This window comes from Winogradskyella sp. A3E31, assembly GCF_046720935.1.
Classification (GTDB): Bacteria; Bacteroidota; Bacteroidia; order Flavobacteriales; family Flavobacteriaceae; genus Winogradskyella.
In genome coordinates this window covers 57,672-111,432 of sequence record NZ_JBHNWH010000012.1, presented here as the reverse complement: position 1 = coordinate 111,432, position 53,761 = coordinate 57,672, and the positions used below count along the sequence as shown (strand labels likewise).

Sequence of the window (53,761 nt, the reverse complement as noted above, 5' to 3'; positions counted from 1 at the left end):
GATTGTGTTACCGTTGGCGTTGCATTACAATTGTCCGAAGCTGTTGTAAGATTAGTATAATCAGGAATGGTGAACTCACAATTAGCATCCGGGTTGACATCAAAGTCAGCTACAGTAGTAAGACTTGGTTTTGTATTATCTGCAACCGTGACTGTAGCTGTACAGCTATCACTATTTCCAAACAAATCCGTTACAATTAGATCCACTGAATTGTTTCCAATATTGGAACAATCAAAATTCGTTTTGCTTAAGGTTATGGTGTCGATTTCACAATTATCCGAGGAATTGTCATCAACTTGGTTTGCTGTTATAGATACTTCACCAAACTCATCCAGAAAAACTGTAATATCTTTGCATGAAGCCACAGGATTAACAGTATCTCCAATCACTCCAGAAAGTGCCGTTAAATTATAGGCAGGGTCATTTGTTAGACCACTGTATTCAAAAATGTTTACAACATAATTGGTAAATGGTGTTAGGTTTACAATATTAATATCGCCTGAAGCACCATTGTAAACTACAAACCCATTACCCAAAGAATCACCTGAACCATAATTTAGTTGTCCAACATATTGTGTACCTTGAACAGGTAATGTATTTAATGGATCTTCACTCACCACTACAATTCTTGCTATCCCATCCCCATTGGTCCAACTTATAGTGTTACTTGCATTACACGGATCGGCATTGTTATAATTAGTTGCTTGGTTGGGTGGAGATGCTGTTGCCTGAGATGCTGGTAAAGCGGGTTTTAAATAAAACTTGCCTGAACTTGTAATGGCATATTCATAGAAAGCAAAATGATAATCTGTGCCAACATTTAAGCTACTCATTGTAAAATTTTCACCAATGCCATCATATACAACTATATTGCCATCACCAATCACGTCACCAACATTATAGCTTGTTAAATCAGTTGGATCTGAATTTACAACACCTCCGGCTTTTGCCAATACAATTCGGTGTAGTCTATCTCCTTTAGTGAAGCTTACATTAAATGATGTTCCTCCTATATTACTGAATGACGCATTTGTTACTTGTTGCGTAGGTGGTGTTTCACTATACGTTTCTGTGCTAAATGTATAGGCTGGTTTTAAAAATAATTTGGTGTTAAATGCCCCATTGAATTCATAAACGGCAAAATGGTAAATTGTATGAGGTTGTAAGTTAGTTACTGAAACGAAATCATTTAGACCTTTTTGGACCACTATATTACCTCCACCTAAATCTTCTCCTAATGTAATATCAGAGTTGGCATTATATTCATTAAAATCTATAGGGTCAATGTTTACCTCTTCATTAGCCCTTACCACGACCAATCTTCCTTGTCCGTTACCATTAGTCCAGCTACAATCAATGGAATATGGTGTTCGAGTATTGATAAAATGCTGACTGGCTTGTATAGTGGGGTATGTTAATGTGGACTGATTACCATCTAAATAAGGACTTGTTAAATACAATGTATTTGTATCTGTGCCATTGTATTCAAACACTCTAAAATAATAAGTACTTGAATGGTTCAATCCGGTTACTCTAAAACTTCCTCCTGTTCCATCATAGACTACCATATGTCCGTTTCCTAAATCAAAACCATCACTAAAATCGTTAGTACCATCATCGTATTGTAATCCGTCTTGAGGAACAATACTGGGATCTATTGGGCTTCCTTCTCGTGCAATTACTACACGTCTTTGACCATCACCTGGGGTAAAACTAATATCTTGAAGAAATGTTGTTCCTGCCTCTCCAGGTGTGAAACCGCTAGAAGCTACTGTAGGAGTTGATCCTCCTAATGTGGTTACACTTTCGATCGTGCTTCCAGGACGTAAATAGACTTTACCATCATCGCCATTATATTCAAAAAGCTGAAAGTAATAGGTTGTACCAGGTAGTAATCCTGTTATAGGATTAATGGAGAAGGCATCATCTCCATCATATATAACGAAATTGCCTGATCCGTTAATTTCACTAGAAAAATGACCAAAGGTTGGAGTTGAAGAATAATCTTCTAAATCTTCAGGAATGTTTGAAGGCAAATCTACAGGACTTCCTTCTTTTGCAACTAAAATTCGACCGTTACCATCACCCACGTCCCAGCTTACCTCGACACTATTAGCCGTAATATTAGAAAATATAATATTACTTCCTTGTGTTGTTGGAGCATCTAAAGTTGCTTGGCTTATTGCGGCTACTGGATCACCATCATCATCATTTGTGGTGAGATAGGACGTGTTGCTTCCAGTTCCATTGTATTCGTATACCTTAAGATGATAGGTTGTGTTTTTTTCTAAACCAAGTAGGGTAAATCCACTTGTCGATGGAGATGCGACTTCGTTTTTATGGACTACATAGTTAAAATCATCAAGCTTGTTTTCATTATTATTTGACGATGGGCCAATTTCTCCAAATACAGGATAAGCCTCATATTCATCCCCGTCGGAAGGAATAATTGGGGTATGTCCATCTAAAGTTGCTACCACAATTCTACGGCTGCCATTTCCTTTGGTAAAGCTTACGCTAAATCGATCACCGTCTATATTATTTGTACTTATGTTAGAAGCATTATTGGTTGGAGGACCTAAAGTAGTTTGGCTAGTAAAAACTGCTGGACGCAGATATATTTTGTCACTTGATGGTGAGCTGGGATTGCCATTAAACTCGAATAATGCAAAATAATAGGTTGTGCCAGGGTTTAAATCCCTAATCAATGCAGAGGAAGCTGTACCTTGATAGACACCATAGGTATTGGGATCTAGTCTATACAATGAGCTTGCTGCATATCTCGAATTGGTATAATAAAATTCTAAATCTTCTGGTTCCCATGTAATTGGGTCTACAGTACTCGCTGCTATAAAGGTTCCATTACCATCTCCACCAGTCCAATTAATAGTCATTTGATTACCTTGGATATTAGAAAAAGTTATTGTATTTGGTTGTGTGGATGGGTAACTTAAAGCCAAAGCAGTTCCTTTTGAGCTATCATCAGCGGAGGTATAATAGTAGCTGTCGGTAGCATTTTCATTAAAGTCGAAAATCCTAAAATAATAGGTAGCTCCTGGTTCTACATTTCTTAAATTTCCGGTACTGAAATTACCATTATATATTACATAATGTCCACTTCCAAGATCTGTCCCATCACCAAAGTTTTCATCTGCGATATAATTGGAACTATGTAGTGTTGGTATAATGGCATCATCTATGGGAGTGTCTTTTCTCACAATAACAAGACGTTTGGCACCATTACCTTGAGAAGAAAAGTTATAAAAAATTCTACTAGCATAGGAGGTGCTTGTAAAGTTTGTTGAAGCAATTGTAGGAAAAGAAGTCGTTGTAACACTTGTTTCTACACCAGGCACTCCTCCTTGAGATGGTTGTGAAGTTAGAAACAGTTTTGAGTTAAAAGCAAGTCCGTTATATTCAAACATTTTAAAATAGTAGGTACTATTGGCTTCCAGATTTGTTATAGTTTTAGGGGATAAATTTGTAGTGTTTGAAACCACATAATTTCCATCGCCTAAATCGGTACCATTTCCAAAAGTAGTACTAGTGGAATAACTTGTAAAATCAACAGGTTCAACATTTACAGGAGCATCTTTTCTCCCTATTATAATCCTACCTTGACCATCTCCAGCCGTGATATTTAGGGTTAGTCTGTCACCTTCAATATTGGTAGTGGTTAGAAAACTACCTTGAGCGGTTGGTGTTGTTAATGTTGTTGCATTACCAGCTAAAGGTGTTGTATTATATAAGGTTTCAGTTCCACTACCATTATATTCAAAAATCTTAATATAATAGGTTGTATTAGAGTTAAGTCCTCTTATTACTGAATTATCAAAATTAGTATCATTGATTACATAGTTGCTATTACCTGAGCTATCACCACCATCACCTAAATCATCACCATCACCAAATGTTAAATTATGGGAATAGTCTAAACCGTTTTGAGGCAATACATTAACAGGACTGCCTTGTCTGGCTATAACAACACGTCGTTGTCCTGAACCTCTTTCAAATTCATACCTAAATTCGTCAGTATCAATATCCGAAACTATCAATGAAGTTGCTGGGCTGGAAGGTGCTACGTATGTACTTTGTGAGCCTGTATCGCCGGCAATGCCTCCTTGTGACGGTTGGGATGTGAGATATATTTTATTGCTACCTGAACCATTATATTCAAATATTGCAAAATGGTAGGTATGGTTAAACGCTAAGTTAGTAATATCAACACTATTACCGGAAGAGCCGTTGTAAATGACGTAATTACCGGTAGATCCTATTTGACTTGAAAAATGTCGAAAATGGGTATGAGCGGTGTAATCTATTCCATCTGTTGGTTCAATATCTACTGGAGCATCTTCCTTGGCAATAATAATACGACCCGAACCATCTCCGTTTGTAAAATTAATTGTCATGGTTGTTGCATCTGCTACAAACGAAGAAAAGCTGGCTTGACCTGTTGGTGTAGTAAGTGCATCTGTTGTTGCCTCACCATGGAGTACAGGGTCGTTTAAGTATTCTCCAAGTCCAAAAGAATTGTTTCCTTCAAATATTGTAAAATAGTATGTTGTATCTGATGAAAAGCCTGTAAGTGTTATACTAGATGTTAAAGGTCCAGAATAAACGATAAAACCCGCACCTTGACTAAATCCACTAGTACCATAATCAACAACTCCGTCAGATGTAAATGTGGAGAATGGAAAATCTACAGGGTCTGTATAACCACCTTCATTTGCTACAATAAGTCTTGAATTTCCATCACCAGGCGTAAAACTTATTGTAATGGTTGATTCTGTCGTATCCTCAACAACAAATTCTGTTGAAGGGTTACTTGGCGTTTGAGCTATTAGCCAAACAGGAATAAGTAATAATATAATTAGAATTTGGTTCTTAGGGAAAAATAAAATCTTTGTCATGGGTTGGTTTTTTATGTTTTCAACAGCAAATAAATTGATCGTTGGTGCTATGTGTATTTTATCTATTTTCTAGGGATATTCAGCATTTCTTAGTCGCATCAGCAAATCATTTTAAGGATTTTTTATTCTCTTATTAGGATTATAAAAAATTATGTCACCTAGCAGGTTATTATGTTTTGAAAAATTAGGACGCAAATAGCAATATCATCTCTACATCTAGCAATATCTGCAGCTACTTTTACTGTTGTTTAATGTGAGCTAGGCGTAGAGAAATTGAGGCTAGTGATTAAAAGTGAGAGTAATAAAAGTTGAATATTTTTCATAATGATAATTGTTTAGATTAGTAGAGTTATATTCAATTATTAAAATCCCATACTCATAAATTGATAATCTGCTTTTTTTAATTCGGTCTTTTTTTCTTCGAGACTTAAAGCTGTCATCGTAAAATTTTGCTTGCTTTTCTTTTTGTATATAGCCGTTATTTCCATAAGTAGAGCATCTTCCTCAAGTACTTTTAATAAAGCTGGATCAAAACCTTTAGGACTGTTTTTATTATTAGCGAATGCAAAAAAGGCACTAAAATTTACGGGAGCATCTAGTGTGAAATATACGTCGGTCTTATAATCTGCGTTTTCTATTTGCATGCCATAACATGTATACCCTAATATGGTTTTGGTACCAATTTCTTTAAAACTGAATTTAGGTTCATTTTTACTCGCTTCTCCTCCTTTCAGTTTTGTTATTTGTGCCATGTTTTGCCCATTCATTACCATGAACATAATCATAATTTGTTCCTTTGCATCCATAACAATACGCATGGTTCCTTGACCTTTTAATTCCTTTGAAGATACGTGCATCCCAAAGTAATCTTTGCTATTTGAATTGATAAGATAATTCATTTGCATAGGGTCATTTTTCTCTGTTATTATTTCAGTTTTATACTCCCAATCAAATTCATAAGCCTTAGGTAATTTTGAATCGTCGATTTTACCTTTTCCCATTAAGCCTTGCATTATTTTTTTAGTAGGGTCTTGTGCGTTTAGAGGTATAAATAAACAGAGGCATAATGTGATAAGAATTATAGTTTTTGTTTTCATGCTGATTTAGTTTTAATTTTTTTGCTTTTTCTTTTTATTATGTTTCCATGGTTCTAGCCCTTTTTCTAAAGGAATTAGTTTCCCCAAAGGCCCAGGCATCAATGATTTTTCCACTGCATCTGGTAGTTTTACATTCACGTCTTCGTAAGTGTAAACAAATTTTCCAGTCGGATGATCTTCTTCTTTAATCTTTGGGTTTGTGGTGTTTATATACAATTCTGCTAATTTTCCTTTCGCATTAAAAAGTATATAGCTTCCAGGATATTCAGGATCGTTATACGTGTATTTAATACAGCTTGCAGAATTGTTACATTTGGTTTTGGAGAGGGTGTAATAAGGGTCATTTTCAAAATGGCTTGGTTTGTAAATAAATGCCAATTCTAATATTAAAAAACTTATTGTAATTCCCTTTTCTTCTAAGACTGTAAATGCTTCCAAATAGGGTTTGGGTGGGAGTTTGTAATATTGAGGAATCATACCTGCCATCATAAAGCCCATCATACCTGAAGAAGCTAATGTTCTTTTTTCGTATTGTTCTATTTCATCATTATAACCATAGATATAGTTCTGGCGGTCTTGATACAATGGTTTTTCCCGATTTCCAGGGATCTCGGTGCGCATGGCAATGCTTTCGGCATCAAAATATTGGGTATGTACAACGGCATCGGTTTCATGGTATAGTTGCATAATCACATCAGTTGTAAAAAAGTCTTTAGCAGAATTGATTACTAACTCTTCTTTACCACTTGAGGCATTTCTGTTTTTTTCATTGTCTGTACTATCAAAGGATACTTCTCTGGTTTTTAGACCTTTTTCTTTGGCGCGCTCTTTAAGCTTATCAAGAAGTTGGGCTTGGACATTAAATCCTAAAAAAAAGAGCGAAAATGAAAGAAGGACTATTTTAAGTTTCATAATTATTGGCTTTAAAAAAAAGGGAATAACTACTTATAATTTCGTTACTCCCAATTTTACAATTAATAGCATCTTTTATTTTTTTAGTTTGAATGACTTTACAACTTTGTCATGCAACATGATGTTGAATATATAATTACCATTTCTTAAGTGATCAATGCTTAAATAAATGTCTTTATGCTTATCCTTTTCTTTAGGTTCATTTAACATAATGCCAATTTTACTAAGCCTGTTTTGGTAAATATGAATTGGGGAAGTTTCTTGATGTTATAAAAGTATATTACAATAAAGAATACGGATATTACGTATGTAACAAAGTGTTGCACTTATGTAACATTAGTAAAAAAAAGCTTAAAATTTATTTTAGAATAAACTCTGTAGGAGTACAGTTATAGGCTTTTTTAAAGCTTTTTATAAAATAAGATGGAGTATTGAAGCCGACCTGATAAGCTACCTCGGATACTGTACTTTTATCTTCTTTAAGCAGTTTCTTGGCTATCTTTAGTCGTTCCGTTCTAATAAATTCTGAGGTAGTTAAGCCTGTTAGGGTTTTTAATTTTCGATGTAATTGCATTCTGCTCATGGACATGCTTTTACTAAAGTACTTTGCATTAAATTTTGGGTCTACAATATGCTCATTAAGAGTTTTTTTAAGGCGTTCTAAAAACCTTTGTTCGGTTGTATTGTTAAGATCGGGATCTATTTCAAAAGTTTTGCTGTATTTGTCTTGTAGCTTACGCCGGGATTCAATAAGTTTTTTAACCTTTAGCTTGAGTTTTTTGTTACTAAATGGTTTTACAATGTAGTCATCTGCACCAGTCTCTAAGCCAACAAGTTCATTTTCTTCACCGCTTTTTGCAGTTAGTAAGATTATGGGAATATGGCTAGTTCGTTCATCTTGTTTAAGATGAGTACATAACTGGAGGCCATTCAATTTTGGCATCATGATGTCACTTATAACTATATCTGGTATAGTACTTAAGGCTTTTTCAATGCCTTGTTCGCCATTATTAGCGGTTTTTATAATATACTGGTCTGAGAAAATTGATTTTACATATTTTAAAATGTCTTTGTCATCCTCAACGATAAGTAATATAGGCTTATTGGCTGTTTTGTTATTGTCGTTAACAGTCTTAGGAATCTTGTTGTTTGATGCTATTGTGCTAATTTTATTTTTTGTGTTTTCATTAATTACCTCATCACTGCTGTAGAAAGAACGCTCAATTGGGAGTGTGACTGTAAATTGAATTTTTTTATCATTAAGGGCATGCACAACAACATTGCCATGTGATAGAATGCACAATTCTTTTACTAAGTTTAAACCTATACCAACACCATCTATATTATTGTTTTTTTGATAGTAACGCTGAAATAGTTTTCCTACTTCTAGCTCATTTATGTTCTCACAAGTATTAGCGATAACAATAATTATTTGACCGTTGTGTTCTTTGGTGTTAAAATTAATTTCACCTTCTTGTGGCGTGTATTTAACAGCATTAGACAATAAATTACCTACTACTTTTTCTATAATATCTTTATCAAAAAAAGCATTATCAATAGGTGTTAGTCTATAATGATACTTAATTCTTTTTTCTGAAGCTTGATATTGAAAAGCAGTAGCTAATTGTTTTAGTAAAGCATTTAAGTTGCCCGAGCTTGCCTTTAAATTGTAATTTCCGGATTCAAGTTTAGATAGGTCAAGTAGTTGATCTACCAAGTTTAATAGTCTTAGGGAATTATGATGAACTAAATCGAGTTCCTTTTTATCACTTTTAGATAGTTTTGGATTATTCAATTGGTTTTCAATTGGACCTTTTATTAAGGTAAGGGGAGTTCTAAACTCATGAGAAAGGTTAGTGTACAGCTTTGTCTTTAATCTATTGAGCTTTTTTAGGCGCTCTGTTTCTGAATGCTCTAACTGTAACTGCATTTTAATATGCCACCTCCATTTTAAATAGTAATAAATAGAATATATTAACGCTGCAAATAAAAAAGTATAAACTATATAGGCAGTAGTACTGGCATACCATGGTTTGCTGATAGTAAACTTAAAGGTTGCAGGCTGCTCATTCCAAACTCCATCATAATTACTAGAAATGACTTTAAAGGTATAATCATCTGCAGGTAAGTTGGTGTAATGGGCTACATTATTAAACCCTGAATTTATCCAACCTTCATCATGATTGGTAAGCTGATATTTATAGGCGCTACGCTCTGGTTGGGAAAAATGAAGGCTAGAAAATGAAAAAGTTACCGTATTTTCATCATACTTTAATTTTACATTATCAGTCATTGCTTTCTCTTTAGAAAACACTTCAAAGCTCGAGATGATTGTTTTTGGTTTAGTAGTGTTAAATGTAAGAGCTCGTGGATTAAACCAATTGATACCTTCTAAACCGCCAAAATAAAGTGTTCCGTTTTTATCCTTATGATATGCACCCGTATTAAATTCAATGCCTTGTAAACCATCATACACATTAAAACTTTCAAATGAAGCTGGAGTCTCTTTAGGATTAAATGAGGATAATCCATTGTTGGTACTTAGCCATAAGTCACCATCACTTGCTTCTAAAATCCCATATATTACATTATTTGGTAAACCGCTATTTGTGGTGAATATATTCTCAACAGATGTTTTTAATGTATTGTACTTTATTAATCCGTTGCCATTTGTACCTACCCACAAATTATTATCAATGAGAGATAAGGATTTTACTTTATAGTCAAGGTTATGGATTTTATTAATTGTATTAGTTTTTAAATTTAATTGATACACGCCGGTATCATCAGTTCCAATCCATAGGTTGTCACCTTCCTTAATTGCTACTCTAATGTTATTTGATTGTAATTGGGAATTGTCTTTAGTATAGCGTTGTTCAATTCCTTTTTCTTTATCAAATAGCACTAGACCGTTCTGTTCCGTACTTAGCCATTTTTTATTTTTTGTTTCATCTAGAATATTCCAAATAGTATAATTTGAAATTTCGGGATAAGTTCGGTAACTACCATTTGTATTAACGGTATTTAGGCCAAACCCTTGATGTCCTATCCATAGGTTGTTATCGTTGTAATTAAGACTAATAATTCTATTACTGTTTAGGTTTGAATTGCTAATAGTTAATGTTTCACTTTGACCCGAGATGGTGTTAAAAACAGTTAGCCCCTTACCCGATGTACCTATATATATATTGTTGTTATCGTCAGTTGTAATACTTCTAGCCACATCGACATTTACGTCATTAGGGACCTGATTATTTGTTAGAATATTGAACTTAACAAGGTGTTCATCGTAATAACTTGCACCAGTACCATCCGACCCTAACCATATAACACCGGTATTATCCTCATATAAACACAACATGTCATTGTAATGTATGGCAAAAGGGTCATTTTTATTGGCTTTAAAATTACGAACATCATTAGCCTTGAAATCAATTAAATAAACACCATTACCATAGGTGGCAATCCAAAGTCTTTCTTTATTATCGATAAGAAGATCTTGAATATTTAATGTCTCTGGGATAAGAGCGTTTGTAAATCTTTCAAAATAATCCTTTTCTGGTGATTTAAAAAAAAGGCCATCTCCATAGCTACCTAGCCAAATGGTTCCGTCTTTAGATTTTTCGAAAGAACTATAGTTTGATTTTTTTTCAGTAATAATGGTATATTCTTCGTAGCTGTTTAAACTATTTATTTTATAGACTTTTTCTGAAGACGCTATAAATATTGAATTTTCTATTTCTAAAAAATCATTTACCGTTTTATTTGCCAAAATAGAGTCGTAAACTTTAGTCGTATCTTTTGATTTATTGTCAATTTTTAATAAACCCTTTTCATAAATTCCTATAAATGTATTATGCTGTGAATCTTGAAAAATAGAATGTACTCCCTCTATAGATTCTATAAGATCAAATGCTTTTGTTTCGGCATTGAAGAGTTCTAATTTCCCCGAATGTGTTATAATCCATATTCGATTCTGTTTGTCGATATAGATTTTCCCAAGCTTGCTGTAGTTGGATCTTGTTATGTCTTCAAATTGCTTATCGTAGTATTTAAAATTACGACCGTCGAATTTATTAAGCCCGTTTTGAGTCGCCAACCATAAATAACCAACACTATCTTGAGCAATACTTATAACACTGTTTTGAGAAAGACCATCATTGTTAGTTAATGTTCTAAATGAAAACTGCTTTTGAGTATTAGTAGTCAATGTGTCTTGAGCATTTAAAAAAGACAAGCCTAGAAAAAAAAGAGAAAAGGTTGAAAAGAAAAATTTTATTGGCTCAAAAAGCATAAAAACATAGAATTAATAGCTAATTCCTAATTTAATACTTTTTTTAAGAAGTTAAACTGTTGTGTATAAATAATTTAAACAATAATCCTGACCTTTTGAATAATTTTACAACTAATTATTTTTTCCTAAACATACTATCCAAAATAGTATTGATGCCTTTAAAGAGAAAGTAAACTGCTAGTACGCATAAAATAATAGCCACAATAAGAATAGGTATGTAAAGTGGTTTCTCTTGATTAGAAAAGGCCACATGTAACAAAAAAGGCCCTGCAAACATTAGCAACAAACATATTGCCATACGTCTAATGCCCTTGGTCAGTACTTCTTTATCGGTTCTTTTAGTTTCCATTTTGCTTATAATTTTCTATAGCTAGCCTTACGCTTCCATGTTTATGTAACAATTCGGAGGCTTGTTTCGGTGAAATGTTTAATGTATCAACAATCATTTTTGTCCCTCGACCGACGAGTTTATCATTACTCAGTTGCATGTCCACCATTTTGTTGCCTTCAACTTTTCCTAATTGAATCATGCAAGCCGTGGAAATCATATTCAACACTAATTTTTGTGCAGTACCAGCTTTCATTCTTGAACTTCCTGTTACAAATTCTGGACCAACAACCACTTCAATAGGAAATTGAGCTTCTCTGGATAATGGACTGTTTGTGTTACAGGTGATACACCCCGTTATAATATTATTGTCATTGCAATTTTTTAGAGCATGAATAACATAGGGAGTAGTCCCAGAAGCTGCAATACCTACGACAACATCTTTTTCGGAAATATGATAGTCTTTAAGGTCTTCCCAGCCTTGTGTTGTAGAATCTTCGGCGAATTCAACGGCTTTTCTAATGGCAGAGTCTCCGCCTGCAATTAAACCAATGACCAGATCATGTGAAACCCCAAACGTTGGAGGACATTCTGAAGCATCCAAAATTCCCAACCTTCCACTTGTTCCAGCACCGATATAAAATAAACGTCCACCATTTTTTAGTTTTTCGACTGTTACTGTGGTTAAAGCTTCAATTTGTGGGAGACTTTTTTCAACAGCGAGCGGTACCGATTTATCCTCAGTATTTATGTTTTTTAGAATATCCTTAACTGACATTTGCTCCAATCCATCATAATTAGAGTCTGATTCCGTCGTCTTAATAAAGTCCATTTTCAAATTTAATTAAATTGAAATAGATTCTTTGTGTTTTGAATAAATACTATTCTACAGTGTAGATGACTTCATCAACTTCGGATACTCTAAAATATCCAAAAGGGAAATTGTCTGGGTTAGTGGTGTTGATGCAATTACCTCTAACAGTTGCAGGTTGTGTTTCAAAAGGGCCGCCGCTTTCCTCGCTACCTTGCTGTAATAAAATGAACATGAATTCGTAAAATCGCTCGGAAACGCCATAGTTTCTAATAGTAACTTCATCTCCGCTTTCCAGATCTTCTTCGGTATAGAACCCAAAAATTTGATTGCCGTTTGTAAAGCGGTCTTCGTACACTTCTAAAGTCGGTATAACAGGAATGTCACTAATAAATTCAAAGAAATAATAATTCTCCTCACCTACCGGATCCGTATAAAACGCTTTAAGTTCTATATCCTCACCCGAAAACCCACCATCATCTTTTTGTTCAATAAAATCTATTGGTACAACCGATTTAAGGGTTTCTGAGGCAACGTAAATTTCGTTATTATAATTAATTGTTAGGGTATAGGTCATATCAATTTCAGGAATAAATGTAGTGTTCCTGTAAATCCCAGAAACTCCTTCTTCAAAAAAATTATATTCATTGCCATTAGTGTCTGAGACTACAACTGTAGCACCATTAGCTGGCGGAATGTCATTATCAAAGAACGGAGCAGTCAATGACAATTTAATACTCTGTTCATTGCCTGTTGTGCCTTTAAACCAATTTATTGAGGCATCAATAACAAGTCTTGGTTCAGAGGTATTTAAATCCACATCAATAGGATCTTCACAATTGGTGACCAGCAAAGAAATAATGATTAGAACTATAGCTTTCTTCATGATTAAAACTTAAAATTATAGGCAACAGATGGAATTATCCCGAAAAGAGCCAAACGTGTTGCTTCATTAATACCAGACATTCTATTCTCTCTAAAAGTGATATTCACAGCATTCTTTCTGTTGTATATATTATACACACTAAACACCCATTCGCCTTTAAGTCGTTTGTTACTTTCTGGTTTTGGGGTATAGTTTAAGGAAAGGTCTAATCGATGATAGGTGGGTAATCTGCTCGAGTTTCGAGCCTCGTAAACGGGAACGGTGATACCATTATATTGGTACTGTGCATTAGGGAATGTTGATGGTTGCCCGGTCTGTAATAAAAAGTTGGAATTTATCGTCCATTTTTTATTGAGGTTGTAACTGCCTGTTAGACTAATATCGTGTGTTTTATCATAAGGTGTATTGTACCATTGTCCGTTGTTTATTCCTGTTTCGTTAGGTGTCCGGCCTGGTGTTCGTTGTTCGGATTTTGATAACGTGTAAGCTAACCACCCTTTGAATCTTCCTTCGTTTTTACGAAGTAATACTTCCAATCCGTAAGCTCTGGCTTCACCATTTAAGATCACTTGCTCAATAGCATTGTTGGCGATAAGGTTTGCGCCATCTACATAATCTATTCGGTTATCAATATCCTTGTAGAATGTTTCTACTTCTAGAGCATAGGCTTCATCTTTAAAGGTTTTAAAATAACCTAGGGCGACCTGATCCAATTTTTGAGGTTTAATAAACTTCCCGCTTGGTGCCCAGACGTCCAATGGAGTAGGAGCGTTTGTGTTAGACAATAGGTGTAGATACTGATTAATTCTGTTATAACTTGCCTTAATGGAAGAGGTGTTGTTCAATTGATATGCGAGAGACAATCGCGGTTCTAGATTTACAAACGAAGCAATAACATCACTTCGGCTAAACGACTCGGTGGCTATTGGTTCTGCTTTCTTATAAACTTGTAAGTCCTCGTTGAAAATAATAGGATTGTTATTTTCATATAAATTCAACTCATCTTGTCCAAGACGATGAAACGTACTTAAGCGTGCTCCATAGGACACAGAAAGCTTATCATTTATTTTGTGTTCTGCGTCTAAGTACAAACCATTTTCAAAAGCGTACTTATCGATAAGTTTAAATGGATTGATGCCAGAATCTTCAGTTGTTGGTTTTATATCTCCTGGATTGAATTTATAGTAAATACTGTTTAAACCATACTCTAGTTTAAAGTTTGAAGAGATATAATGTTTTAAATCATATTTTAGGTTGAAGTTTCTAATGCCGGAAGTCCAATCGAACTCAACAAAATTCAGTTTTAGATCGTAGTCGTAATCTGAAAATATTAAGGATAGATTTGAAAACAATTTATCAGAAAACAAATGATTCCATCGGAAGTTAAAAACAGCGTTTCCATAGGTGTTTTCAAAACTATCAGCAATTTCGAAGACATCTCGCCCAAAATAACCCGATAAATAAATATTGTTGTTCTCGTTCAGTTTGTAGCTTAATTTGGTGTTGAGATCGTAGAAGTAGGCTTTGTTATCCAAATCGAACAATGGGAAAAAGAGATGGGCATAACTGCTACGGCCGCCTAAAAGAAAAGACCCTTTCCCTTTTTTTAGAGGTCCTTCGAGCAGCAAACGACTCGACACCAAACCTATGCCACCATTCATACTAAAATTATTCTTATTTCCTTCTTTTTGATAAATATCTAAAACTGAAGACACCCGTCCACCGTATTTCGCCGGTATGCCACCCTTATAGAGTTTTATGTCTTTTATGGCATCAGGATTAAATACTGAAAACAACCCGAATAAATGAGATGAATTAAAGATAGTGGCCTCATCCAATAAAATTAAATTTTGATCGGCAGCACCACCACGCACATTAAAACCAGAAGAACCTTCACCTGCATTAGTGACTCCAGGTAGAAGGGTAATGGATTTGATAATATCCACTTCACCGAGAACCACAGGCATTTGTTTAATAGTTTTTATGCTCAATGAGTTGACACTCATTTGTGGTTTTTTGATATTTAGTTTTTCAACATCTTCCGAAATGACCACTTCGTCTAAAGCTTCTGCAGTTTCTGTTAACTGAATGTCTAGTTTTTGGTCACTATTTAGAGTAAGTGTTTCAAGCTTAGTTTTATAACCCAAATAACTAATTTGAAGGTTGTAAGTACCTTCAGGTAATGTGATGGAGTAGAAGCCATATTCATTACTGACAGTACCCGTCTGTAGTTGTGGAATGATGATGTTAACACCAATTAAAGTTTCTGTACTAGTGGCATCAGAAATTATTCCGCTAATGGTGTACTTCGATTGAGCGAATATGCTATAACAGATCAATAGCAATAGGAAAAGAATAGGGGTTTCTTTTTTCATTAGCAGCTTAAAATTAAAAAAGCTTCAAGAGATTGAAGCTTTTTTAACGTAAGTTTAATTGAGTATTGTGTTTAGAGTTTCGCTCGGCCTCATTGCATTTGAGGCTAAAGTCTCATTAGGATAATAATAGCCATCGATATCCATTTCTACTCCTTGAATATCGGTAAGTTCTTTTATAATATCTGGTTCATGAGCCTGTAGTTTTTTAAATACTGTGGCAAATTCATGTTTTAGGTCAGAATTGTCATCTTGATTAGCTAAGGCTTCTGCCCAATACAATGCTAAATAAAAGTGACTACCTCGGTTGTCTAATTCATTGACTTTACGAGACGGCCCTTTGTTATTTGCTAATAGTTTTTCGGTAGCTTGATCCAAAGCTTCACCAAGAACATGGGCTTTTTCATTACCATTTACTTCTGCAAAGTGATCTAGAGAAACTGCTAATGCTAAAAACTCCCCCAGAGAATCCCAACGCAAATGATTTTCTTCCAAAAACTGTTGTACGTGCTTAGGTGCCGATCCGCCTGCGCCTGTTTCAAAAAGTCCTCCTCCATTCATAAGAGGGACAATTGACAACATTTTAGCACTTGTTCCTAATTCGAGAATTGGAAATAAATCGGTTAAATAATCTCTCAATACATTTCCAGATACAGAAATGGTGTCTTTTCCTGCTTTAATACGTTCTAAAGTAAAATGAGTGGCTTCAACAGGTGATAAAATTCTGATATCTAAACCAGAGGTGTCATGATCTTTAAGGTAGGTATTCACCTTTTTTATTAACTCTGCATCATGTGCTCTATTGTCATCCAACCAAAAAACAGCGGGAGTTTGTGAAGCTCTTGCTCTTGTAACGGCTAATTTTACCCAATCCTGGATAGGACCATCTTTTACTTGGCACATTCTCCAGATATCACCTTCTTCAACGTTATGAACTATTAATGTGTTCCCAAAGGCATCAACCACTTCGACTTTTCCGTTAGAAGTTATTTCAAATGTTTTGTCATGAGAGCCGTATTCTTCTGCTTTTTGAGCCATAAGACCAACATTAGGAACAGTTCCCATAGTTGTAGGGTCAAAGGCTCCGTGCTTTTTGCAAAAGTCAATAGTTGCAATATAAACTCCCGCATAACTACTATCTGGAATAATGGCTTTGGTATCTTGTTGTTTGCCTTCTGCATTCCACATTTGGCCTGATGTACGAATCATAGCGGGCATTGAGGCATCTATAATGACATCACTTGGAACATGTAAGTTGGTAATGCCTTTATCAGAATTTACCATAGCTAAATCAGGGCCATTTTCTATGGCAGTATCAATATCCTTAGCTATTTCATTACGTTTGTCATCCGGTAGTTCTTCTAATTTCTCCAGTAAATTTCCAAAACCATTATTGACATCAACACCTATAGTTTCAAAAGTATCCTGATGCTTATCGAATACAGATTTAAAGTACGTACGTACCGCATGACCAAAAATAATTGGGTCCGATACCTTCATCATAGTTGCCTTCATGTGTAAGGATAACAAAACGTCTTGCTCTTTTGCGTTTGTAATCTCCCTGTTTAAAAACTCCAATAATTTAGTTTTGCTCATTACAGAGGCATCGATGATTTCATCTTTAAGTAAGGCAATATTTTCCTTTAAGACAGTTTTTTGCCCATTCGTATCAGTGTGAATGATGTTTACCGAAGTGGCTTCTGGTAAGGTTAAAGACTTTTCATTGTGAGCAAAATCACCTTCAGACATGGTGGCAACATGCGTTTTTGAATCCGAAGACCAAGCACCCATAGAATGTGGATTCTTCTTGGCATAGTTTTTTACTGCTTTTGGAGCACGGCGGTCAGAGTTTCCTTCCCGAAGTACAGGGTTTACAGCACTTCCTTTAATTTTATCGTAACGTGTTTTAATTTGTTTTTCCTTATCAGTTTGTGGTTCTGAAGGGTAATCAGGTAAATTAAAACCTTTTGCTTGTAGTTCTTCGATAACATCTTCTAACTGCGGAATAGAAGCACTTATATTTGGTAATTTAATGATGTTAGCCTCTGGTCTTTTTGCTAATTCACCTAATTCTGCTAAAGCATCAGACACTTTTTGTTCTTCCGTCAAAAAATCTGGAAAAGCTGCCAAAACCCTCCCTGCTAATGAAATATCCTTGGTTTCAATTTGAATTCCCGAGGACTTTGTAAATGCTTTAACAATTGGTAAAAAGGATCGTGTTGCTAATGCAGGAGCTTCATCCGTTTTAGTATAGAAAATAGTCGAAGATTTTGCCATGTGTTGATTTAAGATTATAAAATGATAAGTGCCTTTTTATTAGGCTGGGCAAATATACAAAAAAGGGGCGGTTTCAAAATCTGAAAAACCTACTGTTTTACTATAATCCTATTGGTTTATGGGAAATTTGAGATTTGAAAAGATGCGAGTAGGTTTGTATGAGATCCTGAATCGAATTCAGGATGACAAAATCTTTAGATTTTGTAAAAACAAAAAGCCATATCACTCAGTTACCTGAATTTGACATGGCTTTTTTTGAAACAGTTCTACTCATCTTATTCAGATTGCTCTAAATCGCATTTGGGATTAACCAAACCCTTTTCGGATAAAGCGACTTCTGCCTCAACGAAATGCTTGTACCTTTCAAAATGTATTGACCTGATACTCGTCATTTCTTAGATTTACGCTTTTTGATGCTTTTTATTCTACCAACTCGTTTAAAAATTGATATGCTAAACCGCATTGTACTTCCTTTTCTGTGTTCACTTTCAATCCCACATACTTTTTCAGAACTTTCAGATCTAACTCAAACAACCTACTTTCGTGTGCTGCTCTCACCAAACCCTCATGATTACTCCACTTTTCCTTGCCTACACAAGAGGCTTCGTAATCTCAAAACATAAACCTTTATATAAAGAACGTTACTTCATAACAATTAACATAAATTTAAATTTTACTTCAAAACCAAACACTGTTTGTTGTTAATCGTTTAGCTAAAGTATGTTTCTTTTGCAGAAATGCAAATTTTTTAAGACAATAGATATGCACATCTTATGCACGGGAGTTATTAACAAAAGTTAATAACTAAAAAAGCCCTGATAAACAGGGCTCTTTTATAATACGTCGCTATAAGTATAGACTTATTTTCTAACTTCTTTAATTCTAGCTTTCTTACCAGTAAGACCTCTAAAGTAGAAGATACGCGCTCTACGAACAGATCCACGCTTGTTAACTTCAATTTTTTGAAGTGCAGGTAAGTTTACAGGAAAAATACGCTCTACACCAACAGTACCAGACATTTTACGGATGGTAAATGTTTCAGATGCACCAGTGCCTTTACGTTGTAGCACAACTCCTCTAAAAAACTGAGTACGTACTTTTTCACCTTCTCTAATTTCATAGTACACAGTGATGGTATCACCAGCGCTAAATTCTGGAAGATCCTTACGTGTTACAAATTCGTCTTGAACAAATTTTACTAAAGAATTCATTTTATTTTATTTAATGGTTTTTCCAAATCAACATTCACGGGTATCGCCAGAGGTTAATCTAAAATTGGGTGCAAAGATAATTAAAAGTTTAAAAGTAAAAAGTAGAAAGTGAAAAGATTTTTGTTTGGCTATTGGCTATTCGTCCAATAAATCTGGCCTTCGTTCTTTAGTCCGCTTATAAGCTTGCTCTTCACGCCACTTCTCAATTTCAGGGAAATTTCCACTGAATAATATTTCAGGAACTTTCATACCGTCATATTCTCTTGGTCTAGTGTAAATCGGTGGTGCTAATAAATTATCTTGAAAACTATCGGTTAGGGCAGAGGTTTCATTTCCCAACACTCCAGGGATTAACCGAATAACAGCATCACAAAGAACGGCAGCTCCCAACTCGCCACCAGATAATACATAATCACCAATAGAAATTTCTCGTGTGATAAATTTGTCTCTTACGCGTTGATCTACTCCTTTATAATGACCACAAAGAATGATAATGTTTTCTTTTAATGAAATCTGGTTAGCGATGTTTTGATTTAGAGTTGTGCCATCTGGGGTCATATATATAATGTCATCATAATTGCGTTCTTTTTGCAATCCAGAAATACATTTGTCAATGGGTTCTATAAGCATTACCATACCAGCGCCACCACCAAACTGGTAATCGTCAATAGACTTATAATTATCCGTGGCATAATCCCGTAGGTTATGAAAATGGACTTCTACCAATCCTGCGTCTATAGCACGCTTGAGAATAGATGCTTCAAATGGACTTTTTAAGAGTTCCGGTAATACTGTGATGATATCAATGCGCATGGTGCAAAGATGCGACTATTTAAGTGAAAATTAAAAGCACTTTTGATTTTTGAAAGGTTTACGTTATTAAAAGATCAGGATAAGAATCATTCAATTTTTTCTTTTTCTTTGAACCCATTTTCAGAAATTACTTCAATCCTAGATGAATTTGCTTTTACATCAGAAGAGGTAAACCATGCATCACGTAATTGTTTTTTAGAAAATAAATCTAATTGATCACCTTTATGCGGGGAATCATTTTGAGTAGCATTACCATAGGATAATAAGACTTTTGCTTTAACATCCTCACCAAACTCTATGACTCCGACCCAAGAGTCTCCACCACCAACAAACATGTTATTCTCATCTCCACCTCCCGGCCAGGCGACTCTGAATACTCCCATTGAACCATCAATACCATTTGCAGGCAAATTTTTGCCGTTATAATTGATGCGATAATAATCTCCCCAAGCTGTATCTAAGCTACCAAATTTGGTTTCAATTTCAGTAGCAGCCAATTCTAATAATTGAACAGCTCGTTCTGGGTTGTCTAAGCCATCTGGAGTTGTATTAGGTTTTTCAGCATCCCAGCCAATCGAATAATTTGAATTGTTCCAAACATTAAATTTACGTGCCCAATTATAAAACAAGAGCATCCCTTTGCTGTCCGCATCAGCTTCTCTGTCCCAATTCTCTAAAACGATTTTTGCTTCTTTAGCCTTTTCAGAATTCGAAGAGTCAATTGCAGTAAACAAATCATCTAAGATTCTATCAGCAAACTCTAGACGAGTTGATAATTTATAGTCTACTAATTCTTCAAATGTTATGGACTCATCTTCCAAAAGCATACGCGCAGAACGCTGTGATCTAAAGGACATGTATTGTGGTGCCATATAGCCTGGAAAGTCATCTGGATTTAGGGTCATAGGAATAGTGCTTGTCCAAGGTGGGTCATTAGCATTTTGCAACCATCCGTTAGTTGGGTTTTTTACTTTTGGTAAATCTGTATAATCATGGACTTCTGTCCAAACATCTTCTGACTTACCTTCAGTATTTACTCTATCCCAATACTCCCATTCATCAGTCGTTCGCTTTGGCACTAAACCATTAAACAGGTAGAATATATTATCATCTTTATCTGCGTACATCACATTCCAGAAAGGTATTTGCGCCATTTTAAGAGCATCTTCAAATTCATTAAAATTTGAACTGTTTATCATTCGCCACCATTGTAAAAACATATTTGGCCTATCTAAACCAACCATTCTTATAGCTAGCACTTTGTCATCTGTTTTTTTTACAACTGGTCCATGTACTGTTTTTAATAGCGGTATTTCCTGTTCCATTAATGTGCCGTCATCTTGCTTAATTTTCAAAATTTTAGAAGACGTTTCTAACGCTTCTACTTTACCATCTAAAAGATAACCATCATCTTGAAGTGTTAATTCGTAAGTATCCGCATTATCTATAGTATTATCTGTATGGCTCCAGCCCAAATTATCATTAAAGCCAATTGCTATTCCTGGAAAACCGACAAGTGTAGCACCATACATGTTTTTATCATTTAATTGTAGATGCGATTCGAAGAATAGAAATTCTTGCCACCATGGTAAATGTGGGTTTTGAACAAGCATTGCGTTGCCAGAGGCTGAACGTTGTGGCCCAATGGCATATGTGTTAGAGCCCATATCTGGCCATTGCTGAACTCGACCTAAGTCGTTTCCTCCAATAAATCTGGTAAATACAACATACATACCATGCATATTAACATCTTTAGTGCTTAAAGGCAAAACCACTTTGTTTTTATCGTCAATAGCGTCAGGGTGTGCTTCGGCATAGGCATTCATTCCATCAACAAAATTTTTGTAAATGACTTTCAGTTCGGGATCTTGATTTTGTTCCCATTCTTCTGCCAATTCATCGAAACCAAGTGTATGAATGAGCAAGTCATTTTGTAATTTCGATTGCCCCCAATATTCAGCACCTTTTCCTCTGGAACTTCCATATAATTCTAAGATAAGATTTGCATGATTGTGCATTTGTGCCCAACCTTGTGCAAAAAACAATTCGTCAACAGAGTTCGCTGTAATGTGCGGAACACCCCAGGTATCCCAAGCAATTTGCGTGTCTTCTACTTTTTCTTGTTGATTACAATTATAAAGTAATAAAGAAAGAGAAGTGAGAAGTAGAAAAAGGTTTAATCGTTTTGAGCAATGAGTGTGTTTTTGCATATGTTTAAAAATTTAAAACAACTATAAGTAGTCTTGTTTTGCTTAAGGGTTTACAACCAACAAGTTAATTCTTTTTAATGAAAAATAATCAAAACTTTAAGAAGGGTTTCGGTCAATCGACCAAAAAAAATGTAAATCAGTATCCTTTACAAACCCCAACCTTTCATATAAATCTTGTGCAGGGTTATCAAAAGCAGTCTGTATAGCAAGCCCTTTTTGGTTTTCTGTTACACATAATTTTTTTGCTTCATTGATGAGTGCTTCTCCAATACCTTGACTACGATAATTGTTTTTCACAAAGAGATCATTAAGAAGATACACCGGTTCCATAGAGACTGAAGAGAAAAGAGGATAAAGCTGTGTAAAACCAATCGCTTCATTGTTTTTATAGGCTATAAAAATAACAGAGTCTTCTTTTAAAATACGTTCTTTTAAAAACGCTTTTGCACCATCAATATCTGAGTCTTGCTTATAAAATTTACGGTAGCCATCAAAAAGAGGAGTAATATCATTTAGATGTTCTATAGTTGCTTTTATTATTGTCATATATAAATAAAAAAATCCGTAAGTAAATTACGGATTTAATTTTATGGTTGAAACATTACATTATGACTTCTGTTTATTGATTTCATCCTGCAACTGTCGTCTTACTTTCTGTTCGCGTTCTAGAGCAGTCCTTCGGTGTTCTTCAAACTCAGACTCAACTTCATCCAATTTGTTTTTTGCCTCTCGTGTAACTGCATTACTGCTTTTAAATTTAAAGATAAAGAAGAGCAATAAAGCTAAAAGTCCAGCAATTATGCTCCAAAGCAAAACATTATAACTTGTTTTACTCATTTGTAGTCCAAATAAAGCCATACTGTCTTTTTCAAGGTTTGTATCAGCTAGAGTGTCTTTGGTATTAGACAAGTTGCTTTTTAGCGATTCAATTTCTGATGCTTGAGACTCAACAACAGCTTTGGTATCTGCCAAGTCTTTATGTACAGCTTTTAAAGAATCTAAAGTTGTAGCTTTCAATTCTGTTAACCAGTGGTACTCTACATTTTTATAAACTTTACCGTTGCCTCTATAGGTGTAAGATTTATCAATGACATACTCAAATTGGTCGTCGATGGTCCCTTCGTTTCGTTTTAACTCAACCTTCTCAGAGGTATCGGTTTCTTGTGAATTTGTGAGTTGAACATTAAATGTAAATACCAGTAGGATAGCTGTTTGTAATACAAATTTCATTTCTGAAGTTGATTTTAAATTTTTGTTGCGTTTATGTTTGGCAAGATAACAATTTTATATGCTTCTCTAGTTTTATTTAAAGAAATAGCCTCACAAATTGTAAGGCTATTGTTTATACGTTTAAAAGTAAAATTTAGATGCCTGCCATTCTAATAATATGAGTAACGTCTAACTTTAGAAATATATTTTGCCAAGCGAATAACTTGATGGCTATATCCATATTCATTATCGTACCATATATACAAAATAACGTTTTTTCCGTCTTCTCTTACGATAGTGGCTTTACTGTCATAAATGGAAGGTGCAGAAGAACCAACAATATCACTAGATACTAATTCATCACTCATTTCGTACTTAATTTGTTCTACTAAGTCACCTTCTAGAGCATATTTTTTCATTACGGTATTAATACTCTCTAGAGATGTCGCAGATTCCAAATTCAGATTTAAAATCGCTAAAGATCCGTTTGGTACAGGAACTCTAATGGCATTAGATGTCAATTTACCTTCTAAAGTCGGCAATGCTTTACTTACGGCTTTACCTGCTCCGGTTTCAGTAATGACCATATTCAATGCAGCAGCACGACCACGTCTGTATTTTTTGTGAAAATTATCCACTAAATTCTGGTCATTGGTGTAAGCGTGAATGGTTTCTAAGTGACCTGAAACAATTCCAAAAGAATCTTCAACAGCTTTTAATATTGGTGTTATTGCATTGGTAGTACAAGATGCTGCTGAGAAAATATCTACTTTATCCGGATTGTTTTCTAAATGATTGACCCCGTGTACGATATTCGGAATGCCTTTCCCTGGAGCAGTTAGCAATACTTTATCCGCACCTTTAGATTTTAGTAAGCGTGAAAGCGCTTCCTTATCCCTAAAAGCACCAGTGTTATCTATAATTAATGCATTATTAATACCATACGCTGTATAATCAATATCCTCTGGCGCATTAGCAGAAATCATTTTAACCGTAGTGCCATTAATAATTAATGCACTATTTTCTTCATCAATAGCTACTGTGCCTGAAAAATCCCCATGTACAGAATCATTACGTAAAAGCGATGCTCTTTTTTCTAAAACTGTAGCATCAATGCTGCCACGAGTTACAATAGCGCGCAAACGCATTTGGTTGCCTTTAGCCGTACGTGTCATTAATTCTCTAGCTAATAAACGTCCAATTCTTCCAAATCCGTAAAGCACAACATCTTTTGGTTGAATGGTTTTGTATGCTTTAGCATCTTTTAGCTTGTTGGCAACAAAGGCCATAGCATTGCTATACTTTTGATCTTCGAGATGGTACTCGTATGTTAATTTACCGATATCTAGCTTTGCAGGTGGCATATCGAGCTGGCTGATCGCTTTTGCTATTTCAACAGAATCGAAAATTGAAATGGGTTTTTGTACAAACTCCCCAGCATATTCGTGCAGATTTAAAATTTCACTTACCGTTCTATCAATCAATTGGTTTCTGAAAATGATCAGTTCAATTGATCTGTCGTACCAAAGGTCACTAACGATTTTAATAAATTCTACTGTTGCTCTGCGGCGATCGGCCTGGAAGGCGAGTTCCTTTTCATAAGTCTTGTTAAAACTCACTGTATTGCTCATTTTTGTTGTGTTTTTTGTTCAGGGATAGTGTTTAGGCCTGAAATTTTTTGCAAAAATAATATATTTCAAACGTTTTCGTAATGGTTTTAGTAAAAAATAAACCCCTCATATTTAAAGTATGAAGGGTCTTGTATTTTATTTGTGAGCTACTATCTTATCTAAAAAAGACTTCTTTCTTTTCTAATCGGCTATTGATGTATTCTAAACTCTCAAGGTTCTCTAAAACATCATCACCATATTTATTCTTTAGTGATCGAATGTCGTCGATCGATTCAATACTTTCACCATTTATTCCGGTAATAATATAGCCTTTGGTAATACCTAATTTAGAATAAAGCCATTTATTTTGGGTGTCTTGAACAATAACACCATTGGCAATGTCGTACTTCTTTTTAAAGTTTGAAGGCAAATCGCGTAATTCCATATTCATAAATTCTACTGAAAGAATTTCACTTTTTGTCAATGTCACAGGGATGATTTTAGAGTCACCATTTCTTTCAACTTCAACATTGACAACATCATTTGGATTCTTTGTTTTTAAATACCCGCTTAAATCCGAAAATTTGGAAATTGAAACATTGTCCAATCTTTTTATAATATCTCCTGATTTTATTCCTGCTTTTTCAGCACCAGAGTTGCGTTGCACTTCACTGACGTAGAATCCTTCTGTAGTATTAACCTCAAAGCGTTCTGCTGTAATACTATTTAATGCACCACCAACAACACCTAATACACCATTTTGTACATCTCCAAACTCCATAATATCTTCAACAATCTTGCGTGCAATGTTGCTTGGTACCGCAAAAGAATACCCAATATAAGAACCTGTTTGAGAAGTAATCGCTGTATTTATTCCAATTAATTGACCTTCTGTATTTACTAGTGCACCACCAGAATTCCCTGGGTTTACTGCCGCATCTGTTTGGATAAAAGACTGTCCGCCCGATAGGTCTCTAGACTTAGCACTAATGATACCAGCCGTTACTGTTGAGGTTAGATTAAACGGGTTGCCTACTGCTAATACCCATTCACCAATCTGCGAACTATCCGAGTCACCGAAAGTTACATGTGGCAATTCTTCATCTGGCTCAATTTTTATGAGTGCGATATCAGTTTCTTCATCTGTACCGATAAGTTTAGCTGCATATACCTTATTGTTATTCAATGTAACCGAAAGCTCGCTTGCACCTGCAATAACATGATTATTTGTAATAATGTGTCCATCTGAAGAGATGATAACACCACTTCCTGTTCCTACTTGTGCGCGTTGACTCTGACGCCCATAAAATAAATCGGAAAGGGAGGTTGGTCCATTGACCAGTGCTTTATTTTTAACGTGTACAACAGCGTCAATGGTTTTATTGGCTGCTGATATTAAATCTGGTTTTTCAGCATTGTAGGTTAGGTTTTTAGCTGAGTTATTTGTTGGGATAAAAAATGCGTTTTGACTCGATGCGTCTTCGGCGATTACGGTTTGTTCATCTTCAATGAATAATTTGTAACCCCCTAAAGTCAATAGACCACCTAATGCCGAAACACAAACTAATAATAAAATCTTTTTCATAATGTTCAGTTTTCAGTTATACTATTTAACGTTTAAAATTAAATTTTTATTGATTTTTAATTTCAACTTTAACGACGATTTAACAGCTCTATTTCCGCAGTATTATTCCTATATTTGCGCTTCAATATGAAACTTTCATTTTACAAATATCAAGGCACAGGAAACGACTTTATTATCATCGATAATCGTCAGCTTATATTCGACAAGAATAATGCCATATTGGTAGCAAACTTATGTGACCGACGTTTTGGCATAGGTGGCGACGGGCTTATTCTATTAGAAAATCACCCTACTGAAGATTTTAAGATGGTGTATTTTAATTCTGATGGAAATGAAAGTAGCATGTGCGGTAATGGAGGGCGTTGCATTGTCGCTTTTGCTAAGGACTTAGGTCTGATTACGTTTAAGGCAACTTTTGAGGCTATTGATGGTTTGCATAAGGCTGAGATAACTAATGACATTGTAGAATTGCAGATGCAAAATGTTTCTAAAATAGAGAACCATCAAAGTCATCTGTTTTTGGATACAGGTTCACCGCACCATGTGGAACTCACTGAGAATATTGAGTCTTTAAATATTAAAGAAAAAGGAGCTAAAATTAGATATGGAGATACTTATGGAGAAAAAGGGTCTAATGTCAATTTTGTTAAGCAGCTTTCCAAAAATCGATTTGCCATTCGCACTTACGAACGTGGAGTAGAGGACGAGACTTTATCTTGCGGAACAGGTGTTACGGCTGTTGCCCTTGCGATGCATAATTTAGGGAAGAGTTCTTCTCATTCTATTCAACTCAAAACTCAAGGAGGCGATTTAACGGTTCGTTTTAAAAAATCAGATCAAGGTTACCATGATATTTGGTTGATTGGTGCCGCAACTTTTGTTTTTAAAGGTGAAGTAGAATGTTAACATTAAAAGGAAAACATATCTACTTACGGGCTTTAGAGCCAGAAGATTTAGAGTTTGTTCATGCTATAGAGAATGACGAGTCCATCTGGGAATTGAGCAATACCCTGACCCCATACTCTCGTTTTTTAATAAAGGAGTACCTTAAGAATGCAAAACAAGATATTTATGAAGCCAAACAATTGCGCTTAGTGGTATCTGACAAAAAGGACAATGCCATTGGCCTTATTGATATTTTTGATTTTGATTTTAAGAATAAACGGGCTGGTATAGGCATAATCATAAAAGATCCCGAACAAAGGGGCAAAGGGTATGGAGCAGAAGCTATTAATCTATTGGTAGATTACTGTTTTAAAAAATTGAGCCTGCACCAACTCTATTGCAACATTAGTGAAACAAATTCGGCTAGCCTGCGTTTATTTGAGAGAGCAGGATTTGAGAAAATCGGACTTAAAAAAGATTGGAATTATACTTCTGAAGGCTACTCCAACGAATATCTTTTACAATTGATTAATAAATAACATGTATATAAAAAGAATACTTTGGGCCGTTGCACTAATCGGTCTTGTCATTTTTGCGGTGATTGCATACTATATATACGGTGCCATGTTTTCACCTAATACAAAATTTGAAAGTGAAAAGGTATATGTGCATATCGCTACGGATGATAATTACACTCTTGTGAGGCAGCAATTAGATTCTCTCCTAGAAGATATGGATACTTTTGATGCTCTGGCAAGACGCAAAAAATACATTTCTAATGTAAAACCTGGACGTTTTATCATCGAAAAAGGAATGAACAATAATGAAATCATCAATTCAATAAGAAGTCGAAATATTCCGCTTCAAGTCTCATTCAATAATCAAAACTCGTTAGAAGTGCTAGCGGGACGGATAGGTGAGCAGATTGAAGCTGATAGCCTTTCATTATTGGGAGCCATGAATAATTCGGACTTTTTAAAGAATAACGGATTTAACAAACAAACTGCTCTTGGCATGTATTTGCCAAATAGTTATGAGTTTTTCTGGAATACAGATGCTAAAGGTTTTAGAGATAGAATGCTAAAGGAATACCATCGTTTTTGGAATGATTCAAGATTGAAAAAAGCTGAAGCTATAGATATGACCCCGAATGAAGTGATTACCATGGCTTCTATAGTTTACGAGGAAACAAAGCAAAAATCTGAACAGCCAAGAGTTGCAGGTGTGTATTTTAATCGCATCCGAATAGGTATGCCATTACAGGCAGATCCAACAATTCGTTTTGCTGCATATCAATTGCCAGAATATAAAAACACTATTATTAAGCGTGTATTGAATAAACATAAAGAGATTAACTCTCCTTATAACACCTATACAAATCGAGGATTGCCACCAGGACCAATTGCCATGCCAGATTTGTCTGCTATTGATGCTGTTTTAAATTATGAAAACCACAATTACCTCTATTTTGTTGCTGATGCTGAAAGATTGGGGTTTCATAAGTTTGCCAAGACTTTGAGTCAGCACAATGCCAATGCACGGAGGTACCATAATTATTTAAATCAACAAGGAATTTTAAGATAGGGCTTTGAAAAAATTGCTGTTATATATAGGTCTTGGACTATTATCACTAACAGCTGTGAATAGTCAATCGAGACTTAATCAGTTTTTAACTCCAAGTGACACCTTAAATAAACCAAGACGAAATTTTGTTATTATTTCTGAAGCTGCTTTGGCGACTTCGACGCTAATTGCCTTAGACCAATTGTGGTATGCGGATTTTGAACGCTCTTCTTTTAAAACTACCAATGACAACAGTGAATGGCTACAATTAGATAAAGCCGGCCATGTGTATTCGGCATATCAGTTGGGGCGAATAGGTGCCACGGCACTCAACTGGAGTGGTGTTTCAGAAAAAGATCAATTAATTTATGGTGCTACTTTAGGGCTTGGCTTTTTAACAGCCGTTGAGGTTTTTGATGGATTTTCTGAGGAATGGGGTTTTTCTTGGGGAGATATGTTAGCCAATGCTACTGGCACAGGATTGTATGTAGGCCAACAATTACTTTGGGACGAACAACGTATTTCTTTAAAATATTCTTTTAACCGTACTGAATTTGCTTCTCAAAATCCAGATAAACTAGGAGACGGGCTGGCAGAAGAATTTCTTAAAGATTATAATGGACAAACGTATTGGTTGAGTTTCAACATCAACTCATTTTTGAATACTAATTTTTTACCAGATTGGTTAAATTTTGCTGTGGGTTATGGCGGCACTGGAATGCTCACCGGAAATGATCAAAATGAGCTTTTTCTAAACCAAAATCCAAGACGCCAATATTATCTTAGTTTGGACATTGATTTAACCCGAATTAAGACAAATTCTCAAGTTTTAAAATCGATATTCAGCGTTTTTAACACGATTAAAGTACCTTTTCCAACTGTGGAGTACACCGATAAAACAGGCTTTAAGCTGTATTACATCTACTTTTAAGAGACTTTTAACGTCTCTACGGCCATAGTTCCATTTATATCGTATATTTGCAGCGAATTTTGTGGGACCATTTTTGGGGATCGCGTTTTGCATAAATTTAAAGGTTATGAAAACAAAATTTTTACAGAATTTAGTAGTGCCATTTGCAGCCTGTTTTTTGATTGCTATGGCATTGTATCCAGAAGCTAATTTAGATCCAAATCTATATACTACAGATGGTTTGGAACTAGACTTTAATATTTCTGAAGAATTAGCTCTTGCAGAAGTTGCTTCAAAAGAAAAAACTGCTGTTTTTACTCCAGCTTTAGGAAAGTCATTTCAAGGATTTAAAGAAGCCTTAGGGTTTAAAGAATCACAAGGGAATTATTTTTCAGTAAATACTTTTGGTTATTTAGGGAAATACCAATTCGGAAAGGAAACTTTAAAAATGATTGGTATTTACAACCCAGCTCTCTTTTTAAAGAACCCTGAACTACAGGAAAAAGCTTTTATTGCTAACTTAAAGCGTAATAAATGGATTTTAAGAAATGACATTAAGCGTTTTGTAGGTAAGAATATTGGTGGTGTGGAAGTCACAGAATCAGGTATTTTAGCCGCCGCTCATTTAGCGGGTGCCGGTAACGTAAAAAAATATCTTAGAAGTTACGGTAGAACTGATTTTGCAGATGGTTACGGAACCACAGTAAAGACTTACCTTAAGAAGTTTAAAGGATACGATACAACTTCAATTACGCCAGATAGAAAAGCAAAAGCAAGGGTTTAGTCCTTGTGAATAATAAAAATCGCAGGTCGTTTGTGAAAGTCCTCTTTATTAGACTTCCATTCACCTGCGGTTTGTGTTTTTATATATTCCGTGGGGAGCGTTAAATCACATGCCACGCAAATTCTTGTATTTGGATGCAAAGTGGACACCAAGTCTTCTAGCATTTTTGTATTTCTGTAGGGTGTTTCAATGAAAAGCTGCGATTGGTTAAAGTCTGCTGATCGTCTTTCTAAAGTTTTAATGGTAGATCTACGTTCAGATTTGTCTATAGGTAGGTAGCCATTAAAAGTAAAACTTTGACCATTCATTCCGGAAGCCATTAAAGCCAAAACAATAGAAGACGGCCCCACAATAGGGACTACCTTAACATTTAATTGATGTGCTATTCTTACAATTTCAGAACCAGGGTCAGCTATAGCTGGGCATCCGGCTTCTGATAATAGCCCCATTGAAATACCATTTAGACAGGGGTTTAAAAATGTATTGAGCTCTTCTTCTAAAGTGTATTTGTTTAAGGTGCTTAGTTTTAGAGTGTTTTGTGACTTCTTTGGCGAAATACGCTTTATAAATCGACGCGCTGATTTTTCGTTCTCAACAATATAATCATCAAGTTGTTCAATCAATCTTTTAATTGACATCGGAAGCACCTCCAGAGGTGGATTGTCGCCCAAACGTGTTGGGATTAAATAAAGTTTTCCTTTATCCTGCATATTCAAAGATAGTGAAATAGACGTAGAGCTTAACCTAGTTTATCAGCGATTAAAGAACAAGTATCATCAAGAATTTTAAATACATACTCAAAATCTGATGTATCACCATGATATGGATCCGGAACATTCTTATTTGTTAAAACTGGATTCTCGTTTAAAATGAGTTTTACCTTTTCTTTGTCCGATTCAGACTGGGCAAGTGAAAGAATGTTTTTGTAGTTTGAAGAATCCATAGCATAAATAATATCAAACTCATCAAAATCTGACGCTGTAAATTGACGTGCCTGTTGCATAGAAATATCTATGCCGTTCTTTTTTGCTACAGCAATTGATCTATAATCAGGTGAATTTCCAATATGATAAGCTCCAGTGCCTGCGGAATCAATAACAAATTTATCAGAACTCAGTTTAGATTGTAAAATGCCATGAGCTAATGGCGAGCGGCAAATATTACCTAAACAGACTACAAGTATCTTAGTCATGTTTTAAATCTATATTACAGAGATAATTTTTTAGCTAAATCTTCTACGTACTTTCTAAATTGTTTATCTGTAGAAGACAAATTGTCCACAGTTTTACAGGCGTGAAGCACAGTTGCGTGATCTCTTTGGCCAATTTGTGAACCAATACTTGCTAAAGAAGCTTTGGTGTATTTTTTAGCGAAAAACATGGCTAACTGTCTTGCTTGTACAATATGACGCTTTCTTGTTTTAGATTGAAGCGTACCGACATCCATTTGAAAATAGTCCGAAACCACTTTTTGAATGTAATCAATAGAGACTTCGCGTTTTGTGTTCTTTACAAACTTTTCAACGATATCTTTCGCTAGATTCAGTGTGATTTCTTTTTTGTTGAAAGACGATTGAGCAATTAATGAAATAATAGCGCCTTCAAGCTCACGGACATTGGTTTTAATATGCTTGGCAACATATTCAACAATATCTTCAGGCATTTCCACACCGTCTCTATACAGTTTATTTTTCAAGATTGAAACACGTGTTTCAAAATCTGGGCTTTGCAATTCGGCTGATAATCCCCATTTAAAACGAGACAATAGGCGCTGTTCAATGTCTTGCATATCTACTGGTGCCTTATCACTTGTCAGTATTACCTGCTTACCATTTTGGTGCAAGTGATTGAATATGTGGAAAAATACATCTTGCGTTCCGGTTTTACCTGAAAAGAACTGAACATCATCAATTATTAATACGTCAATGATTTGGTAGAAATGAATAAAATCGTTTCTGTTGTTCTTTTTGACAGAGTCTATGTACTGTTGTGTAAATTTTTCAGCAGAGATATAAAGGACCGTTTTTTCAGGGTATTTGTCTTTAATATCTACACCAATGGCATGCGCTAAATGTGTTTTACCAAGACCAACACCACCAAAGATTAACAACGGATTAAAGGAAGTACCACCTGGTTTGTTGGCAACAGCAATACCTGCATTCCTTGCCAATCGGTTAGAATCTCCTTCAAGGAAATTTTCAAAACTATAGCTTGGATTTAGTTGCGATTCAATCTTTACATTTCTAATCCCAGGAATCACAAATGGGTTTTTTAGCTCTGGATTTTTATTATTAAAAGGCACATCTACATCTTGTGACTTAACTGCTGACCTATTAGAACTTGGAATTTTTTCTGTAAATGGTTGTTTGTTGCCGTAGGTGTTCTCCATTTTAATAACGTACACCAATTTGGCTTCTTCGCCAAGCTCCTTGGTTAAAGCAACCTTAAGAATTTTGACATAGTGTTCTTCTAGCCACTCATAGAAAAATTTACTAGGTACTTGGATACTTAATGCATTATTGGCAAACTTTACGGCTTTAATTGGTTCAAACCATGTTTTGTAGGCTTGTGGTTGTATATTATCTTTTATAAAATTGAGACAATTGCTCCAGACCGATTGAGCCGTTACATCCATATTAATTAGTTAAATTTCTTAGTTAGTGGTTGGGCAAAAAAAAGAGAAGTTGAATTTCCCTGTGATTATTTTTTGCTTGACAAATATGTGAACAAAATTCTTAAAAAAAAAATGAAAAGAGATTGAATTTTAAGAAATTTTTCCTCATGTTTAATTCCTCCCGAATTTACAAATTTTTTCTAAAAAAGCCATTAAATATATGAATTATAATGAAACAAAAATTAGAGTTCGCTATGGGGAGACTGACCAAATGGGTGTAGTTTACCATGCCAATTATGCACATTATTTTGAAGTTGGTAGAACCGAATGGCTACGACAATTTGAAATGACTTATAAATCCATGGAAGAAGATGGGATTATGCTTCCCGTAATTTCATTAACTATAAACTACAAAAATTCAGCACGTTATGATGATGTGCTTAAAGTGAGAACTCAATTAAAAAAAATGCCGACGGCTTCGATAGAATTTGAGTATGAATTATTAAATGAGTCCGGAAATCTTTTGGCTACAGGCTACACCAAATTGGCATTTATTGATATGAAACAGAATAGACCGACGCGTTGCCCGAAATATCTTTTAGATAAATTGCAGAATTAATCGTTATAATTCTTCGATATTAATTTCGTGAAGCCCCTCAAATATTTTGAAAATTGAAGAAGCGTTACCTTTTCTTACAGAAATTTCTATTAGACAATCTAATTCTAAAGTTTGCGAGACCATATTTAGTTGCTTTTCCTTAATAATCCGCATCACTTTATTCATGTTTTTATAGTCGAAAGTGATATTAAAATGGACATTAATTGTTTTGGTTTTGATTTTTGACGCTTCTAGAGCCATCTGAGCGGTAGTTTTATAAGCATTGATTAGTCCGCCTACGCCTAGTTTTACTCCACCGAAATAGCGAACAACCACAATCAAAACATTTGTAACATCAAAAGATTGAATTTGTCCATAGATTGGCATACCTGCACTATTATTAGGTTCGCCATCGTCATTTGCTCTATAGGCTATAGTTTCGGTTCCTAATTGATAAGCGTAGCACCAATGACCGGCATTATAATGTTTCTTCTTCAGGTCTTCAAGATGTAATTTAATTGTTTCCTCGTCAGATACAGGAAAGGCATACCCATAAAACTTACTGTTCTTATCCTTAAATAAAACTTCTTTTGACGGCTTTGTAATGGTTTTATAGGTGTCGTTCAGCTCTTTCATACCAAAGTCACTAGAGTTATGGCAACTAATGCTAGTAAAATCCCTACCCAGTTTATCTTATAAATGCGTTCCTTAAAAATTATAACTCCAACTAAAGTTGTTAGGGCAACAATGGCAACATTATTAACGGTAAATAATGTGGAACTTTCTAAACCTTCAAATTGAAGGGCTCTCAATAAAAAGTAAATTGAACAATAATTAACGATACCTAAGGCAATACCAAAAGGAATGCTTCGGATTTCAAATTTTCGATTTCTAATAATGAAATTGTAACAAAGCAATAAGATTCCGATTATGGCTGCAAAACCAAATATAGTTGCTGAAAAGATAGGAATGCCTTTAGGTTCAACATATGTGGTTTCGAGATACTTTATAGAGGTGTCTATGATTCCAGAACCAAAAAACAGCAATATGGGTAAGTGTAGTGATTTGGTAATTTTTATGTCTTCTTTTGGTTTAATAGATGTGAGATAAACGGCAAATAGAGCCAATACAATCCCAATAATTTTCTGAAAACCAGACCCTTCGTTATAGGCATAAATCCCGAAAGCTACAGGAATAATAACACTCATTTTACTGGCTACAGAAGCTACCGATAGCCCGTTAACTTGTGAGGTCAAGGCCATAACATTAAAAATAGCAATGAACAAAAAACCCAAACAAAAGGCACCAAGAAACCAATCAGAATTGACGATTCTTGTCATTTGTACGGAGTCTTCGTAAAGTAAAAGACCTGTTGCACATGCCGCTATATAATTGAAAACAATCGTCTGTAAGGTATTGACCTTATATTTTTTTAGTGATCTGAATATGATAAAGATCGCTGTGGATGATAAAATGGAGAGTAGTAGATATATCAAAACAGATGTTGGTTAGTGCTAAATAAGTTGATAACGTCCTCTTTGGTTTCGTCTATATTCCAAACATGAAAACCCATTTTTGAAGCTGTATCAGTATTCTCTTTAGTGTCGTCAACAAATATACAGGCTTTAGGGCCTAAGTTATTTTCATTAATGACGAATTCAAAAATATTGGAATTTGGTTTTCTCAGGTTGATTTCATGTGATAAATAAAACTTATCGAAACAAGATCTGAACTCCTCAAAAAAAGGAACAGTTTCCTTTACCTTATCAATATGAAGTTCATTAGTGTTGCTCAATAACAGTATTCTATATTCATTTTTATTTTTAATGGTCTTTAAAAAGTCTAACCTGTATGACGGAAAATCCTTTAAGATACAATTCCATGCATCAAGAATTTGAGCTCTTTTTAGCTGTGGAAATTTAGTTTCATAAAACTCAATGAATTCTTCAGAAGAGATATGTCCGGTTTCATAACGCTGATTAATGTCTATCATATCGTTAGAAAAGAACTTTAGCCCAAACAGTTTTAGAGCATTGTCCATAGCACCTTGTTTATCCAAATTGATAAAAACATCGCCAAAATCGAAAATAAGCGTATTAATCATTGACATATATTCTTAAAATATCAGATTCGACCCTAGTTTCATTACTAAGTTTGCCTGAAAACAAAGGTGCTTTGGTACCCTTTTTAAAGGTGTTGCTTCCATAAAATACTCGAGCTTCGTCCCATAAACCTTGGTCAATAAATGTTTGAAGCGTTTTTGAGCCACCTTCAATGATTACAGAGTTAATATGCTTTTGATACAGAAATGAAGATATCTGCGATGCTATGGTCTTGTTACCTGACCAATCAATTGTATTTCTATCAACGATTAAGGTGTCCGCTTCATCATTTATCACCTTATGACTTTTATTAACTTTGCTGTTTTGGTCTAAAACAATTCGAGTTGGATTGTTTCCTTTCCAATCTCTCGCGGTTAAACTAGGGTTGTCCATTAAAACGGTGTTAGTCCCCACTAAAATAGCTTGCTCCTCAGTGCGCCATTTATGCACTAATTGTCTTGAATAGGTATTTGTAATCCACACGGGTGCTTTTTCAGTTCGGTTTTCTGGAGCTATAAATCCATCCGCTGATTCCGCCCATTTTAAAATTATGTATGGACGCTTTTTATTATGAAAGGTAAAAAACCGCTTATGATGTGCTTTACATTGGTTCTCTAAAATTCCAACGGTGACATCTATGCCTGCTGCCTTTAGTTTTTTAATGCCTTTACCAGACACTTTGGGATTGTCATCTAAACACCCAATAACCACTTTTGGTATCTGATGTTCAATGATTAGGTCACTGCAAGGTGGGGTTTTTCCATAATGACTACATGGTTCTAGAGTGACATATAGAACGGCTTTTTTTAGTAGGGACTTATCCTCAACTGAGTGTATGGCATTAACTTCTGCATGTGGCCCTCCGTAGGGACTGGTATAACCTTCACCAATAATTTTATCCTTATAGGTGATAACAGATCCGACCATCGGATTAGGGCGTGTTGTCCCAAGCCCATAATTGGCAATCTGCAAGGCACGGCTCATAAAAAGAAGGTGGTCCTTCACTACCATTGAAACTTTTAATAAGACTGAAAAAATGAATTTAATCTGTATCTTCAACCCAAAATTCAGACGTAAAAATAAGACAATAAAGTGAGTCGAGATAACGCTATAATTAGACCCATAAAAAAGGATGATGATCCTAAAATTGCTAAAGCCATTAGAGCTGTTTTAATTGAAATGGGTGTTCCAAAAGTGGGTACAGCCTATGAAGATGCTGCGCTAGACTGCATGACAGAAACTTACGATGCAGACAGAAAAATATATTTTGTGGTTGAGGATGGTAGAGAAATATTGGGAGGTGCTGGTATTTCACCTTTAGACAATTATGAAGGTAACATCTGCGAACTTCAAAAAATGTATTTTATGCCTGCGGCACGCGGCAAAGGATTAGGACTTCAAATGATGGAAAAATGCCTGTCCTTTGCTAAAGAAGCAGGTTTTGAAAAATGTTATCTCGAAACCATGCCTTATATGGATGATGCTCGTAAACTATACCGTAAAGTTGGTTTTGAAGCTTTGGACGGACCAATGGGAGATACTGGCCACTATAATTGCTCGGTCTGGATGATTAAAAATTTGTAAGCTATAAGGATTTGCGCTTAAAAGACATTCAGGACATATTTCACAAAGAACTAGATGCTATTTATGGTAGGGAAGAGGTAGATGCATTCTTTTATCTTCTAATCGAATCCTATTTTAATGTTCCAAGATTTCATTTAGCATTACATCCAGAGCTTAGTATTACTAAAGAAGAGCAGACGCCTATTTTTAATGCTCTCCATGAGTTAAAACAAGAAAAACCTATTCAATATATAATAGGAGCAACTGAGTTTTATGGGTTAAACTTTAAGGTAAATCCTAATGTTCTCATTCCAAGACCAGAGACTGAGGAGTTAGTAGACCTTATATTAAAGAATTATAAAGCTACCGAACATCTTAAAATACTGGATGTTGGTACAGGCAGTGGCTGTATTGCTGTGGCTTTGGGAAAACAAATAAACAATGCTGAGGTATTTGCAGTTGATATAAGTGGTGAAGCTATAAAGATTGCTAAGGAGAATGCCTTAGCTAATGGGGTTAATGTCTCATTTGTCAATACAGATATATTAGACGTAAATAAGAGAAACTCATGGTTTGCAGGTATTACATTTGATATCATCGTTTCAAACCCTCCTTATGTCCGTGAGTTAGAGAAGAAAGAAATGAAGGCTAATGTTCTTAATAACGAACCGGAAACGGCTCTGTTTGTAGATGATAGCAACCCTTTGGTTTTTTATGATGCCATTTGTGAATTTGCCATAAATAAATTGAATACAAACGGCCAATTATATTTTGAAATTAACCAGTATCTTGGACCTGAAATGAAAGCCCTTGTAGATAATTACCATTTTAATGATGTAAGATTGAAAAAGGATTTAGCAGGAAACGATAGGTTTGTTTATGGTCGATTCCCTAATTAAAAAAGATAGCAATTGAAGAGTATAGCAGTATTTTGTGGCAGTAGTAGCGGAAATGACCAAGTTATTATTAATGAAGCAAACCGGTTAGGTGAAATTTTAGTACAGCAAGAAATCACATTGGTGTATGGAGCAGCTCAGATTGGTATTATGGGTATTGTTGCCAATGCTGTATTAAATGATGGTGGCAACGTCATAGGTGTAGTCCCTCATTTTTTAAGTTCTAAAGAAATCATTCATCCTAATTTGTCTGAACTCATTCAAACTGATACCATGCACGACCGTAAAGTCATTATGTACGATAAAAGCGATGGTTTTATGATTATTCCTGGTGGTTTTGGGACAATGGACGAATTTTTTGAAATCGCTACCTGGGGTCAACTGGGGCTTCATTCCAAACCGATAGGCATCTTAAATACTAATGGGTATTACGATGCATTAATTGAACAATGCAAAACGATGGTTGAGCGTGGATTTTTAAATCAGGAAAACTTTGATGCTATAGTTGTTGATACAGAAATTGAAGGCCTACTTCAAAAGATGAAAGACTTTAAACCATTGCCAGTCCCTAAATGGTTGAATAAGGAAAGATTATAATAATGATTACAGAAGAATACATAAATGGCCTGCGTGATGAGCTCCGTCAGCACAATTATAATTATTACATTTTAGACAACCCTACGATTAGTGACTTTGACTTTGATCAAAAGTTAAAAGAACTTCAAGCTATAGAAGCTGCTCATCCTGAGTTTTATGATGCCAATTCTCCAACACAGCGTGTAGGCGGAACAATAACAAAGAATTTTGAAACTATTGTCCATGACCATCGTATGTATTCTCTAGATAACTCCTATTCAAAGGATGATTTATTGGATTGGGAAAAACGCATTAAAAAGATGGTTGATGGTGAAGTGCAATACACCTGTGAGTTAAAGTATGATGGTGCTTCCATGAATTTAACATACGAAAATGGTAAACTTTTAAGAGCCGTTACTCGTGGGGATGGATATCAGGGCGATGAAGTCACGGCCAATGTAAAAACTATAAACACAGTGCCTTTACAGCTTAAAGGTGATTTTCCTTCAAGGTTTGATATTAGAGGTGAAATTATTTTACCGATTGAAGGTTTTTTAAAAATGAATGAAGAGCGGGTTGCCAATGATGAAGAGCCTTATAGAAACCCGAGAAATACGGCATCAGGTAGTTTAAAACTTCAAGATAGTACTGAGGTGGCAAAACGTCCATTAGAATGTTTGTTATACAGTATAAAAGGTGATAACCTTAATATTCAGTCTCAATTTGAAGGCTTAGAAAAGGCAAGGTCGTGGGGATTTAAAGTCCCTAAGGAAGCAAAATTGGTCAATTCTATTGATGAGGTTTTGGAGTATATTAATTATTGGGATCAACATCGTCACGAATTACCTTATGAAATAGATGGGGTAGTTGTCAAGGTGAATAGCTTGTTCCAACAAGACGAGTTAGGCTTTACCGCTAAGGCACCACGTTGGGCAATGGCCTATAAGTTTAAGGCAGAACAAGTCTCTACGGTGTTAAATGAAATTACGTATCAGGTGGGTAGAACAGGAGCCATTACTCCTGTGGCCAATTTAGAGCCAGTTCAATTGGCAGGTACAATCGTAAAACGCGCATCATTACACAATGCAGATCAGATTGAAAAGTTGGATATTAGGGAAGGGGATACTGTTTATGTTGAAAAAGGTGGGGAGATTATCCCGAAGATAATCGCTGTTGATCTGAATCAAAGACCTATAAATTCAGTTCCTACTGAATATATTGGTGAATGTCCGGAATGTGGTACGGAACTTCAGCGTATTGAAGGCGAGGCCAAGCATTATTGCCCTAATTTTAATCATTGTCCACCTCAAGTGATTGGTCGTATTCAACATTTTATCTCCAGAAAAGCTATGGACATAGAAGGTTTGGGTGGTGAAACGGTTGCGTTGTTGGTAAAAGAAAACCTTATTTCAAATTATGCTGACCTGTATGAATTAACCAAGGAGCAAGTACTGCCATTAGAGCGTATGGCAGAGAAAAGTGCAGAGAACCTTATTAATGGCATAGAAAAATCTAAAGAAATTCCTTTTGAAAGGGTATTATTTGCTTTGGGTATACGCTATGTAGGCGAAACGGTTGCAAAAAAACTGGCAAAGCATTATAAAAACATTGATAATTTATTATTTGCATCAACTCTAGACCTTACTAATGTTGATGAAATTGGGGAACGCATTGCTGAAAGCGTAGTTGAATTTTTTAGTTCTGAAGCAAATAGAAGTAGTGTTGAAAGACTAAAATCTTATGGTGTGCAGTTAGAAATCAGTAAAGAGAAACTGGCCAATCAAACTAATATACTTCAAGGTCATACTTATGTAGTCTCTGGAGTATTTGAAACGGTATCCCGTAATGAACTTAAAAAACTAATAGAAGATAACGGAGGTAAAGTAGGTTCTTCAATATCTTCTAAAACCAATTTTTTAGTTGCTGGTGATAAAATGGGTCCCAGTAAAAGAGCTAAGGCAGAGACATTGGGCATTCCAATTATCTCTGAACTAGATTTTTTAAACAAACTAAAAGCGTAAACAGGCATCAATAATATTTATTTGTACATAAAAACTTACTTTTTGAAAAAAAATAATCGATTAAATGCGTTTTTATTCGTTTAATTGTAAATAATTTTTATATTTGTCAAAGCTAATTAATTCAATAAGTAATGTTTATTAACCGGTTACTAAAGATAATTTTACTTCTTCTTGGCGCTGTTTATATCGTTGTACAGACCTTAGAACAAGATATGTATGGTCTTGGTGTGAGTTCGGTAATGTTATTGTTACTTATAGTTCTTTACTTCAGAAAAACAAATCAGACACGACGATATTTTTTAGGATTTCTTGCACTATATGCTTTGTCTGAGATATCTGGATTTTTAAGTTATTATTTTCCGCTAGAGGATGATACCTTAACACTATTATACTACGGTGGTAATTTACTATATATCAGTGCTTATGTTTTACTGATATATCATATTATTTCAAAACTAAATTTTAAGACTATAATCTCTAAATTTTCAGTTTCATTATTAATTCTTTTGGTACTGAGTATTTTTGCTGTAACATTGGTTACAGATGCTGCGGGTGGTAGTCTTGATACTTATCAATATATTCTGGAGTTCACTTACAATGCTGTTATTATGATTCTTTTATCGGTAGGATTAATTAATTATATGTACAGAAATGATACTAAAGCTATGCTTATTCTGATAGGTACAATATTCATATTCTTTTCAGAAGTCATACAATTAGCGGATTACTACATTTCAGAAAGTAGCTATTTAAGTGCCTCTTATTCAATATTCTTGTTTATTGCTTTTGTATGTCTGTACTTGCAATCTCAAAAAGCTTATGTCGGTCCTATAGCTGAGTATGTTGATGAAGACTATATAGAAGAAAAGGCTAAAGCTTAGCCCCCAAAAAAGGAATATTTTTTCTGTTAAAATATAAAATGATACTGCTTAATATAAAAGTAAGTAGTCCTGTGTAAAACAAAATTCCCCCATCATCTTTTACTTCAATACCAAGTTGAGTTAAGTGCATTAGTATGGCACCAGCCATAAGACCTATTGCTAATAACGCTCCTGCCCAAACCGTTCTGGGGATTAATAATAGAATACCCGCAATTAGCTCTAAAACACCTGTCCCTATTCTTCCATAAGGTTCAAGACCGATTGTTTCAAAGATATAAACACTGTCTGGATGCGCTGTGAATTTAAACCTAAGGGTCTGTATTAATATAACAGCGACAATAATACGTAAGGCGAGGATTATATGTTTTGATTTCATAATGGGTTTGGTTAAAGATTCCCATTTTCAGTCGCAACTAAAAAAAATGCTTACACCAAAATAGTAGTTCCCTGTGACTTTGGCGCTTTACCTTCTTCAAAATAGAAGTCTATACGTCCCAAATACAAGCCATAGCAGCCAACTTGGTTGACCAGTACATTTTTATCGGCACTATTGCGTTCTATAGTAGGTTTAGGTAAAAACGTATGGGTGTGCCCACCAATAATCAAATCAATGTCCTTAGTTGCCTTAGCAAGGTTTAAGTCACAAACGTGATTTGGTGAATTCCTATAATAATACCCGATATGCGATAGACAAATGACCAAGTCACATTGCTCTTCATCTTTTAGGATGCGAGACATGTCTTGAGCGATTTCAATTGGGTCGAGGTATTTGGTTTCTTTATATAATTTTTTATCTACCAATCCCTCTAATTCAATTCCTAATCCAAAAACACCAATCTTAATACCGTCTCTAACCAAGATTTTGTAGGGTTCTACATGGGTGTCCATTACAGTATTGGTAAAGTCATAGTTGGCAGACACAAAATCGAACTTAGCATTTGGTAGTTGTTTGTATAGGCCATTAATACCATTATCAAAATCATGGTTGCCGATGGTTGCTAAATCATACTTTAACATACTCATCAGCTTAAATTCTAGTTCACCTCCATAGTAATTAAAGTAGGGTGTGCCTTGAAAAATATCACCAGCGTCCAAAAGCAATGTGTTGGGGTTTTCTTTCCTTATATTTTCTACTAAAGTAGCACGTCTTGCCACACCACCCTTATTGGCATTTCTGCCATCATCAGGGCCAAAAGGATCTATATGACTATGGACATCGTTGGTGTGCAATATGGTAATTTGTTTTGTTTTTTTGCTGCTAAATGACTGAAGTCCAAGTCCTCCAATGCCAGCGAGAGCAGTAGCTGCAGTAGTTTGTTGTATAAATTGTCTGCGTTTCATGCTTATTTTTTCAATTTTATAAATCGATTATCTATAACAGGTTGTAGGGTGTCAATTTTTTTAAAGTAATCGATAAGCGCATTCCTGATTTTATAATCTAAAACTGTTAACCCTTCATTCTTTTGAAAAAAGGTCATATTGCCACCACCATTATAGAGATAATCATTTGTGGCCACATAATACGTTCTGTTTTCATCAATAGGTTCATTGTTTATAGTGGAAGAGGCAACTTCACCATTTGGCGTTAATGTTAACTGGAGTCCAGAAATTGGGTCAGCACCGCGCGAGTTAGCTAAATAAGAAATTAACTCTTGTATTTGTGGTCCTTTCATAGCAACAACTACAATCGAATTCTCAAAAGGCATTACTTCATAAGCTGTTCTAGCTGTAATTGGGCCCTTTGAAATAATGGAACGTATGCCACCATAATTCAATAATACCATATCAATTTGTTGGTCAGTTCGTGATTTAAAAACTGGATTTGCTTGCTCATAAACAGCATCAGCCATAAAGTTTCCAATAGCCGTATTTAAGTCACCATTAGTTTTGTCATAGGTTTCTGCAGAATATGCTAAAACGCTATCCAAATCATTATTAACGTGCTCACGATAGGGTTTTATATAGGCTTCGATAGCTGAATTGCTCTCTAAACTATCTGAAATTGAGATACGTTTACCTTCAATTTTGTCTATATGAACTTCGTTCTTGCAAGAGATAATTATTATTGAAAAACAGGCAAGACCTATAATTTTTTTTAGCATTGAATATCTTATAGGTTGTTTAAGAATTTTTGAAATCACTTTTACTAAATTTGTACAAAGTTTAAAGGTAAATGATTTTTAAGGCTTTTAAGGAAAAATCAAATCAAAAATACGTTAACAATTTGTTGGTAGCACGTAAAGCAGCTGTTGACAAAAGAAAAGTAACGTCTATTGGTGTGCTTTTAAACGAGCAGGAATTTAGAGACTCTGAAGCATTTCATCGCTTGTTTAAGGTGTTGGGACTTCATGCTCCTAAGCACAAGATTTTGACGTATTCTATTGATGATTCCATTGCGCATGCACAATGGGATACCTTTTATGGCCCAAAGGATTTTGGATGGAATGGAAAGATAAAAAACTTGGATTTACAGCAATTTGTCGAAAGGGATTTTGATGTTTTAATTTGCTATTATAAGTCGGAAGACATTGAATTGAAACAGGTTGCGGCCATGTCTAAGGCTAATTTTAAAGTGGGTATTTCCTCTAATGACGAGCGTTTATTTGACCTTATTATTAATGTAAAACCTTCTCAATTCGATGTGTTTGCCTCTGAATTCAAAAAATATTTAATGATTTTAAATAAACTATAAATGACACAATTTATCGGTACCGGTGTTGCCCTAATTACGCCATACAATGAAGATCTTTCAGTTGATTTTGACGCACTTTCAAAGCTTGTGGAATACAATATCACCAATGGCACGGAGTACTTGGTTATTAGTGGTACTACTGGTGAAAGTGTAACCATGACTTCCGAAGAAAAACGAAAGATTGTAGCATTTATAGCAGATATTAATAAAGGAAGAGTTCCGTTGGTTTTAGGTATAGGCGGTAATAATACACTTTCAGTGATTGAAGAACTTAAAACTTCAGATTTATCTTCTATTGATGCTATTTTATCTGTTTCACCATATTATAGCAAACCTACTCAGGAAGGCATTTATCAGCATTTTAAGGCAATTTCTGAAGTATGTTCAAAGCCAATAATTCTTTACAACGTTCCTGGAAGAACTTCTAGCAATATGTTACCCGAAACCACATTAAGATTGGCAAATGATTTTAAAAATATTATTGCTGTAAAAGAAGCAGGAAATAATGTTGCGCAATACCTTCAGTTACTAAGGCATAAGCCTAAGGATTTCTTAGTGCTTTCGGGCGATGATGACTTGGCCTTGCCTGTTGTTTTGGCAGGTGGTTCTGGTGTGATTTCAGTAATCGGACAAGCATTACCTAAGGAATTTTCACAGATGATACGAGATGGACTCTCTAGAAAAGTCGACAAGGCCTATAAAACGCATTTTGATCTAATGCCTATTACAAGTCTTATTTTTTCTGAAAATAATCCCTCTGGTGTAAAAGCCGTTTTAGAAGCTTTAGGTATTAGTGATGCCAGAGTACGATTACCATTGGTGGAAGCTACTCGAGGGTTGAAAGAAAAGATAGCCAAAGAGCTCAAGGTTTTAGGTAAAAGTTAAACTTCAATTAAAATCCTGATGAAGGCTAAAAAGTGCCTTATTTTAGCATATAATTTTTGTTTTTAAAATCCGTTTATTATATCTACTTTTGCAACCTGTTTTATATTTATGAAAAAGATACTTTACATATTCCTAATAAGTTCATTTCTATTCTCTTGCAGTGATTACCAAAAGGCAATGAAATCGGAGGATACCGCTTTAAAATTCCAGATGGGTTCTGATCTTTATGATGCAGGAAAATGGAACAAAGCACATCGCTTATTTGCTCAAATTGTGCCTAAGTACGCAGGGAAACCTCAGGCTGAGAAGTTATCCTATATGTATGCAATGACATCTTACAACATGGGGGATTATTATGTAGCAGGGTATCAATTCAATCGATTTGTAGGGTCTTACCCTACGAGTGAAAAGAAGGAGGAGGCTGCTTTTTTATCAGCGAAAAGTGCTTATGAATTGTCTCCGATTTATTCAAAAAATCAAGCAGAAACTATAGAGGCTTTAGAAAAGTTACAGTTGTTTGTGAATTCTTATCCAGAATCAGAATATTTGGCTGAATCTAACAAGCTGATACGAGAATTGGATTATAAGCTAGAAAAAAAGGCTTTTGAAATAGCCAAACAATACAACCGCATTTACGATTACAAAGCTTCGGTAAAATCATTCAATAACTTTTTATTGGATTTCCCTGGGGCAACACTAAGAGAAGATGCTATGTTTGAACGTTTAAATGCAGCAACTAATTTAGCGGTCTTTAGTGTAGATTACCTAAAGGAAGAGCGCTTAAAAACAGCGATGTCTTATTATGAGGCATTAAAAAAATCATACCCAAATTCAGAATACCTTGAAGAGGCAACTAAACTGAATTCGGAATTACAAGAACAGTTAAACAGTTTCAATACTAAAAGTTAAGTACTATATATAATGGATTTAAAAAAGACAGACGCACCGGTTACGACATTAACGTACAACAGAAACAAAATAGATGCTCCTACAGATAATATCTATGAGGCCATTTCTGTTATCGCTAAACGTGCAGAACAAATTAACACAGATATAAGAAGAGAGCTTATCGATAAATTGGAGGAGTTTGCGACTTATAATGATAGTTTAGAAGAGATTTTTGAAAACAAGGAGCAGATTGAAGTTTCTAAGTTTTACGAAAAGTTACCTAAACCACATGCCTTAGCTATTAAAGAGTGGTTAGATGATAAGATTTATCATAGAAATACTGAGGATACGACTCAGGAATAAATATTGAATGCCTATTCTAAAAGACAAAAACATTCTACTAGGTGTTACGGCAGGTATTGCAGCGTATAAAACTGCCAATCTAGTAAGACTATTCATAAAAGCAGGTGCCAACATTAAAGTAGTGATGACACCTGCTTCTAAGGATTTTATAACCCCACTTACACTTTCCACACTTTCTAAAAACCCAGTTTATTCTTCGTTTACTGATAAAGAAGATGATAATGCGGTTTGGAACAATCACGTAGAATTAGGCCTTTGGGCGGATCTCTTTATTATTGCTCCAGCAACAGCAAATACATTATCCAAAATGGTTAATGGCGCAAGTGACAACTTGTTGTTGGCTACATATTTATCGGCAAAATGTCCTGTTTATTTTGCGCCAGCAATGGATTTAGATATGTACAAACACCCAAGTACCAAAGAATCATTTAAAAAATTATTGGAGTTTGGAAATATTATGATTCCTGCTACCAGTGGTGAGTTAGCTAGCGGTCTTGTCGGTGAGGGGAGAATGGCAGAGCCAGAGGATATTGTCGAATTTATTGAAAAAGATATTCTTAAAAAATTGCCTTTAAGAGGGAAAAAAGTATTGATTACTGCTGGGCCGACTTATGAAGCTATTGACCCTGTCCGATTTGTGGGTAATCATAGTAGTGGCAAAATGGGCTTCGAAATTGCAAACGCTGCTGCTAACTTGGGTGCTGAGGTTATACTTGTAACAGGACCAACGCATCAAAAACTAGAGCATACACTTATTGCTATTAAACCTGTTACGAGTGCTCAGGAGATGTACGATGAGGTTCATAAGCACTATACTGATTGTGACGTCGCTATCCTCTCTGCAGCCGTTGCAGATTATAGACCACAAGAAATTGCAAAAAACAAAATAAAAAAGAAGGATACTACGTTTACTATTCAACTTGAGAAAACAAAAGATATTTTAAAATCTCTTGGAGAACAGAAACAAAATCAGTTTTTGGTCGGTTTTGCATTAGAAACCAATAACGAAGTTGAGAATGCCGTAGGTAAGTTAGAATCTAAAAATTTGGATTTAATCGTGTTGAATTCCTTGCAAGATAAAGGTGCTGGTTTTGGTGGTTCAACGAATAAGGTTACATTTATAACAAAATCGAAATCAATCATTGAGCATCAACTAAAATCAAAAACAGAAGTTGCTCAAGACCTTTTACAACTTATATTAAAATCTATAGATGCGTAAATTTCTTGGCTTTTTAGCGTTCTTAATATCCTTTACAAGTCTTTCACAAGAATTGAATTGTACTGTTACGGTTGTAGCTCAACAAACAGGTAATGATAATAATGTTGTCTTTAGGACTTTGGAGCGTCAATTGACTGAATTCATTAATAATACAACGTGGACTAACCAAACGTTTAGGCCATCAGAACGTATTGAGTGTAGTATGGTTATTAATATTCAGAATTACAACAATGACGCTTTTTCGGGTACTTTACAAGTTCAGTCGTCAAGACCTGTTTTTAATTCATCTTACAAAACACCTATCTACGCTTTTAATGACAAGGATTTTCAATTCAACTATTTAGAATATCAGAACTTGGTGTATAATCCAAACCAGTTTGAGTCTAATTTAATATCCATGTTGTCTTTTCATATTTATATTATGTTAGGTATGGATGCAGATTCTTTTGCCCCTAATGGTGGCGACGAGCATTATGTGCAGGCGCAGGTCATTGCCAATTACTCCCAACAAGGAAATGCAAAAGGATGGAAGCTCTCTGATGGCTTACAATCTCGTTTTGCTTTGATTGATAATATTTTATCTCCGACGTATAAGGAATTTAGGTCGACGATGTACACATATCACAGAGAGGGACTAGACGTGATGAGTACTGCAGCTAAAAAGGGAAAAGACCAAATAGCAGCATCAATAATCGATTTACAGCAAATGCATAGACGACGCCCAAACTCTTTTATAATGCGTGTTTTCTTCGATGCTAAGGCTAACGAGATTGCAGATATTTTTAAAGGCGGTCCAAGTATTAATGTGACTAAAGTCATCGATGTTTTAAATACTGTTTCTCCAAACCAAAGTTCTAAGTGGAGACAGATAAAATTCTAAAAATCTTTCTTTAGTTTTCTTACATTTATAATGTTCAAAATGTAGCTTTGCATTTCTGAATATATAAATCACTCTAAATTGTTAACCAGTTTATCCATAAAGAATTATGCGCTTATCGATGAGTTGCACGTCAACTTTTCTGAAGGTCTGTCTATAATTACTGGCGAAACTGGGGCAGGGAAATCTATTTTGCTTGGTGCTTTATCTTTGGTGCTTGGTAAACGAGCCGATTTAAGTCAGATTAAAGACGGCAGTAAAAAATGTATTGTCGAAGCTATATTTAAAATTTCAGATTATAATTTGAAGTCGCTTTTTGAAGATGAAGACTTGGATTATGAGAATCTTTCAATAATTAGAAGGGAGATATTACCAAGTGGTAAATCTAGAGCCTTTGTGAATGACACACCAGTAAATTTAGACACGTTACAGCGATTGAGTAGTTTTTTATTGGACATCCATTCTCAGTATCAAACTAGAGATTTGTTAAATGAGGATTATCAGTTTGAATTGATTGATGCGCTCGCAGGGCATTCACACCTTTTGAGTGATTTTTCAAAACATTTAAAAGACTACAAGGCACAGCAAAAAAAATTAACAATACTCAAAGCATCGAAAGCAGAAAGCATTAAGGAATATGATTATAACCTTTTTTTAATGAACGAGCTGGAAGAGGCACAGCTTGAAGGTTTGGATGTAGAAACATTGGAAGAGCGTTATGAGCAATTGAACAATGTTGAAACTATAGAAGAAAAGTTGCAATTATGTTTCGAAATTATAAATAATGAAGAGTTCGGTGTTTTAGAACGATTGAATGAAGCAAAACGAGAAATCACTCAGATTAGCAGCTTTGGAAAATCTTATAATACCTTAAAAGAAAGGCTTGAGAGTGTTTTTATTGAGTTGGACGACATTAGGAGTGAGATTGAAGACTTATCATCAGGTATTGATTCTAATCCAAAAGAACTGGCAGAAACGAGTGAAAAACTTCAAAAAGTAAATTCACTGTTGCATAAGCATAACGTATCGTCTATTTCTGAATTATTGAACTTATTGGATGAATTAAAGGTGAAAGTAACTTCAACTGAAAATTTGGATAATGATATTTCAGACGCTGAGAACGAGTTAGAAACTTTAGAAAAGCAATTGTTAGAGAAAGGGAATGCCATACGCAAGAATAGGCAAGATGCCATTCCGCAGTTTATTAAGGAATTAGAATCGATTTTAGCTGAATTGGGAATGCCTAATGCTAGATTTAAAATAGATTTGGAACGTTCTAAAGACTTTAGAAGCAATGGTATTGATCATTTAAACTTTTTGTTTACAGCAAATAAAGGTGCTGAATTTCAAGAATTGAAAAAAGCGGTCTCTGGAGGTGAACTTTCACGAATTATGCTCACTATTAAGTCCATTTTAGCTCATTATATAAAGTTGCCAACCTTGATGTTCGACGAAATTGACACAGGTGTTTCGGGTGAGATTTCAAACAAAATGGGTGAGATAATGAAGTCAATGAGTAAAAAGATGCAGATTTTCAGTATAACTCATTTGCCTCAGATTGCAGCAAAGGGTGATACGCATTACAAAGTATTTAAGTTCGATACAGATTCTGAAACACAAACGCAAATAAAGCAATTACAGAATGATGAGCGCATTGTGGAAATTGCTGAAATGTTAGGTGGAGTTAATACTACAGAATCAGCAATTGCACATGCCAAGCAATTATTGAATTAGTACTATATTTGTTAAATCTAAAACTATACTAATCGCATAAAACAATACAATCAATGTATAATCTATTAAAAGGAAAACGAGGAATTATATTTGGGGCTTTAGACGAAAACTCTATCGCTTGGAAAACAGCAGAACGAGTCCATGAAGAAGGTGGAACCTTTGTATTAACTAATGCGCCAATTGCTATGCGCATGGGGCAAATCAATGAGTTGGCCGAGAAAACTGGTTCTGAAATTATTCCTGCAGATGCCACGTCTGAAGACGATCTTCAAAACTTGGTTGAAAAATCCATGGAAATCCTTGGTGGAAAATTAGATTTTGTATTGCATTCTATTGGTATGTCAATCAATGTGAGAAAAGGCCGTGCATATACTGACCAAAAATACGATTGGACTCAAAAAGGAACTGATGTTTCTGCTATGTCTTTTCACAAGGTGATGCAGACACTTTATAAAAATGATGCCATGAACGAGTGGGGAAGCATTGTAGCTTTAACGTATATGGCTGCACAGCGCGTTTTCCCAGATTATAATGATATGGCAGATAATAAAGCGTATCTAGAAAGTATTGCCCGTAGTTTTGGGTATTTCTTCGGGCGCGACAAAAAAGTACGTGTCAATACCATATCTCAGTCTCCAACTCCAACAACTGCAGGTCAGGGAGTTAAAGGATTTGATGGTTTTATAGCTTATGCCGATAAAATGTCTCCATTAGGAAATGCAACTGCTTTAGATTGTGCTAACTATACAGTGACCTTGTTCAGTGACCTTACAAAGCGCGTTACACTTCAGAATTTATTTAATGACGGCGGCTTTAGTAACATGGGAGTTAGTGATGCTGTAATGGAAAAATTTACTGAGTAGATTTTTAAAGGCATTCAAATTTCTTAAAATTCATTATATTCACAAGGTATTTAATTAATCCCTTGAATATAATATGCTAATTTTTAAGAAACATTATTGTTTGTTTATAGCATTTCTATTCTGTTCTTTCAGTTCTATTTCACAAATTTATTTCGCCGACGAGGCTTCTAATATTGGTTTAACATCACATTCCGGGACATTAGATTTAGGTCCGGGGGTTAGTTTTGCAGATTATAATCAAGATGGTTGGGACGATATCACTTTAACCTCAGGGTCTAACGGAGCACTTCGGTTTTATCGTAATAGTTATGGGCTATTCTTTGAAGAGTTGTTGTTAAGCCCTGCTATAGATTATCAAACACGAGCTGCGACTTGGGTAGATTATGATAATGATGGGGATCTTGATTTATTTGTAGCAAGTGATGAAGCTAATAACCGATTATTCCAAAAGACTCCATCCGGATTAGTAGATGTAACTTCATCAGCAGGTTTTCCTACCGAAAATTTATGGACATTTGGTGCATCTTGGGGTGATATTAATAACGATGGCTGTCTAGATGTTTACATATCTAATAGGGTTACAGGAAAATCGATAACCAATTACTTATATCAGAATAATTGCGATGGCACTTTTACAGATGTTACGGATAGTGTGGGTCTTACAAATGTTGAGGCTCTAAGTTTTTGTTCTGGTTTTTTTGATATAAATAATGATGGTTGGTTAGATATATATGTCTCAAATGATAGAACGGACCCTAACTTTATGTATAAAAATAATGGTGATGGTACGTTTACTGACATTAGTTTTAGTTCTGGGACAGGTATAGTCATAGATGCCATGTCCGTAACTGTTGACGACTTTAATGCTGATGGATACTTGGATTTATTCATTACAAACACACCCGATTATATAAGTACAATGACGAAAGGAAGTGTCTTATTTAAAAATAATGGAGATGATACTTTTACTGATATTTCTGAACATTCTGGTGTTAATTTAAATAGTTTTTCTTGGGGTTCTAATTTTTTTGATGCAGATAATGATGGGGACTTAGACCTTTATCTAGCCTGCTCATTTGATGGTTCTAATGGTTATCAATCCTATGCTTTTTACGAATATATCGGTTCTGAAGTCTTTTCGCAGCCAACAGGTATTGGCTTTAACAATAATGATAAAGAAAGCTATGCTAGTGCTATAGGGGACATTAATAATGATGGAAAAATTGACATAGTTGTGATTAACAATGTTGACGAACCGCCTTTTGTATGGAATAACCAATCGACAACATCTAATAATTATTTAGCAGTAACGCTTGAAGGTACTGTAAGTAACAAAAATGCCGCTGGAGCCAAAATTGAAATTTCAGTTAACGGAGATGTACAGTATAGATATTTAATGTTGGGTGAAGGTTATATTTCACAGAATTCATTTAAAGAAATATTTGGTGTTGGTACGGCTTCAACCATTGATTATGTAAAAGTAACCTGGCCAAGTGGATTAGTAGATGTGCTTAATAATATTTCAGCTAATAGCCTTATTCATATTATTGAAGGGCAGACGCTTTCTGCAAGTCAAGTAGCAACTTCTAATTTTAAGGTTTTTCCGAACCCTGTTAACAATTCGCTCAAGGTTGAATCACAACACGTCATTAAAAGCCTTGTAGTGTATTCGGTACTAGGTCAAGAAGTAATGCGAAAAGAGGTTGAAGGTTTTAATAGTGAATTAGACTTTGGTAGCCTTAACTCTGGGGTCTATTTTGTAAAGGTCATTGGTTCTGAAAATACTTCAGAGGTATTTAAGGTTGTAAAGCAATAATCTTTTTCAGGCTGTAAATTATATTCTCATCTAGTTAGGTAACACTAATTATCCTAGAAATTTATATTGGGCATTTTTTTGGTTTATGTTATAAAAACTTGGATGGCAACATAATATTAATTTAATTTTTATCGAAGATTTTCCCCGTTAATCGATGGCATTGAAGTTTTACTAAGATTTAAATTACCTTTTTGATACTAACTGATTTAAATCTAGCTTTTTATGAAAAAAATTACTTTTTTACTTTTAAACTTTTGTTTTATTATTGGGTATTCTCAATGTCCAGCAGGATCTCAAGGCCAATTTCCAACATCAACAGTTTCTGCAGCATCTGATAATGCAGTAGTAGGTATTAGTGGCTGTAATTACACTGGAGAGTTTACTGTGGTTGATAATATTATTCCTGGTAGCGATTATGAAGTGACTATCTCAGGTGGTGCATACATAACAGTAGTTGAGGCAGCAAATACTTCTAATGTTTTAGCCCATGGTGTTTCTCCTGTT

General features: G+C 35.0%; 46 protein-coding genes and 1 pseudogene (1 of these 47 running past the window's edge). 21 read left to right on the top strand and 26 right to left on the bottom strand.

The genetic code is table 11. The features are described from left to right. The 16 genes and pseudogenes from ACFEMA_RS14375 to ACFEMA_RS14300 all read right to left on the bottom strand — a co-directional run. A pseudogene (locus ACFEMA_RS14375) lies at positions 1–4,913 on the bottom strand (hypothetical protein); the annotation flags it as partial. A gap of 362 nt (positions 4,914–5,275) precedes the next feature. Next, positions 5,276–6,010 (bottom strand): DUF4412 domain-containing protein, encoded by a 735-nt coding sequence (locus ACFEMA_RS14370; protein ID WP_411768903.1) that lies wholly within the window; start codon positions 6,008–6,010, stop codon positions 5,276–5,278. Positions 6,011–6,022: 12 nt separating this feature from the next. Continuing rightward, positions 6,023–6,922, bottom strand: a complete 900-nt coding sequence (locus ACFEMA_RS14365) for a hypothetical protein (protein ID WP_411768902.1) — start codon at positions 6,920–6,922, stop codon at positions 6,023–6,025. A gap of 358 nt (positions 6,923–7,280) precedes the next feature. Next, the gene (locus ACFEMA_RS14360) at positions 7,281–11,132 is read right to left on the bottom strand and encodes a two-component regulator propeller domain-containing protein (protein WP_411768901.1); all 3,852 of its coding nucleotides are present in this window, start codon (positions 11,130–11,132) and stop codon (positions 7,281–7,283) included. 199 nt (positions 11,133–11,331) lie between these two features. Next, on the bottom strand, positions 11,332–11,565 hold the full coding sequence (locus ACFEMA_RS14355; protein WP_411768900.1) for a DUF6095 family protein: 234 nt from the start codon (positions 11,563–11,565) through the stop codon (positions 11,332–11,334). Continuing rightward, positions 11,555–12,376, bottom strand: coding sequence for an N-acetylmuramic acid 6-phosphate etherase (gene murQ / locus ACFEMA_RS14350; RefSeq protein ID WP_411768899.1), 822 nt, complete (start codon positions 12,374–12,376; stop codon positions 11,555–11,557). Before murQ ends, ACFEMA_RS14355 begins: the two co-directional genes overlap by 11 nt. 49 nt (positions 12,377–12,425) lie before the next feature. Continuing rightward, on the bottom strand, positions 12,426–13,241 hold the full coding sequence (locus ACFEMA_RS14345; protein WP_411768898.1) for a DUF4249 domain-containing protein: 816 nt from the start codon (positions 13,239–13,241) through the stop codon (positions 12,426–12,428). A 2-nt stretch (positions 13,242–13,243) separates the two neighbouring features. Then, positions 13,244–15,616: a TonB-dependent receptor gene (locus ACFEMA_RS14340; RefSeq protein ID WP_411768897.1), complete on the bottom strand. Its 2,373-nt coding sequence runs from the start codon at positions 15,614–15,616 to the stop codon at positions 13,244–13,246. Between the two features lie 54 nt (positions 15,617–15,670). Further along, on the bottom strand, positions 15,671–17,890 hold the full coding sequence (locus tag ACFEMA_RS14335) for an NADP-dependent isocitrate dehydrogenase (protein WP_411768896.1): 2,220 nt from the start codon (positions 17,888–17,890) through the stop codon (positions 15,671–15,673). A gap of 860 nt (positions 17,891–18,750) precedes the next feature. Beyond that, the gene (gene rplS, locus ACFEMA_RS14330) at positions 18,751–19,101 is read right to left on the bottom strand and encodes a 50S ribosomal protein L19 (RefSeq protein WP_411768895.1); all 351 of its coding nucleotides are present in this window, start codon (positions 19,099–19,101) and stop codon (positions 18,751–18,753) included. A 135-nt stretch (positions 19,102–19,236) separates the two neighbouring features. Beyond that, a complete protein-coding gene (gene trmD / locus ACFEMA_RS14325; protein ID WP_411768894.1) occupies positions 19,237–19,914 on the bottom strand; it encodes a tRNA (guanosine(37)-N1)-methyltransferase TrmD in 678 nt (225 codons plus the stop codon). 86 nt (positions 19,915–20,000) lie between these two features. Then, positions 20,001–22,124 carry an acylase gene (locus ACFEMA_RS14320; RefSeq protein WP_411768893.1) on the bottom strand — a complete coding sequence of 708 codons (2,124 nt, stop codon included), beginning with the start codon at positions 22,122–22,124 and terminating at the stop codon, positions 20,001–20,003. A gap of 96 nt (positions 22,125–22,220) precedes the next feature. Then, a complete protein-coding gene (locus ACFEMA_RS14315) occupies positions 22,221–22,670 on the bottom strand; it encodes a GNAT family N-acetyltransferase (RefSeq protein WP_411768892.1) in 450 nt (149 codons plus the stop codon). A gap of 60 nt (positions 22,671–22,730) precedes the next feature. Continuing rightward, positions 22,731–23,354, bottom strand: coding sequence for a tRNA (guanine-N1)-methyltransferase (locus ACFEMA_RS14310; RefSeq protein ID WP_411768891.1), 624 nt, complete (start codon positions 23,352–23,354; stop codon positions 22,731–22,733). Between the two features lie 149 nt (positions 23,355–23,503). Next, positions 23,504–24,952: a glyceraldehyde-3-phosphate dehydrogenase gene (locus ACFEMA_RS14305; protein WP_411768906.1), complete on the bottom strand. Its 1,449-nt coding sequence runs from the start codon at positions 24,950–24,952 to the stop codon at positions 23,504–23,506. A gap of 166 nt (positions 24,953–25,118) precedes the next feature. Next, entirely contained in the window at positions 25,119–26,528 is a 1,410-nt protein-coding gene (locus ACFEMA_RS14300) for a trypsin-like peptidase domain-containing protein (RefSeq protein ID WP_411768890.1), read from the bottom strand. A gap of 126 nt (positions 26,529–26,654) precedes the next feature. Between ACFEMA_RS14300 and dapF the strand changes: the two genes are divergently transcribed. The 5 genes from dapF (at position 26,655) to ACFEMA_RS14275 (ending at position 30,670) form a co-directional block, all read left to right on the top strand. Next, the gene (dapF, locus tag ACFEMA_RS14295) at positions 26,655–27,434 is read left to right on the top strand and encodes a diaminopimelate epimerase (protein ID WP_411768889.1); all 780 of its coding nucleotides are present in this window, start codon (positions 26,655–26,657) and stop codon (positions 27,432–27,434) included. Next, positions 27,428–27,952 carry a GNAT family N-acetyltransferase gene (locus ACFEMA_RS14290; protein ID WP_411768888.1) on the top strand — a complete coding sequence of 175 codons (525 nt, stop codon included), beginning with the start codon at positions 27,428–27,430 and terminating at the stop codon, positions 27,950–27,952. The genes dapF and ACFEMA_RS14290 overlap by 7 nt, the downstream gene beginning before the upstream one ends. A gap of 1 nt (position 27,953) precedes the next feature. Continuing rightward, positions 27,954–28,997 (top strand): endolytic transglycosylase MltG, encoded by a 1,044-nt coding sequence (gene mltG / locus ACFEMA_RS14285; RefSeq protein ID WP_411768887.1) that lies wholly within the window; start codon positions 27,954–27,956, stop codon positions 28,995–28,997. Between the two features lie 4 nt (positions 28,998–29,001). Further along, complete coding sequence (locus tag ACFEMA_RS14280; RefSeq protein ID WP_411768886.1) at positions 29,002–29,907, top strand: DUF2279 domain-containing protein; 906 nt, start codon at positions 29,002–29,004, stop codon at positions 29,905–29,907. Positions 29,908–30,013: 106 nt separating this feature from the next. Next, on the top strand, positions 30,014–30,670 hold the full coding sequence (locus ACFEMA_RS14275) for a peptidoglycan-binding protein LysM (protein WP_411768885.1): 657 nt from the start codon (positions 30,014–30,016) through the stop codon (positions 30,668–30,670). On the opposite strand, the gene ACFEMA_RS14270 is transcribed toward ACFEMA_RS14275, so the two are convergent. Genes ACFEMA_RS14270 through dnaA form a run of 3 tightly spaced genes read right to left on the bottom strand, consistent with a single transcriptional unit; the run spans position 30,667 to position 33,304 of the window. Next, positions 30,667–31,380: an SAM-dependent methyltransferase gene (locus ACFEMA_RS14270; protein WP_411768884.1), complete on the bottom strand. Its 714-nt coding sequence runs from the start codon at positions 31,378–31,380 to the stop codon at positions 30,667–30,669. The two genes, ACFEMA_RS14275 and ACFEMA_RS14270, sit on opposite strands and share 4 nt — an antisense overlap. Positions 31,381–31,409: 29 nt before the next feature. Beyond that, positions 31,410–31,862 carry a low molecular weight protein-tyrosine-phosphatase gene (locus ACFEMA_RS14265; protein WP_411768883.1) on the bottom strand — a complete coding sequence of 151 codons (453 nt, stop codon included), beginning with the start codon at positions 31,860–31,862 and terminating at the stop codon, positions 31,410–31,412. Between the two features lie 14 nt (positions 31,863–31,876). After that, complete coding sequence (gene dnaA / locus ACFEMA_RS14260) at positions 31,877–33,304, bottom strand: chromosomal replication initiator protein DnaA (RefSeq protein WP_411768882.1); 1,428 nt, start codon at positions 33,302–33,304, stop codon at positions 31,877–31,879. A gap of 199 nt (positions 33,305–33,503) precedes the next feature. On the opposite strand from dnaA, the gene ACFEMA_RS14255 reads away from it, so the two are divergent. Continuing rightward, positions 33,504–33,902: an acyl-CoA thioesterase gene (locus ACFEMA_RS14255; protein WP_411768881.1), complete on the top strand. Its 399-nt coding sequence runs from the start codon at positions 33,504–33,506 to the stop codon at positions 33,900–33,902. 3 nt (positions 33,903–33,905) lie between these two features. On the opposite strand, the gene ACFEMA_RS14250 is transcribed toward ACFEMA_RS14255, so the two are convergent. The 4 genes from ACFEMA_RS14250 to ribD are packed head-to-tail and all read right to left on the bottom strand — an operon-like array spanning position 33,906 to position 36,994. Beyond that, positions 33,906–34,517: an IMPACT family protein gene (locus tag ACFEMA_RS14250; RefSeq protein ID WP_411768880.1), complete on the bottom strand. Its 612-nt coding sequence runs from the start codon at positions 34,515–34,517 to the stop codon at positions 33,906–33,908. After that, positions 34,514–35,377 (bottom strand): EamA/RhaT family transporter, encoded by an 864-nt coding sequence (locus ACFEMA_RS14245; RefSeq protein ID WP_411768879.1) that lies wholly within the window; start codon positions 35,375–35,377, stop codon positions 34,514–34,516. The genes ACFEMA_RS14250 and ACFEMA_RS14245 overlap by 4 nt, the downstream gene beginning before the upstream one ends. Further along, entirely contained in the window at positions 35,374–35,985 is a 612-nt protein-coding gene (locus ACFEMA_RS14240; protein WP_411768878.1) for an HAD-IA family hydrolase, read from the bottom strand. The genes ACFEMA_RS14245 and ACFEMA_RS14240 overlap by 4 nt, the downstream gene beginning before the upstream one ends. Then, entirely contained in the window at positions 35,978–36,994 is a 1,017-nt protein-coding gene (gene ribD, locus ACFEMA_RS14235; RefSeq protein WP_411768877.1) for a bifunctional diaminohydroxyphosphoribosylaminopyrimidine deaminase/5-amino-6-(5-phosphoribosylamino)uracil reductase RibD, read from the bottom strand. The genes ACFEMA_RS14240 and ribD overlap by 8 nt, the downstream gene beginning before the upstream one ends. Positions 36,995–37,075: 81 nt before the next feature. On the opposite strand from ribD, the gene ACFEMA_RS14230 reads away from it, so the two are divergent. The 5 genes from ACFEMA_RS14230 to ACFEMA_RS14210 all read left to right on the top strand — a co-directional run bounded on the left by ACFEMA_RS14230 (position 37,076) and on the right by ACFEMA_RS14210 (position 41,920). After that, positions 37,076–37,567, top strand: a complete 492-nt coding sequence (locus ACFEMA_RS14230; protein ID WP_411768876.1) for a GNAT family N-acetyltransferase — start codon at positions 37,076–37,078, stop codon at positions 37,565–37,567. 11 nt (positions 37,568–37,578) lie between these two features. Continuing rightward, positions 37,579–38,445, top strand: coding sequence for a peptide chain release factor N(5)-glutamine methyltransferase (gene prmC / locus ACFEMA_RS14225; protein ID WP_411768875.1), 867 nt, complete (start codon positions 37,579–37,581; stop codon positions 38,443–38,445). A 12-nt stretch (positions 38,446–38,457) separates the two neighbouring features. After that, a complete protein-coding gene (locus tag ACFEMA_RS14220; protein ID WP_411768874.1) occupies positions 38,458–39,039 on the top strand; it encodes a TIGR00730 family Rossman fold protein in 582 nt (193 codons plus the stop codon). Positions 39,040–39,041: 2 nt separating this feature from the next. Continuing rightward, on the top strand, positions 39,042–41,039 hold the full coding sequence (gene ligA, locus ACFEMA_RS14215; protein WP_411768873.1) for an NAD-dependent DNA ligase LigA: 1,998 nt from the start codon (positions 39,042–39,044) through the stop codon (positions 41,037–41,039). Positions 41,040–41,170: 131 nt separating this feature from the next. After that, on the top strand, positions 41,171–41,920 hold the full coding sequence (locus tag ACFEMA_RS14210; protein WP_411768872.1) for a hypothetical protein: 750 nt from the start codon (positions 41,171–41,173) through the stop codon (positions 41,918–41,920). Here ACFEMA_RS14210 and ACFEMA_RS14205 read toward each other — a convergent pair. Genes ACFEMA_RS14205 through ACFEMA_RS14195 form a run of 3 tightly spaced genes read right to left on the bottom strand, consistent with a single transcriptional unit; the run spans position 41,910 to position 44,022 of the window. Beyond that, on the bottom strand, positions 41,910–42,296 hold the full coding sequence (locus ACFEMA_RS14205) for a DoxX family protein (protein ID WP_411768871.1): 387 nt from the start codon (positions 42,294–42,296) through the stop codon (positions 41,910–41,912). The two genes, ACFEMA_RS14210 and ACFEMA_RS14205, sit on opposite strands and share 11 nt — an antisense overlap. A 50-nt stretch (positions 42,297–42,346) precedes the next feature. After that, the gene (locus ACFEMA_RS14200; protein WP_411768870.1) at positions 42,347–43,261 is read right to left on the bottom strand and encodes a bifunctional metallophosphatase/5'-nucleotidase; all 915 of its coding nucleotides are present in this window, start codon (positions 43,259–43,261) and stop codon (positions 42,347–42,349) included. A 2-nt stretch (positions 43,262–43,263) separates the two neighbouring features. Next, on the bottom strand, positions 43,264–44,022 hold the full coding sequence (locus tag ACFEMA_RS14195; protein ID WP_411768869.1) for a 5'-nucleotidase C-terminal domain-containing protein: 759 nt from the start codon (positions 44,020–44,022) through the stop codon (positions 43,264–43,266). A 71-nt stretch (positions 44,023–44,093) separates the two neighbouring features. Here ACFEMA_RS14195 and ACFEMA_RS14190 point away from each other — a divergent pair, with 71 nt between their 5' ends. The 10 genes from ACFEMA_RS14190 to ACFEMA_RS14145 form a co-directional block, all read left to right on the top strand. Then, positions 44,094–44,612, top strand: coding sequence for a DUF6913 domain-containing protein (locus tag ACFEMA_RS14190; protein WP_411768868.1), 519 nt, complete (start codon positions 44,094–44,096; stop codon positions 44,610–44,612). After that, entirely contained in the window at positions 44,613–45,497 is an 885-nt protein-coding gene (dapA, locus tag ACFEMA_RS14185) for a 4-hydroxy-tetrahydrodipicolinate synthase (RefSeq protein ID WP_411768867.1), read from the top strand. A 108-nt stretch (positions 45,498–45,605) separates the two neighbouring features. Further along, the gene (locus ACFEMA_RS14180; RefSeq protein WP_411768866.1) at positions 45,606–46,406 is read left to right on the top strand and encodes an outer membrane protein assembly factor BamD; all 801 of its coding nucleotides are present in this window, start codon (positions 45,606–45,608) and stop codon (positions 46,404–46,406) included. 12 nt (positions 46,407–46,418) lie between these two features. Next, positions 46,419–46,748 (top strand): DNA-directed RNA polymerase subunit omega, encoded by a 330-nt coding sequence (locus ACFEMA_RS14175; RefSeq protein ID WP_411768865.1) that lies wholly within the window; start codon positions 46,419–46,421, stop codon positions 46,746–46,748. Positions 46,749–46,755: 7 nt separating this feature from the next. Beyond that, a complete protein-coding gene (coaBC, locus tag ACFEMA_RS14170) occupies positions 46,756–47,967 on the top strand; it encodes a bifunctional phosphopantothenoylcysteine decarboxylase/phosphopantothenate--cysteine ligase CoaBC (RefSeq protein WP_411768864.1) in 1,212 nt (403 codons plus the stop codon). Beyond that, complete coding sequence (locus ACFEMA_RS14165; protein WP_411768863.1) at positions 47,960–48,847, top strand: DUF4835 family protein; 888 nt, start codon at positions 47,960–47,962, stop codon at positions 48,845–48,847. Before coaBC ends, ACFEMA_RS14165 begins: the two co-directional genes overlap by 8 nt. Positions 48,848–48,925: 78 nt before the next feature. Further along, the gene (gene recN / locus ACFEMA_RS14160) at positions 48,926–50,578 is read left to right on the top strand and encodes a DNA repair protein RecN (protein WP_411768862.1); all 1,653 of its coding nucleotides are present in this window, start codon (positions 48,926–48,928) and stop codon (positions 50,576–50,578) included. 53 nt (positions 50,579–50,631) lie between these two features. After that, on the top strand, positions 50,632–51,441 hold the full coding sequence (locus tag ACFEMA_RS14155; protein ID WP_411768861.1) for an enoyl-ACP reductase: 810 nt from the start codon (positions 50,632–50,634) through the stop codon (positions 51,439–51,441). Positions 51,442–51,541: 100 nt separating this feature from the next. Further along, positions 51,542–53,257, top strand: a complete 1,716-nt coding sequence (locus ACFEMA_RS14150) for an FG-GAP-like repeat-containing protein (RefSeq protein ID WP_411768860.1) — start codon at positions 51,542–51,544, stop codon at positions 53,255–53,257. Between the two features lie 222 nt (positions 53,258–53,479). Beyond that, a protein-coding gene (locus ACFEMA_RS14145) for a T9SS type A sorting domain-containing protein (RefSeq protein WP_411768859.1) crosses the window boundary here: on the top strand, positions 53,480–53,761 show its 5' end (the start). 1,473 nt of this gene lie beyond the right edge of the window; only the first 282 of its 1,755 coding nucleotides appear in the window; the start codon lies at positions 53,480–53,482; its stop codon lies beyond the right edge, outside the window.

Coding starts and splice junctions, on each gene's coding strand:
- ACFEMA_RS14370 (WP_411768903.1), bottom strand. CDS start 6,010: ATGAAAACAAAAACTATAATTCTTATCACATTATGCCTCTGTTTATTT.
- ACFEMA_RS14365 (WP_411768902.1), bottom strand. CDS start 6,922: ATGAAACTTAAAATAGTCCTTCTTTCATTTTCGCTCTTTTTTTTAGGA.
- ACFEMA_RS14355 (WP_411768900.1), bottom strand. CDS start 11,565: ATGGAAACTAAAAGAACCGATAAAGAAGTACTGACCAAGGGCATTAGA.
- murQ (WP_411768899.1), bottom strand. CDS start 12,376: ATGGACTTTATTAAGACGACGGAATCAGACTCTAATTATGATGGATTG.
- ACFEMA_RS14345 (WP_411768898.1), bottom strand. CDS start 13,241: ATGAAGAAAGCTATAGTTCTAATCATTATTTCTTTGCTGGTCACCAAT.
- ACFEMA_RS14340 (WP_411768897.1), bottom strand. CDS start 15,616: ATGAAAAAAGAAACCCCTATTCTTTTCCTATTGCTATTGATCTGTTAT.
- ACFEMA_RS14335 (WP_411768896.1), bottom strand. CDS start 17,890: ATGGCAAAATCTTCGACTATTTTCTATACTAAAACGGATGAAGCTCCT.
- rplS (WP_411768895.1), bottom strand. CDS start 19,101: ATGAATTCTTTAGTAAAATTTGTTCAAGACGAATTTGTAACACGTAAG.
- trmD (WP_411768894.1), bottom strand. CDS start 19,914: ATGCGCATTGATATCATCACAGTATTACCGGAACTCTTAAAAAGTCCA.
- ACFEMA_RS14320 (WP_411768893.1), bottom strand. CDS start 22,124: ATGCAAAAACACACTCATTGCTCAAAACGATTAAACCTTTTTCTACTT.
- ACFEMA_RS14315 (WP_411768892.1), bottom strand. CDS start 22,670: ATGACAATAATAAAAGCAACTATAGAACATCTAAATGATATTACTCCT.
- ACFEMA_RS14310 (WP_411768891.1), bottom strand. CDS start 23,354: ATGAAATTTGTATTACAAACAGCTATCCTACTGGTATTTACATTTAAT.
- ACFEMA_RS14300 (WP_411768890.1), bottom strand. CDS start 26,528: ATGAAAAAGATTTTATTATTAGTTTGTGTTTCGGCATTAGGTGGTCTA.
- dapF (WP_411768889.1), top strand. CDS start 26,655: ATGAAACTTTCATTTTACAAATATCAAGGCACAGGAAACGACTTTATT.
- ACFEMA_RS14290 (WP_411768888.1), top strand. CDS start 27,428: ATGTTAACATTAAAAGGAAAACATATCTACTTACGGGCTTTAGAGCCA.
- mltG (WP_411768887.1), top strand. CDS start 27,954: ATGTATATAAAAAGAATACTTTGGGCCGTTGCACTAATCGGTCTTGTC.
- ACFEMA_RS14275 (WP_411768885.1), top strand. CDS start 30,014: ATGAAAACAAAATTTTTACAGAATTTAGTAGTGCCATTTGCAGCCTGT.
- ACFEMA_RS14270 (WP_411768884.1), bottom strand. CDS start 31,380: ATGCAGGATAAAGGAAAACTTTATTTAATCCCAACACGTTTGGGCGAC.
- ACFEMA_RS14265 (WP_411768883.1), bottom strand. CDS start 31,862: ATGACTAAGATACTTGTAGTCTGTTTAGGTAATATTTGCCGCTCGCCA.
- dnaA (WP_411768882.1), bottom strand. CDS start 33,304: ATGGATGTAACGGCTCAATCGGTCTGGAGCAATTGTCTCAATTTTATA.
- ACFEMA_RS14255 (WP_411768881.1), top strand. CDS start 33,504: ATGAATTATAATGAAACAAAAATTAGAGTTCGCTATGGGGAGACTGAC.
- ACFEMA_RS14250 (WP_411768880.1), bottom strand. CDS start 34,517: ATGAAAGAGCTGAACGACACCTATAAAACCATTACAAAGCCGTCAAAA.
- ACFEMA_RS14240 (WP_411768878.1), bottom strand. CDS start 35,985: ATGATTAATACGCTTATTTTCGATTTTGGCGATGTTTTTATCAATTTG.
- ribD (WP_411768877.1), bottom strand. CDS start 36,994: ATGGTAGTGAAGGACCACCTTCTTTTTATGAGCCGTGCCTTGCAGATT.
- ligA (WP_411768873.1), top strand. CDS start 39,042: ATGATTACAGAAGAATACATAAATGGCCTGCGTGATGAGCTCCGTCAG.
- ACFEMA_RS14210 (WP_411768872.1), top strand. CDS start 41,171: ATGTTTATTAACCGGTTACTAAAGATAATTTTACTTCTTCTTGGCGCT.
- ACFEMA_RS14205 (WP_411768871.1), bottom strand. CDS start 42,296: ATGAAATCAAAACATATAATCCTCGCCTTACGTATTATTGTCGCTGTT.
- ACFEMA_RS14200 (WP_411768870.1), bottom strand. CDS start 43,261: ATGAAACGCAGACAATTTATACAACAAACTACTGCAGCTACTGCTCTC.
- ACFEMA_RS14195 (WP_411768869.1), bottom strand. CDS start 44,022: ATGCTAAAAAAAATTATAGGTCTTGCCTGTTTTTCAATAATAATTATC.
- ACFEMA_RS14190 (WP_411768868.1), top strand. CDS start 44,094: ATGATTTTTAAGGCTTTTAAGGAAAAATCAAATCAAAAATACGTTAAC.
- dapA (WP_411768867.1), top strand. CDS start 44,613: ATGACACAATTTATCGGTACCGGTGTTGCCCTAATTACGCCATACAAT.
- ACFEMA_RS14180 (WP_411768866.1), top strand. CDS start 45,606: ATGAAAAAGATACTTTACATATTCCTAATAAGTTCATTTCTATTCTCT.
- ACFEMA_RS14175 (WP_411768865.1), top strand. CDS start 46,419: ATGGATTTAAAAAAGACAGACGCACCGGTTACGACATTAACGTACAAC.
- coaBC (WP_411768864.1), top strand. CDS start 46,756: ATGCCTATTCTAAAAGACAAAAACATTCTACTAGGTGTTACGGCAGGT.
- ACFEMA_RS14165 (WP_411768863.1), top strand. CDS start 47,960: ATGCGTAAATTTCTTGGCTTTTTAGCGTTCTTAATATCCTTTACAAGT.
- ACFEMA_RS14155 (WP_411768861.1), top strand. CDS start 50,632: ATGTATAATCTATTAAAAGGAAAACGAGGAATTATATTTGGGGCTTTA.